The sequence below is a fragment of the Actinocorallia sp. B10E7 genome, from assembly GCF_039871655.1.
Classification (GTDB): Bacteria; Actinomycetota; Actinomycetes; order Streptosporangiales; family Streptosporangiaceae; genus Actinocorallia.
The window spans coordinates 839,957-896,077 of record NZ_JBDPLZ010000002.1; the positions used below are offsets into that span (position 1 = coordinate 839,957).

Consider the following 56,121-nt stretch of genomic DNA (forward strand, 5'->3'; position numbering starts at 1 on the left):
ACACCGGTCCCGAGGCGGTCGAGGCGGGGATCGTGCGGCGGACGGCGTCCGAGGGCGAGGTGGTGGGGGCGGCGATCGAACTGGCCGCGGCCCTGGCAGGCAAGGACGGCAGGACGTTCGGCGCGATCCGCCGCACCATGTACCGGCCCGCCATCCAGGCGCTCTCCGCCGAGCCGACCCTCCGACTGCCCTAGAAAATCTGACGATTGGCATACTGAACCGAATTCGGTATGCCTGAACCCTACTGTCGACCCACTGACGAGGAGCGGAACACATGCGGATCGGAATGCCCCTGGGCTACGCCGGCGGCTTCAAGGAGAGCGTCGCCGAGCTGGTCGAGTACGAGAAGGCCGGACTGGACATCGTCTACGTCGCCGAGGCCTACAGCTTCGACGGCGTGAGCCAGCTGGGCTACATCGCCGCCAAGACCGAGCGGCTGGAGATCGCCTCGGGCATTCTCAACATCTACTCCCGCACGCCGACCCTGATGGCGATGACCGCCGCGGGCGTGGACTACGTCTCCGACGGCCGCTTCACCCTGGGCATCGGCGCGTCGGGCCCGCAGGTGATCGAGGGCTTCCACGGCGTGCCCTACCACGCGCCGCTGGGCCGCACCCGCGAGGTCATCGAGATCTGCCGCAAGGTCTGGAAGCGCGAGGCCCCGCTGGAGCACCACGGCAAGTACTACGAGCTGCCGCTCGACCCCGCCAAGGGCACCGGCCTCGGCAAGGCCCTGAAGATCATCAACCACCCGGTGCGCCCCGACATCCCGATCCAGGTCGCCGCGATCGGCGAGAAGAACGTCGAACTGACCGCCGAGCTCGCCAACGGCTGGCAGCCGATCTTCTTCCTGCCGGAGAAGGCCAAGGACGTGTGGGGCGAGGCGCTGAGCAAGGGCGAGGCCAAGCGCGACCCGGCCCTGGGCACGCTCGACATCGTCGCCCAGGCCCCGCTGGCCATCGGCGAGGACGTCGATGGCTACCTGGACTTCGGCCGCCCCATGGCCGCCCTCTACATCGGCGGCATGGGCGCCAAGGGCAAGAACTTCTACAACTCCCTCTGCCGCCGCTACGGCTGGGAGAAGGAGGCCGAGGAGATCCAGGACCTCTACCTGTCCGGCAAGAAGAACGAGGCCGCCGAGAAGGTCCCCGCCGAACTCGTGCGCAACATGTCCCTCATCGGCCCCGAGTCCTGGGTCAAGGAGCGTCTGGCCGCCTTCAAGGAGGTCGGCGTCACCACCCTGAACATCACCCCGATCGCCGCCGACCACAAGTCCAAGATCAAGCTGGTCGAGCGCATCAAGGAACTCGCCGCCGACATCTGAGCCGCGGCCGGAACCCCGCGGGCGCCAGGGCGTCCGCGGGGTTCTCGCTCTTCGCGGAACCCGTGGCGGCGTCTTCCGCCGCCCTCCCTGGAGCGGGCGGCCGTCGCGAGGGCCGAATCGCCGCCGCGACGGGCCGCGGCCGCCGAACGCAGTAAACTGACGGATCGAGTTCCCCTCGAGCGCGGGGTCAGGGCGGACGGCCCGGAGCTCCTCATCAGACCATCAAGCCAGGGACCGCCCGTCCACGGGCGGGCTCCGCAACGGAAAGACGATTCGAGTGGCGACGACGAACGACCTGAAGAACGGCATGGTACTCAAGCTCGACGGCGGCGAGCTGTGGTCGGTCGTGGAGTTCCAGCACGTCAAGCCGGGCAAGGGCCCCGCCTTCGTCCGCACCAAGATCAAGCACGTCAAGTCCGGCAAGATCGTCGACAAGACCTTCAACGCCGGGATGAAGGTGGAGACCGCGACCGTCGACAAGCGCGACATGCAGTTCTCCTACAAGGACGGCGAAGACTACGTCTTCATGGACACCGAGTCCTACGAGATGCTGCACGTCTCGCCGGCGGTCCTCGGCGACGCGGCCAAGTTCCTGCTGGACAACGGCCAGGCGATGCTGGCGATGCACGAGAGCGAGGTGCTCTACGTCGAGCTCCCCGTGACCGTCGAGATCGTCGTCGCGCACACCGACCCCGGCCTGCAGGGCGACCGCTCCACCGGCGGCAACAAGCCCGCGACCCTGGAGACCGGCGCGGAGATCAAGGTCCCGCTGTTCATCACCACCGGTGAGAAGATCAAGGTCGACACCCGGACCGGCGACTACCTCGGCCGCGCCTGATGGCCGCTCGCACCAAGGCCCGCCGCTACGCCTTCGAGATCCTCTTCGAGGCGCAGCAGCGGGACATCTCCCCGGGCGAGGTGCTGCAGCGCCGCGGCAAGCCCAAGGGCGAGGAGCTGGCCGAGCACGGCCACGCCGTCCGCCTGATCGAGGGGGTCACCAGGCACCGCGAGCGCATCGACGAGCTGCTGGCCACCTACGCGGTGGGCTGGACGCTGGACCGCATGCCCGCGGTGGACCTGACCGTGCTGCGCATCGGCGCCTTCGAGCTGCTGTGGGCCGACGACGTCCCCGACGGGGTGGCCCTCAGCGAGGCGGTGGCGCTGGCCACCGAGTTCTCCACCGAGGAGTCGCCGAAGTTCGTCAACGGCCTGCTCTCGCGGCTGCAGGACCTCAAGCCGAGCCTGGCCCTGTGATCCCAGGCGGGCCCGTCCGGCACGGGCCCGTCCCGGGCCGGGGCCTCCCCGTTCCTCCCATGCCGTCGCGCGCATGGGCCGGTGCGTCGTCGGCCCGCGCGGCTAGGCTGGGGGCATGACCGTGGACGAAGGAGTGCGCAGTCCCGGCGGCGGGCCGGGCAGGCCGGGGGCCCGCGCCGCGGTGCGGGACGTGCTGGCCCCGCTGCTGGAGAACGGCCCGCTGGACGTGGTCGACGTCGGAGGCGGCACCGGGCACACCGCGGTCCCGCTGGCGGCTCTGGGCCACAGGGTGACGGTCGTCGACCCCAACCCCGACGCGCTGGCGGCCCTGGAGCGCCGTGCCGCCGAGGCCGGGGTCGGGGTGCGCGCCGTGCAGGGCGAGGCCGCAGGGCTGGAGGGCGCCGTCGGAGCCGCGGCGGCCGACCTCGTCCTGTGCCACAGCGTGCTGCAGTACGTCGACGACCTCGACGCAGCCGTGGGCTCGCTCGTCGCCGCGCTGCGTCCCGGGGGAGGGCTGAGCCTGCTGGTGCCCGGGGCCCTGGCCGCGGTGGTCCACCGGGCCGCGACCGGTCGCTTCGAGGAGGCCCGCCGGCTGCTGGAGGACCCCGGGGAGGAGGGCCGCCTTCCGCGCCGTTTCACCCCCGAATCCCTGCTGGAGCTGGCCGCGTCGGCCGGGCTGACGGAGCCCGAGGTCCACGGGGTGCAGATCTTCTCCGATCTCGTGCCCGGGAGCCCCGCCGAGCCCGACCCGCACACCGCCGAGTCCCTGCGCGCCCTGGAGGCGGCGGCCGCCACCCATCCGGTGCTGCGCTCGCTGGCCGCCAGGCTGCACCTGTTCGCCAGACGCCCGGCCTGATGTCCCGCAAACAGCAGCTGGACCGCCCGGGGACGCCTCCCGGCCCGCCCGCCGACGACACCGGCTGCCCGATCCTGCACGTGGACATGGACGCGTTCTTCGTGTCCGTGGAACTGCTGGAACGCCCCGAGCTGAGGGGGAAGCCGGTCCTGGTCGGCGGCCTGGGCAACCGCGGGGTGGTGGCCGCGGCCTCCTATGAGGCCCGGCGGTTCGGGGTGCACTCGGCCATGCCGATGAGCAGGGCGTTGCGGCTGTGCCCCCGGGCGGTGGTCCTGGCGCCGCGGCACGGCGAGTACTCGGCGGTCTCCCGCCGGGTCAGGGAGATCTTCCTGTCGTTCACCCCGGAGGTGGAGCCGCTCTCGCTGGACGAGGCCTTCCTGGACGTGGCGGGGGCGCGCAAGCTGTTCGGCCGCCCGGTGGAGATCGCCACCGCCATCCGGGAGCGGGTGGCGGGCGAGCTGGGCGTGACCTGCTCGGTGGGGGTGGCGCCCACGAAGTTCCTGGCCAAGCTGGCCTCCACCCGCTGCAAGCCCGACGGGCTGCTGGTGGTGCCGGCGGACGGCGTCCTGGAGTTCCTGCACCCCCTGCCCGTGGCGGCCCTGTGGGGCGTGGGCGAACGGACGGAGGAGCATCTGTGCAGGATGGGGCTGCGTACCGTGGGGGAGTTGGCCCGGATCCCGCTGGAGACGCTCAGGCGCGAGCTGGGGGCCGCCCAGGGCGCGCATCTGCACGAGCTGGCCTGGGGCCGGGATCCGCGCCCCGTCCGCCCGCACGTCCCCGACAAGAGCGTCGGCGCAGAGGAGACGTTCGAGATCGACATCGCGGAGCCGGAGGAGGTGCGCCGGGAGCTGCTGCGGCTGGCGGAGAAGGTCGGCGCCCGGCTGCGGGCGTCGGGAAACCGCGGGCGCACCGTGAGCGTCAAACTCAGAGAGCCGGACTTCTCGACGATCACCAGGTCCCGTACCCTTCCCGAGCCGACGGATCTCTCACGTGTGATCTACATCACAGCGTGCGAGCTCTATGAGGCCTCGGGACTGGAGCGGGTACCACTCCGGTTGCTGGGTGTCCGGGTCGAGAACCTGGCCGGTGCCGGCCCGGAGGTCCGCCAGCTCGCCCTGGACGAACCAGAGCACGGCTGGCGGGAGGCCGAGCAGGCGATGGACGAGGCCGCACGCAGGTTCGGCCGGGGGGCGATCCGCCCCGCGGCCCTGATCCGTCCGTCCCGCGGCCCGCGCGGGAACGGACGGGACGACGGTGGCGAAGGGGACGGTGGGGCACTATGAGAAGGACCACAGATGAATAGCTTGTGGGCTCACCACGACGGTTTCCTTCACTCCGGTCGCCCGGACTCGTATTCTGGGCATATCACCGTTAGCCAGGTCCCCGTCCGGCTAAGGAGCACCAGGCACCTGATCCACGGGGCAGTCGTTGGGAGGCACCGTGCCGCTCTCTGAGCACGAGCAACGTCTGCTCGAGCAGATCGAGCGCGAACTGTATGCGGAAGACCCGAAGTTCGCGCATGCCGTCCGCACCACCAATCCACAGAGCCACTACAAGCGTCAGATCATCAAGGCCGCCCTCGGCCTGGTGGTCGGCATCTCGGTGCTGATGGCCGGTCTGGTGGTGAGCAAGGGCACCCTCAGCGTCGCGATCAGCGTGACGGGTTTCCTGGTCATGCTCGCCAGCGGCGTGTGGGCCCTGTCCAGCTGGAAGCGCATGACCGGTATCGGCGGAGACTACGACTCCGGCAGGTCCGGCGGCGGCCGGGCACCTCGCCGGCAGCAGCAGTCCGGGTTCATGAACCGGCTCGAAGAGCGGTGGCGCCGCAGGACCGAAGAGGGTTCCTGACGCTCCTCCGCTCCCACGGCAGATGAAGGAGGCCGCACCCCGACGGGGTGCGGCCTCCTTCACGTCGTGGGCCTCAGCTTTTGCGCCGCCGCTCCACCAGCCCCCTCAGCCGGTCGGCGGCCCGGCGCAGGACGTCCAGGGACGAGGCCGGGAACAGCCGGGCCTGCCACCGGTCGGCGCTGGAGGAGGAGGAGGCCAGGGCGGCGCGGACGGCCTTGGTGTCGGCGCGCAGCCCCTGCGGGGTGACCCGCTGGAGGCGGCCGGGCGGGGCATAGCGGGACAGCTCCTGGGCGAGGGCGATGCGGGCGAGCGGTTCGGCGATCTCCGGGCCGAGGGCGGGCCCGAGCCGGCGCAGGACGCCGCGGGGCGACTCCGAGGCGTTCCAGCCCAGCCTGTGGTCGATCGTGTCGGCCCGCAGTTGAGCCCAGGCCGCCGTGGCGGCCGCGGCGGGATCGTCCGCCCCGGCCCAGCGCCGCCATCCGGCCGCCTCCCTGACCAGGCGCAGTGCCGCGGACAGGAGCACCATGGCCAGGACGCCCAGGATCCAGCCCACCGGGACGGAGGAGCCCCGCGACGCCATCGCCTCGGGGGCCTGCGTCTTCGGTGCCTCGGGCAGGGGGGCGGCTCCGGGCGTCTCGCCCGCGGCCGCCGTGGGGGCGGGGGCGGGGCCGGCGGGCTCGGGAGTCGGCTTCGCCTCGGTCTGGCGGGAGGGCTGCCGGGTGTAGTCGGGGATCCCCACCGAGTCCGGAGCACCCGGCCCGGACGGCGTCGGCTCGAACCGCACCCACCCGGAGCCCTCGAAGTACAGCTCGGGCCAGGCGTGGGCGTCCTTCTGCCGGACGACGTAGCGGCCGTCCTCCCCCTGGGAGCCGGGCGCGTACCCGACGACGACGCGCGAGGGGATGTCCAGCAGCCGGGTCATCAGCGCCATCGTCGCGGCGAACTGCTCGCAGTATCCCCGGCGGTCGCGCAGGAAGGCCACCAGGTCCGACATCCGGCTCGGTGGCGCCGGGTCCAGCGAGTAGGTGAACTCCTTGTGGAACCAGCGCTGCAGCAGCACCGCCTTGTCGAACGGCGTGGCGCCCTTGGCGGTGATCTTCCGGGTCAGCCGGGTCAGCTCCGCGGGGAGCCTGTCCGGCAGCCGGGTGTACTCGGCCGGCATCACGTGGAGGCCGGCCCGGCGCAGCTGCTCGGTGGTGGGCGTGGCCCGGCGGCTGTCCACCGAGTACGCCATGCCGTCGGCGTCCCCGGTGGTGGAGAAGACCATCAGCGACTGCCGGTCGGCCCGCCAGCCGTCCCCGTCGATCCGCACCTCCCGCGGCGCGTACGGAAGCGGCAGGAACTGCATGTCCCTGATCTTCTCGCCGACCGCGATCTCGGTGGTGGCGTCCTCGGCGGACGCCACCGACAGGCCGGGAACGACGGGCAGGGGCTGCCCCTTCTCGATCGGCGGCGCCGCCCCGGCGGACAGGGGGGAGTAGGTCCAGCGGTTGCCGTCGAACCGGTCGAGCGCGTAGATCCGCAGGTAGTCGGGGTTTCGCGCGGTGGTGCTGTAGCTCAGGACCTCCTCGTCGCCCAGCCGGGTGATCTTGCGTTTGAGGTCGACGAGCGGATCGGCCGTGGTGATCGTGGTGGAGCCGCCCGTGCCGCGGTCGCCCAGGTCGAACATCCCGGCGGAGGTGACGCCGGGCAGCAGGACGGACAGCAGGACGGGCACCGCCACGGCGACCGCTATCGAGGCGGCGCCGACCCGCAGCCCCGCCGAGCCCGTGGGCCGCGGCGCCGGTTCCTCCCGGTCGGGGCGCGGGGTGAAGACCGGCCGCCCCCAGCCCGTCACCCGGGTCCGGGCGTCGGCGACCAGCATGGCCAGGTATCCGGCGGAGCCCGCGGCGAACGCCGCCCAGTGCACGCTCTCGGCGGGCACCGCGACGGGGACGCTGTACATGGCCAGCAGCGGCAGCCCGGCGGGAGCGGCCCGGCGCAGCCGGACGGCCAGCAGGTCCACGACCACCGCGACCAGTCCGACTCCCAGGACGGTCAGCAGCCGCACCCCGTCGTTGACCGGGAGCGGCGCGGCGTAGGTCTCGGCGGTGTCGCCGCCCTCCCGCAGCACGTCGGCGAGCGCGCCCAGCGAACCGGGGGTGGGGATCGCCCACAGGATCGCCGACGCGCCCGAGTACAGCGCCGTCACGTACAGCAGCAGCACGGCGGGTCCGGCCAGCAGGTCGAACACCGGGGGCAGCCGGAGCCGCCGGACGATCATCGCGGCCGCCGTCACCACCGCGACGGCGCCGGCCGCGGGGACGACCCAGCTGCGGTCCTGGAACAGCGGGTAGAGGCTGCCGGCGCTCAGCAGCGTCGCCAGCGCCGCGATCACGCTCATCCCGGGCCTGGCGCCCATGACGTTCATACGGACCGTCCCTCCCTACTGCGCACCGGGCACCCCCTGCACGCCCGCCCAGGCGGCGGGCAGTTCGGCGACCGAGGAGAGGGCCAGCACCCGCCAGCCCGCGCCGCGCAGGAACCCGGCCGCGTCGCCGTCGGTCCGCTGGTCCCGGCCCAGGAGGACGGCGACCCCGATCGCGGTGCCGCGCCGGGCGGCGGCGACGGACCTGGCCTCCTCCGCGGTGAGCCGGCCGAAGATCCCGACGATCAGCGCCTCGCCGTCGCGTCCCGATCCGCGCACGGCGGCGAGCCCCGGCAGGAGCGCGGTGTCGTCGCTCTGACCGATGACGGCCAGCACGTCCAGCAGTTCGTCGCCGGAGGCGGAGCCCGACCCGGCGGAAAGGTCGGCGCTGCGGCCCGCGTCGGTGACGAAGCGCAGCGGCAGCCCCTCGCGCGCCAGGTGGATCCCCACCGACGCGGCGACCGACACGGCCTGCTCGAAGGAGGAGCCGGGCCCCTCCCCGGTGTGCGCGGCGCGGCGGGTGTCCAGCAGCAGGATGGCGCGGCTCTGCCACTCCTGCTCCTCGCGCCGGACCATCAGCTCGCCGTACCGGGCGGTGGAGCGCCAGTGCACCCGGCGCAGGTCGTCGCCGCGCCGGTACTCCCGCGGCGTCACGTCGTCCTCGCCCGCGGTGGACAGCGTCCTGGCCAGGCTCTGGCCCTCCCCGTGCCATGCGCCGGGGATGCTCCCGGGCGGCAGCTCGACGGTCAGCGGGGTGACGGTCAGGGTGTCGGTGAGGCTGAAGGCGCGGGCCAGTTCCACCAGCCCGAACGGGTCGGCCAGCCGGACGGTCAGCGGCCCGACCTTGAACCGGCCCCGGACGTCCGAGCGCAGCCGGTAGCTCAGCTCCCGCGAGCCCAGCGGCTCGATCCGGTCGAGCACGAACCTGGCCCGTCCGCCCAGCGTGTAGGGCACCCGGTCCTCGACCAGCAGCAGTCCCGACGGCAGCCGCGACACGTTCTCCAGCCGCACGTCGGCCCGCGCCTCGTGGCCGACGGGCAGCCGTGAGGGGCCGAGCCTGCGCGCGCAGGCCAGCCGGTAGCGGGTGCGGGAGACGGCGAACACCGAGAACAGCGGCAGCACCAGCACCAGCAGCCCGGCCCGCAGCAGTTCCTGCTCGCCGAGCAGGAACGCGCACGCCACCGCGGTGAAGCCGGCCGCGATGAACGACCGTCCCCGGGTGGTGAGCGCGTCCAGCACCACCTTCGCCAGCCTCACGGTCAGCCCCGCACGGGCAGCCGCGCCACCAGCTCGCTCACGATCTGCTCCGGGCGGCGCCGTTCGACCTGGGCCTCGGCCGTGGTCAGCAGCCGGTGCGCCAGCACCGGGACGGCCAGCGCCTGCAGGTCGTCGGGCAGCACGTACTCGCGCTCCTCCAGAGCGGCGCGGGCCCGCGCCGCGCGGACCAGTTGCAGGGTGGCCCGGGGGGAGGCGCCGAGGCGCAACTCCGGGTGGTTGCGGGTGGCGTTGACCATGTCGACGGCGTACTGCTTGACCGCGGGGGAGGTGTGCACGGTGCGGACCGCCTCGATCAGCCTGCGCACGTCCGCGACGGTCGCGGCGGGCGAGAGCGAGTCCAGCGGCGAGCTGCGGCCGTGGCTGTCCAGCATGTCGAGTTCGGCGACCGGGCTGGGGTAGCCCATGGAGATGCGGGCGGTGAACCGGTCGCGCTGCGCCTCGGGCAGCGGATAGGTTCCCTCCATCTCGACCGGGTTCTGGGTGGCGATCACCATGAAGGGGCGTTCCAGCGGGTAGGTGGTGCCGTCCACCGTCACCTGGCGCTCCTCCATGCACTCCAGCAGCGCCGCCTGGGTCTTGGGCGAGGCGCGGTTGATCTCGTCGCCGATCAGGAGGTTGGCGAAGACCGGTCCGGGCACGAACTCGAACTCGCGCCGCTCCTGCTGGTAGATGCTGACCCCGGTGATGTCGCTGGGCAGGAGGTCGGGGGTGAACTGCACCCGGCGGACCGTGCCGTCGATGGCGCGGGCGAGGGTCTTGGCGAGCATGGTCTTGCCGACGCCGGGGACGTCCTCGATGAGAAGGTGGCCCTCCGCGAGCATCACGATCAGCGCGAGCCGCACCGCCTCGGACTTGCCCTCGATGACGGATTCGACGGTCGCCCGGATCTTCCCGGTCCGGCCGGCGACCTCGCCGAAGCCCTGTCCGACGCCGGCCTCGCCCTGCACACCCACTGCCACGAAGTCTCCGCCCTGAGTCCGCCCTTGTTCCAGGGCCAAATGTATTGCTCTCCACATGCTGATGTGGCTTGGAGCATTATCCGGGGTTCGTCGGCGTTGCCGACAATATGGGGCTCTATAAGCCTGCCACTGTTACCGACAGTACGCCGCTAAGTGCTTCATCGGCCATGTTTCGGACATCTCGCGGACGCACCGCCACCCGGGGCCTCGGCCCCCCACGGTCCCCCCACTCCGCCCCACCCTTGCTGAGCAGGCAATTTCACATCCCCAGGTCCCGAGAAACACAGGTTTTCACAGTTGACGGTGGGGAAGAGTGGAGTACAGTGGGGCGCTGTGGGGGAAGGGTCTCCACACGCATTCTCGAGCTGTTGACGGGCGTCCAATGGCGCGAGGGGGTGGCTTCGTGTTCCTCGGAACACATCCACTCCGCCTCGACGACAAAGGACGACTGTTCCTGCCGGCCAAGTACCGCGAGGAGCTGTCTGGGGGACTGGTGATCACGAAGGGCCAGGAACGCTGCCTGTACGTCTTCCCCATGGCAGAGTTCGAGCGCATCACCGAGGCGCTCGCCACGGCTCCGGTCACCGCCAGGTCCGTCCGCGCCTACAGCCGGGTCTTCTTCGCCAGCGCCTCCGACGAGATCCCCGACAAGAGCGGCCGCATCACGATCCCCGCGGCGCTGCGCTCCTACGCCGGGCTGACGCGCGACTGCGCGGTCATCGGGGCGAACTCCCGCCTTGAGATCTGGGACGCACCCTCCTGGGAGGCCTATCTGGCCCAGGAGGAGGAGTCCTTCTCCGACCTGTCGGAGGAGGTGCTACCCGGAATCCTTTAGCAAGATCCCGACGGGCCGACGTCCGGCCAGGTCTCCACCCGCTCTCCCCGCCGGCTGGCACAGCTTCCCCGGTGCCAGGTGGCCCTTCCTCAGGGCAGCGGTTGGGGACCTGACCGGACGAGCCCCAAGGGCCGCATGTCCGATCGACCGCGAGCGGTCGGCTGCAGTGGGGGTAGACAAGACCATGAATGAGTCCGGACACGTTCCGGTCCTGCTCGACCGCGTTCTGTCGACGCTGGGTCCCGCCGTGGGCGAACCGGGGGCCCTGTACGTCGACGGAACCCTCGGCATGGGCGGCCACGCCGAGGCCATGCTCAAGGCCTACCCCGAGGTCAGGCTGCTCGGCCTCGACCGCGATCCCATGGCCCTGGAACGCGCGGGCGCGCGCCTGGAACCCTTCGGGGACAGGGTGATGCTCGTCCACGCGGTCTACGACGAGCTTCCCGAGGTGCTGGCGAAGCTGGGCCTGGACCGGATCGACGCGATCCTCTTCGACCTGGGCGTCTCCTCGCCCCAGCTGGACGAGCCCGAACGCGGGTTCGCCTATTCCTATGACGCCCCGCTGGACATGCGCATGGACCAGACCCGGGGCATGACCGCCGCGGACGTGGTGAACACCTACGCCCCGGCGGACCTGGCGCGGATCCTGCGCGAGTACGGGGAGGAGCGCTTCGCCCAGCGCGTCGCCTCGGCGATCGTGCGGGAGCGGGCCAAGGAGCCGTTCACCGGCACCCTCCGGCTGGCCGAGCTGGTCCGCACGGCGATCCCTGCGGCGACCCGCCGGAGCGGCGGCAACCCTGCCAAACGCACCTTCCAGGCGTTGCGCATCGAGGTGAACAGCGAGCTGAAGGTCTGGGAGCGGGCGCTGCCCGCGGCCATGGACGCGCTCGCGGTGGGCGGCCGCGTGGCGGTGCTGTCCTACCACTCCCTGGAGGACAGGATCACCAAACGGGTCCTGGCCGAGCGCACCACCGATCACACCCCGGCGGGGCTCCCGGTGTCACTGCCGGAGTTCGAGCCGAGGTTCCGCCTGCTCACCCGGGGGAGCGAGCAGGCCTCCGAAGAGGAGATCAGCAGCAATCCGCGGGCGGCATCAGTGCGTTTCCGGGCCGCGGAGCGGGTTCGGGAGGACGCATGACGACGATCGAGCGCAAGACCGTCGCACCAACCCGGCGGCGATCCGCCGGGCCCGGGCCCCAGAGCGATACCCGGCCGGATCGCAGGACCGGGAGCAGGAAGGGCCGGAAGGAGCCGGAGGATCCGCCGGCGAAGGCCGACGGGACCGGCACCGGGGAGAAGAAACCGGGGCGCACACGGCGTAAGGCGGATCCGGCCGAATCGGGCGCGCGCAAGGCGAAAGAGCGCACGCCGAAGCCGCGTACGCCTGAAAGACGCACGCTGAAGCCCACCAAGGTGCGGCCGGAAGCCGAACCGTCCAAGGCGAGGCAGCCTCAGACCCGGTCTCGGCCCAGGCCGCGACCGTCGTCGGGACGTCCTCGTGCTCCGTTCGTGTTGCTCATCCTTTGTCTGCTGGGCGGAGCGTTGGTCAGCCTTCTGGTGCTGAACACCGTGCTGGCACGTGACGCCTACACCCTGAGCGCGCTGGAAGGCAGTGAACGGCAGCTCACTCAGCAGAAGCAGGCTCTCATCGAGGAGATCGCACGGGAGGAGTCACCGGGCCGACTGGCGCTCAAGGCTCGTAATCAGGGGATGGTACAGCCCAGCGAGCTCGCTTTCGTCGATCCGGGTAACGGTCGAGTAACTGGTGGGAAGAAGCGTCCGGTCCCGTCCGCCGCGGCGGCCGCCGCTGCCGCCGCCGGAGTCATCGGGGTGCCGGGCGCGATCGTCCCCGGCGACGGCATCCCCGGCTGGACCGGACTCACCGAGAACGAGCCGGCCGAGCCGGCCGGGCGGCCCCAGCAGAACGGCCGGAACACCCCCGACGGACAGAACGAGCCCGAGAGGACCCCGTGACCGAACGCCCGCGTACCCCCGGCGGAGCGGTACCTCCGGGCCGACGCGGCCCGCGCGGCCCGGTGCCGCCGGCGCGCGGGCCCCAGCCGGGCCGCCGGTCCGGCTCGGGGACCCTGCCTCCCAGGCCCGCGGCCCGGCGCGCCCCCGCCAAGCGCGACGACCGGACCGGCGGGGAGCGGACCACCCGTCCCTCCCCGCCGCGCCGTCCTCCCCGCCGTCCCGCGTCGCGCACCTCGATGCGGCTGAAGGACCCGATGCGGCGGCTCAACGCCGCGCTGCTGATGATCGCCTTCGTGCTGTCGCTGTTCGCGGGGCGGCTGGTGCAGCTGCAGGGCATCAACTCCGACACCTACGAGCAGGCCGCCATCGAGCAGCGGCTGCGGAAGATCGACCTGCCCGCGACCCGGGGCGGCATCACCGACGCCGACGGCAACCCGCTGGCGCTCACCCAGGAGGCGCGCGGCGTCTTCGTCGACCCCACCCGGATCGACCCGGCGAAGAAGACGGAGATCGCCGCCCGGCTCTCGTCCATGCTCGGCCTGGACATCGGCTTCGTGCTCAAGAGCCTGGAGAAGAAGAACACCCAGTACGTGCCGCTCGCCCACCAGGTGCCGCCCGAGCGGGGCAAGCTGGTGCTGTCGCTGGGCTACAAGGGCATCGGCAACGTGCCGGAGTCGCGCCGCTCCTACCCGGCCGACGCGGTCGCCGCGAACGTGATCGGGTTCGTCAACCGGGACGGCGACGGCGGTGAGGGCCTGGAGTACGCCTACAACAAGCTGCTCAAAGGCGAGGCCGGCTGGCAGCGGGTGGAGATCAGCCCCGACGGGCAGCACATCCCGATGGGCGAGGGCCAGACCAAGGAACCCGTGCCCGGCAGGGGACTGCGGCTGACGCTGAGCCAGGACATCCAGTGGAAGGCCGAGGAGGCGATCTCGGCCGCGGTGAAGAAGTACAAGGCCGAGTCCGGCACCGTCGTGGTGATGACCCCCGACGCCAAGATCCTGGCGATGGCCTCCTACCCGACCTTCGACCCCAACGAGTACTCCAAGGCGAGCCCCGCCCAGCGCAGCAACCGCGTGGTGGGGGAGGCGTTCGAGCCGGGCAGCACGGGCAAGGTCATCACCGCCGCCGCGCTGCTGGAGGAGGGCCTGGTCACTCCGGAGACGCCCTTCACCGTCCCGGACCACATCTGGAAGCTCGGCACCGAATTCGAGGACTCGCACTCCCACAAGACCTGGAAGAACATCACCTTCGGCGGGATCCTCGCCAAGTCGAGCAACGTGGGCACCATCCTGGCCTCGGAGAACCTCAGCAACGACAAGCTGCACTCCTATCTGACGTCGTTCGGCTTCGGCTCGCCCACGGGAGTGGGGCTGCCGGGGGAGACGCCCGGCCTGTTCAACCCGACGAGCAAGTGGAGCGGCACCGACCGGTATCCCATCTCCTACGGGCAGACGATCTCGGTGAACGCCCTGCAGATGGCCAGCGTTTACGCGACCATCGCCAACGGCGGCGTCCGGGTCACCCCGATGCTGGTCGCCGGAACCCTGGACGGAGAGGGGCATTTCGTCCCCGCCCCGGCGCCGCAGAGCCGCCGGGTCATCAGCCAGGACACCGCCCGCCAGCTGATCCGCATGCTGGAGGGCGCGACGACCAACGAGGGCACCGCCCCGGCGGCGCGCATCTCCGGGTTCCGGGTGGCGGGCAAGACCGGCACCGCCGATCGCTACGTGGAGTCCAGCAGCGGCTACGACGGGTACACCGCCTCCTTCGTGGGCATGGCTCCGGCGGATGATCCCCAGCTCATCGTCCAGGTCGTGCTGCAAGATCCCAAGAAGAAGTACTACGGTGGCGAGGTGGCCGCGCCGGTCTTCAGGGACGTGATGGAGTTCGCCCTGAAGACCCGCAAGGTGGCCCCCACAGGGACGGCGGTGCCGACCCTGAAGATGTTCGCCGACTGAGGGAGACCCCAACCAGGGCTCCCGTGTCGGCGTCAGACAGAGCGATGTCCGTACGAGAGAGCCATGAGATGCGTCCTTCGAGCAATCCCGCTCGGCCGCTGTCGGGTCTCGCAGAGCGGCTCGGTGTGCCCGGGCCGCTCGAAGGCGAGATCTCCGGGGTCACCCATGACTCCCGGCAGATCCGGCCGGGCGACCTGTACGCCGCGCTCCCCGGAGCGCGGTTCCACGGGGCGCAGTTCGCCGCGCAGGCCGCCGAGGCCGGCGCGGCCGCCATCCTGACCGACCCCGAGGGCCGCGAGGCCGCGGAGGAGACGGGCCTGCCCGTCCTGGTCGTCGAGGCGGTCCGCCCGGTGCTGGGCGACGCCGCGGCCTACGTGTACGGGGACCCGGCGAGGCAGCTTCTGCTGCTGGGCGTCACCGGCACCAGCGGCAAGACGACCACCGCCTACATCCTGGAGGCGGGCCTGACCGGGGCGGGACTTCCCGCCGGGGTGATCGGGACGGTGGAGACCCGCCTGGCGGGCGAGCGGCTGCCGTCCGCGCTGACCACCCCCGAGTCCACCGACCTGCACGCCACCTTCGCCACCGCCCTCGAGCGCGGGGTCGAGGCGATCGCCATGGAGGTCTCCAGCCACGCGCTGGAGCAGGCCAGGGTCGGCGGCGTGGTCTTCGACGTGGCACTGTTCACCAACCTGTCGCAGGACCACCTCGACTACCACCCGACCATGGACGACTACTTCGCCGCCAAAGCGAAGCTGTTCACCCGTGCGCACAGCCTCGTGGGCGTCGTCAACACCGACGACCCCTACGGGCGCAGGCTCGCCGGGATCGCCGAGGTGCCCGTCACCACGTTCTCGCCCGGCGGCGACAGAGGCGCCGACTGGCGGGCCGAGGAGGTCAGGCTGGGCCCGGAGGGCAGTTCGTTCCGGATCGTGGGCCCCGGCGGCATCGAGGCGGTCGCGCAGGTGCGGCTGGCCGGCCCGTTCAACGTCGCCAACGCGCTCGGCGCGATCGTCGCCCTGGTCGAGGCGGGCATCCCGCTGCAGCGCGCGGTCGACGGGGTGGCCCGGATGCCGGGCGTCCCCGGCCGGATGGAGCGCGTGGACGAGGGCCAGGAGTTCGCCGCGCTCGTCGACTACGCGCACAAGCCGGGCGCGGTCGAGGCGGTGCTGACCACCCTGCGCCCGGTCACCGAGGGCAGGCTGATCATCGTGCTGGGCTGCGGCGGCGACCGGGACAAGGGCAAACGCCCGCTCATGGGCGCGGCCGCGGCCCGGCTGGCGGACCTGGCGATCTTCACCGACGACAACCCGAGGTCCGAGGACCCCCTGGCCATCCTGACGGCGATGCTGGAGGGCGTGCTGGAGGTGCCCCGGGCCGAGCGCGCCCAGGTGGTCGTGGAGCCCGACAGGGCGGCGGCTATCGCGCTGGCCGTCGCCAGGGCGGGCCGGGGCGACGTGCTGGTGGTGGCGGGCAAGGGCCACGAGCGCGGACAGTACACAGCGGGGCAGGTGACCCCGTTCGACGACCGCGAGGTCCTCGCCAAGGCCATCCGGGAGTGCCGGTGATAGAGCTTTCCCTGTCCGAGATCGCGACGCTGACCGGCGGCACGCTGCACGGTCCCGACGCCCTGGTGACCGGCCCGGTCGTCATCGACTCCCGTCAGGCCGGGCCCGGCGCGCTGTTCGTCGCGCTGCCCGGCGAGCGGGTGGACGGCCACGACTTCGCCGCCGCCGCGATGGCGGGCGGCGCGGCCGGCGTCCTGGGCGGACGGCCGCTTCCGGGCATCCCCACCGTCGTGGCCGGCCCCTGCGACGACGTCCACGAGGTGGACGACGTCGTGGGCGCGCTGGGCCGACTGGCCAAGGGCGTGCTGGGCCGGCTGCCGCGGGCCACCGTGATCGGGATCACCGGATCCTCCGGCAAGACCTCCACCAAGGACCTCATCGCCCAGGTGCTGGCCGAGGCCGGCCCCACGATCGCCCCCGAGGGGTCGCTCAACAACGAGATCGGCCACCCTCTGACCGTGCTGCGGGCCGACGAGTCCACCCGCTTCCTGGTGCTGGAGAAGAGCGCGCGTGGAGTCGGTCACATCTCCTACCTGACGCGGATCGCCCCGCCGCACATCGGTGTGGTGCTCAACGTCGGCACCGCGCACCTCGGCGAGTTCGGCAGCCGCGAGGCCGTCGCCCGGGCCAAGGGCGAACTGGTCGAGGCGCTGGAGCACACCGGGGCGGCGGTGCTGAACGCCGACGACCCGCTGGTGCGGGCCATGGCCGCGCGCACCGACGGCCGCGCGGTGCTGTTCGGGCGTTCCCCCGAGGCCGAGGTCAGGGCCGTCGAGGAGACCTGTGACGAGGAGGGCCGCGCCAGGTTCACCCTGGTCACCCCCGAGGGCTCCGTCCGGGTGGAGTTGCGGCTGCACGGCGCGCACGCCGTCGCCAACGCGCTGGCCGCGGCCGCGACGGCCCGGCAGGCGGGGATGCCGCTGGAGGACGTCGCCGCGGCGCTGTCGCGCGCCGTGCCGGTCAGCCGCTGGCGCATGGAGGTCGACCGCAGGGCGGACGGCCTGACGGTCGTCAACGACGCCTACAACGCCAATCCGGAGTCGATGCGCGCCGCGCTCGACGCGTTGTCCATGATGTCCGGAGGGCGCCGGACCTATGCGGTGCTCGGCCACATGGCCGAGTTGGGGCCCGCCTCCGTTGCGGAACACGAGAAGATCGGACAACATGCCGCGCGGACCGGTGTCACCGGTCTGGTCGCGGTCGGTCCGGCTGCGGCGCCCTTGCTGGAGGGCGCCAAGCGGGTGGCGTCATGGAACGGAGAGTGCGTACAGGTGGATGACGTCGGTACGGCGGTGGCCGTGCTGGGCGAACGGCTCAGGCCGGGGGACGTGGTGCTCGTCAAGGGCTCGCGCGTCGCCGGACTGGAGCGGGTGGCCCGGGCACTGCTCACGGACGCCCCCCCGGAGGATGAGGCGTGAACAACGTAATCCTGGCGAGCGGGATCTCTCTGATCATCGGCCTGCTCGGCACCCCCCTGTGGATTCGGCTGGTGGTACGCCTCGGCTACGGGCAGATGATCCGTGAGGACGGCGTCAGCACCCACCAGAGCAAGCGCGGCACCCCCACCATGGGCGGCACCGTCATCGTGGTCGGCTCGCTGACCGGGTACGCCGCGGCCCACCTGATCACCTGGACGGTCCCGACGATCTCCGGCGGGCTCGTGCTGTTCCTCATGGCGGGCCTGGGCGTCGTCGGCTTCGTCGACGACTACATCAAGGTCTTCAAGCAGCGCAGCCTCGGCCTGCGCAGCCGCGCCAAGGCCACCGGCATCGTCATCGTCGGCGTGGTCTTCGCGGTGGGCTGCCTGCAGTTCCCCAACCCGATGCAGCTCACCCCGGCGGCGCCCTCGCTGTCGTTCCTGCGGGACTTCGGGCCGAGCATCGGCCCCTACCTGTTCGTGCTCTGGGCGCTGATCCTCATCCAGGGCGTGTCCAACGGCGTGAACCTCACCGACGGACTGGACGGCCTGGCGTCGGGCACCGTCGGCCTGATCCTCGCCGCCTACGTGATCATCGGCAACTGGCAGTTCCGGCAGAGCTGCGCCCAGGCCCTGGTGCCCAACTGCTACGAGGTGCGCGACCCCCTCGACCTCGCGGTGGTCGCCGCGGCCGTGCTCGGCGCGTGCTTCGGCTTCCTGTGGTGGAACGCCCCGCCCGCCAAGATCTTCATGGGCGACACCGGCTCGCTGGCCCTGGGCGGCGTGCTGGTGGGGCTGGCCATCACCACCCGCACCCAGTTCCTGCTGGCCATCCTGGGCGGCATGATCGTGCTGATCACCATGTCGGTGATCCTGCAGGTGGGCTGGTTCAAGATCAGCGGTAAACTGTTCGACCAGCCCAGACGTCTGTTCAAGATGGCCCCGCTGCAGCACCACTTCGAGCTGTCGGGTTGGGCGGAGACCACGATCGTGGTGCGGTTCTGGCTGATCTGCGGCCTGTGCGTCGCCGCCGGCGTCGGCCTGTTCTATCTGGAGTGGGTGCCCAAGTAATGCGGTTCAAGGACGTTCACATCACGGTGGCCGGGCTGGGCGTGTCCGGCCGGGCCGCCGCGCGGGTGCTGGCCGAACGCGGCGCGGTCGTCACCGCGGTGGACGCCCGGACCGAGGGCATCGAGGGCCTGGCCGAGCTGCGGGCCGCGGGCGTCACGGTCCGCCTCGGCGACGGCGAGACCCTGCCGGAGGGCACCGAGCTGGTCGTCACCTCCCCCGGCTGGAAGCCGTCCACGCCGCTGCTGGCCGCCGCCGCGGCCCGGGGCGTGGAGATCATCGGCGAGGTGGAGCTGGCCTGGCGGCTGCGTCCGGCCGAGGGCGCCGCGCCCTGGCTGGCGCTGACCGGGACCAACGGCAAGACCACCGCGGTGAGGATGCTCACCAGCATCCTCACCGCCGCGGGGCACGACGCGGTGGCCGTCGGGAACGTCGGCGAGCCCATCGTCGAGGCGGTGCTCGCCGACCACGACGTGCTGGCCGTCGAACTGTCCAGCTACCAGCTGCACTGGTCCTCCAGCCTGGCGCCGCACGCGGCGGCCGTCCTCAACGTCGCGCCCGACCACCTGGACTGGCACGGCTCGCTGGAGTCCTACGCCGGGGCCAAGGCCAAGATCTACGGGCCCGGGACGATCCGGGTCTGCAACGCCGACGACGAGACGACGGTCGCGCTCGCCGGCCCGGACGCCTACGGGTTCACCCTGCGGATGCCGGCTCCCGGCCAGTTCGGCGTGGTCGAGGACCTCCTGGTCGACCGCGCCACCGTCGCCGACCCGGCACGTTCGGCCGACGAGCTGGCCGAGTTGCGGGACGTCGTCCCGTTCGCCCCGCACAACGTGGCCAACGCGCTGGCCGCCGCCGCGCTGGCCCGTGCCTTCGGGGTGCCGGCCGAGGCGGTCCGGGAGGGGCTGCGGGCCTTCCGCCCCGACCCGCACAGGATCGCCTTCGTCGCGGACGTGGGCGGGGTCGCCTACGTGGACGACTCCAAGGCCACCAACCCGCACGCCGCCGCCGCGTCCCTGGCCGCCTACGAGCACATCGTGTGGATCGCGGGCGGGCTGCTCAAGGGCGCCGACGTCGACGACCTCGTCGCCACGGCCGCCCCGAGGCTGCGCGGCGTCGTCCTGCTCGGCGCCGACCGGGCCCGGATCGCCGAGGCTCTCGCGCGACACGCCCCCGGGGTTCCGGTCGCCGAGGTCGCCGCGACGGACACTGATGCGATGGACCTCGTGGTGAACCAGGCGGCCCGGCTCGCACAGCCGGGCGACACCGTACTGCTGGCCCCCGCGGCCGCCTCCATGGACATGTTCGCCGACTACAAGGCACGCGGGAACGCGTTCGCCGCCGCGGTGGAACGGCTGGGAAGCGCCGGCGCCGATCCCGCCGATCCCCCGGCGAGAGGGGAGAAGCCGGGCTCGTGACGGCCGCCTCCACCGGCGGAGCCGAGCCGGAACGCGCCAGGACGGGCCTGAGGGTCCAGGTGGCCAACGTGCTCAGCCTGCTGGACCGCCCGCTCACCTCCTACTACCTCGTCATCGGCTGCTCGCTGCTGCTGCTCACCCTCGGCCTGACCATGGTGCTGTCGGCCTCCTCGGTGATCTCGCTCAAGAACACCGGCTCGGCGTTCACGCTGCTGCAGAAGCAGGCCACCTGGGTGGCGCTGGGCCTGCCGCTGATGGTGCTGACCGCGATGCTGCCGGTGCGCACCTTCCGGGTCCTGGCCTATCCGATCATGCTGCTGGCCATCCTCGGCCTCGCCCTGGTGCTGGTGCCCGGCCTCGGCCAGAGCGCGGGCGGGGCGACCCGCTGGCTGAGCTTCGGCGGCGGGTTCCAGCTCCAGCCGTCCGAGCCGGCCAAGCTCGGGCTGGTGCTGTGGGGCGCGGACCTGCTGGCCCGCAAGGAGAAGCTGCGGATGCTGACGGACTGGAAGCAGCTGCTCATCCCGCTGCTGCCGGGCACCGGCCTCATCGTCATCCTGGTCATGCTCGGCGACGACCTGGGCACCACCCTGGTGCTCTTCGTGATCTTCCTGGCCCTGCTGTGGGTGATCGGCGCCCCGATGCGGCTGTTCGTCGGCGTCTCGGCGCTGGTCCTGCTGCTGACCTCCATCCTCATCGTGGTCGAGCCCTACCGGATGCAGCGGCTCACCGGCTTCCTCGACCCCTCGGGCGACCCGCTGGGCGCCGGCTACCAGAGCAACCAGGGCCTGTTCATGCTGGGCTCGGGCGGCTGGTTCGGCACCGGCGTGGGCGAGGGCCGGGCCAAGTGGGAGTACCTTCCGCACGGCGACACCGACTTCATCTTCGCCGTCCTGGGCGAGGAGTTCGGGCTGGTCGGCACCCTCATCGTGCTGAGCCTGTTCGGGCTGCTGGCCTACGCCGGGCTGCGGATCGCCAGGCGGGTGCGCGACCCGTTCATGCGGCTGGCCGCCACCGGCATCACCGCCTGGATCGTGGTCCAGGCGATCGTGAACATCGGCGCGGTCATCAACGTCCTACCGATCACCGGCATCCCGCTGCCGCTGGTGTCCTACGGAGGCTCGGCGCTGATCCCCACGCTCATCGCGCTGGGCATCCTGCTGGCGTTCGCCAAGCGGGAGCCGGGCGCCCGCCAGGCGCTGGCCGCGCGTGGTCCCGGACCGGGCGCGCGCGTCCTAAGCTGGCTGGGTCTGGGACCCAGATAGAACCCCCCGTACCGAGATTCGAGGATCTCTGCAGAAAGGTTGTCGTGTCATGAGGGTTGTCCTCGCCGGCGGTGGCACAGCCGGGCACATCGAGCCGGCGCTCGCCCTCGCCGACGCGTTGCGACGCATGGACCCGTCCGTGCAGATCACCTGCCTGGGCACCGAGCGCGGCCTGGAGACCACCCTGGTCCCGCAGCGCGGTTACGAGCTCGCGCTCATCCCTCCGGTCCCGCTGCCCCGCACGCTCACCCCCCGGCTGCTCGCGGTGCCCGGCCGGCTGAACGGCGCGATCAACTCCGCCGCCGCGGTGCTGGACCGGGTCGGCGCCGACGTCCTCGTGGGCTTCGGCGGGTACGTGGCGACCCCGGGCTATCTGGCCGCCCGCCGCAGGCACATCCCGATCATCGTGCACGAGGCCAACCCCAAGCCGGGCCTGGCCAACAAGCTCGGCGCGCGCTTCACCGAGCACGTCGCGGTCTCCCACCAGGACTCACCGCTGCCGCACGCCAGGTTCGTCGGCATCCCGATCCGCCGGCAGATCGCCGAGCTCGACCGGCTGGCCATCGGCGACAAGGCCCGCAGCTACTTCGGGCTCGACGCCGACCTGCCGACCCTGCTGGTCTTCGGCGGGTCCCAGGGCGCCCGCTCCCTCAACCGGGCGGCGGTGGCGGCGGCTCCGGCCTTCCGCGCCGCCGGGGTGCAGGTGCTGCACATCGTCGGCAAGAAGAACACCGAGGAGGCCCCGCCCGGACGCCCGGGCGAGCCGCAGTACGTCACGATCCCCTACTGCGACCGGATGGACCTCGCCTACGCCGCCGCGGACCTGGCCATGTGCCGGGCGGGCGCGATGACCTGCGCCGAGCTGTCGGCGGTCGGCCTGCCGGCGGCGTACGTGCCGCTGCCGATCGGCAACGGGGAGCAGGCGCTGAACGCCCAGCCGATCGTGGACGGAGGCGGGGGCCTCATGGTCGAGGACGGCGCGCTGACCCCCGAGTGGATCGTCCACAACATGCTGCCGATCCTGAAGGACGCCGAAACCGTCGTGCGCATGTCGGAGGCCGCCGCCCGGATGGGCCACCGAGACGCCGACGTCAAGCTCGCGCAGATGGTCTTCGAGGTCGTCCGCGCCAGAAGAGGGGGCAACTCGTGAGCCTCGTCAGTCCCGTCGACGTCGTGCCCGCCGACCAGTTGGGGAAGGTGCACTTCATCGCGATCGGCGGCGCCGGCATGTCCGGCATCGCGCGGATCATGCTGGGCCGCGGCATGACGGTCTCCGGCAGCGACGCCAAGGACTCCGAGCTGCTGGAGCAGCTCGCCGGGATGGGCGCGAAGGTCTTCGTCGGGCACGACGCCGCCCACCTGGGCGACGCCGACACCGTCGTGGTCTCCACCGCGATCCGCCAGGACAACCCCGAACTGGCCGCCGCGCGGGAGCGGGGGCTGCGGATCCTGCACCGGGCCGCGGCGCTGGCCTCGCTCATGGCGGGGCGGCGGGCGGTCGCGGTGGCCGGTACGCACGGCAAGACCACGACCACCTCGATGCTCACGGTCGCCCTGCAGCACGCGGGCCTCGACCCGTCCTACTGCATCGGCGGCCAGCTGGTCACCACCGGCCTGGGCGCGGCCGAGGGCACCGGCGACGTGTTCGCGGCCGAGGCGGACGAGAGCGACGGCTCATTCCTCATGTACTCCCCGCGGGTGGCGGTCATCACCAACGTCGAGGCCGACCACCTGGACAACTACGGGGGGTTCGAGGAGGTCAAGGCGAACTTCGCGCGCTTCGTCGAGCGCATCGAGCCCGGCGGGATCCTGGTCGCCGGGGTCGACGACCCGGTGGTGCGGGAACTGGCGGCCAAGGCGCCCCGGGTGCTGGGCTACGGCGAGGCCGAGGACGCCGACGTCAGGGTCACCGGATTCACGCCGCGCGGGCTCGGCTCCACGTTCGAGCTCTCAGGTGTCGGCCCGGTCGAGCTCTCGGTCCCCGGACGGCACAACGCGCTCAACGCCGCGGCCGTCGTCGCGGTCGCCAAGGCGCTCGGCGCCGACCTGGCCAAGGTGGTGGAGGGCCTGGCCGCCTTCGGCGGGGCCCGCCGGAGGCTCGAGCTGAAGGGCGAGGCCGGAGGCGTCCAGGTCTTCGACAGCTACGCGCACCACCCGACCGAGCTGACCGCGGACCTGTCGGCGACCCGCGACTACGTCGGGGAGAGCGGCCGGTCCCGGATCGTCGTGGTCTTCCAGCCCCACCTGTACAGCCGCACCCGGTTCTTCGCCGCGGAGTTCGGCGCGGCCCTGGGCGCAGCCGACGTCGCGGTCGTCCTGGACGTCTACGGCGCCCGCGAGGATCCCGAGCCGGGGGTGAGCGGCCGGCTGATCGTCGACGCGGTGCCCGAGGGGCCGCAGGTGCACTACCTGCCCGACTTCGCCACCGCCGCCGAGCGGGTCGCCGCGCTCGCCGCGCCCGGCGACGTCGTGATCACCGCGGGTGCGGGCGACGTCACCACGCTCGGCCCGCGGATCCTGTCCCTGCTCTCCTGACGCCGGGCCGGGCCGGGTCCGGCGGCCTGGCGTGTCGGAGGTTCCAGCGGGCGCGGGGAGAGGACATCATCGGCACATGGCCACCACGCAGCCGCCCTCTTCGAGGGACGATCCGGCGCGGGACGCCGGGGAGCCCGGGGAGGATCCGGAGCTCCCGGAGCGCAAGCGCCCCGTCCGGCGCGCCCGCTGGAAGGTGCTGTTCGTCGTCCTGCTCATCGCGGCGCTGCTCGGCGCCGCGGTCTGGGTGGTGCTCGGCTCCAAGCTGCTGGTGGTGCGCGAGGTGTCGGTGCGCGGAATCTCGCTGCTGGACCGCGAGCGGGTGCTGCAGGCGGCCAGGGTCCCGGTCGGGACGCCGCTGGCGCGGCTGGACGCGGGGGCGGTGAAGCGCCGGGTGGCCGGAGTCCGGGAAGTGGAGTCGGTCTCGGTGTCGCGGAGCTGGCCCACGACCCTGGTCATCACCGTGCGGGAGCGGTCCCCGATCGCCACGGTCGAGCAGAACGGTCTGTTCCAGCACGTGGACCGCTTCGGTGTGACAGTTCTCACGTCTCCTCGCAGGCCCGCTCACCTGCCGCTTTTCGTGGTGGCGGCCCCGGGCGCGGGAGATCCGGCGACCCGGGAGGGACTGAAGGTGCTGCGGGAACTGCCGCCGCGGTGGAAAACGAAATTGGTGACAATTGAAGCGTTGAGTGCTGAATCAGTGGTTCTGCGGCTGGAAGGCGGTCTCACCGTGGTGTGGGGCGCGGCCGAGCGCACCGACGAGAAGCACCGCCTGTTGAAGGCGCTGCTGTCGACCAAGGCGGGCCGGGCCGCGCGCACCATAGACGTCAGCGCGCCGGAAGTGGTCACTACCAGATGATCGGCAATTCCCGCGAATCAGGGTGAGTCGGCGTCACTGCGACACGCCGATCTCCTTGTGCCCCTGTTAGTTGACCCTGATGGGGGGCAGCCCTACTGTCCCTAGCAGTCCTCAGGTTGACATAACTGTAAGCCTCAACTTGAGGGTCAAGGTTTATCTGGAACAGCAAGCTAGCGGAAAGGCCCCTCCTCGTGGCAGCACCGCAGAACTACCTAGCGGTCATCAAAGTCGTCGGTATCGGCGGCGGCGGTGTCAATGCCGTCAACCGGATGATCGAAGAGGGGCTCAAGGGCGTCGAGTTCATCGCGATCAACACTGACGCCCAGGCGCTTCTGATGAGCGACGCCGACGTCAAGCTCGACGTCGGCCGCGAACTCACCAGGGGACTGGGCGCCGGCGCCAACCCCGAGGTCGGCCGCAAGGCCGCCGAGGACCACCGCGAGGAGATCGAGGAGGTCCTCAAGGGGGCCGACATGGTCTTCGTGACCGCGGGCGAGGGCGGCGGCACCGGCACCGGCGGCGCCCCTGTCGTGGCGAACATCGCCCGTACCCTCGGCGCCCTGACCATCGGCGTGGTCACCCGTCCGTTCAGCTTCGAGGGCAAGCGCCGGGCCGCCCAGGCCGAGGCGGGCATCGAGACGCTGCGCGACGAGGTCGACACCCTCATCGTCATCCCCAACGACCGGCTGCTGTCGATCTCCGACCGGCAGGTCAGCGTGCTGGACGCCTTCAAGGCCGCCGACCAGGTCCTGCTCTCCGGTGTCCAGGGCATCACCGACCTCATCACCACCCCGGGTCTGATCAACCTGGACTTCGCCGACGTGAAGTCGGTGATGTCGGGAGCCGGCTCGGCGCTCATGGGCATCGGCTCGGCGCGCGGCGACGACCGGTCCGTGGCCGCGGCCGAGATGGCGATCTCCAGCCCGCTGCTGGAGGCCAGCATCGACGGCGCCCACGGGGTGCTGCTGTCCATCTCCGGCGGCTCCGATCTCGGCCTGTTCGAGATCAACGAGGCGGCGCAGCTGGTGTCCAACGCCGCGGCGCAGGACGCCAACATCATCTTCGGCGCGGTCATCGACGACGCGCTCGGCGACGAGGTGCGGGTGACCGTCATCGCGGCGGGCTTCGACGAGATCCAGCCGGTGGCGCCCGAACCGGACGTCAAACGGCTGCCGCCGCCACCGATCCGGCCCACCGTCACCGAGGCGGCCGCCAAGCCGGTGACTCCGGCGGCCCCGCCGGAGCCGGGGCCGAAGGTCCCCGAGCCCGCGCCGGAGCCCGAGCCCGCGTCGCTCGAGGAGTCGGCCGGGTCGCAGGAGGACGCCTCGGAGGAACAGCCGGAGCAGGCGCACCCTAAGGTGCCGCGGCCGGTGCAGGATCCGCCCGCGGTGACCCGTTTCGACCGGTTCACCGGAGGGGAGCCCACCCGGCGCCGTCCCGTCGTGTTCGACGACGACGACCCCCTCGACGTCCCCGACTTCCTGAAGTAGCAGTGACACGCGAAGAAGAGCTCGCAGCCAATCTGCGGGACGTTGGGGAACGGATCGCTCTCGCCTGCCGGGAGGCGGGGCGGGACCCGGGCGAGGTCACCCTGATCGCGGTCACCAAGACGTTCCCTGCGTCCGATGTCCGGCTGCTGGCCGGTCTGGGCATCACCGACGTGGGGGAGAACCGCGACCAGGAGGCCGCCCCCAAGGCGGCCGCCTGCGGCGACCTCCCTCTCGTCTGGCACTTCATCGGAGCGCTGCAGACCAACAAGGTCAAGTCGGTCGTGCGATACGCGCGGGTCGTACAGTCCGTCGACCGGCCGCGTCTGGTCACCGCCCTCTCGGAGGAGGCGGTGAAACAGGGGAAAAAAGTGACTTGTTTGGCGCAGGTTTCGCTGGATCCTCCTGATTCGTCCGGGCGGAGCGGGGTAAAACCTGATCACCTCTTGGCACTGGCCGACCGGATAAGCACTGCCCCCGGACTGGAACTCGGTGGCATCATGGCGGTCGCGCCGCTGGGCGCCGATCCGGCTCCGGCGTTCGAACGGCTGGCCGGATACGCCGAGAAGCTGAGATCCGTCCATCCGGACGCCGGGATCGTCTCGGCCGGTATGAGCGGTGACCTGAAGGAGGCGATCGCCTGTGGTGCGACACACGTGCGCATCGGTACGGCGTTGCTCGGAGGTAGGCGGACAATCGTCGGGTAATGTCCGCGAGTAAGTAGCGGGCGACGTCCGCGACTCGGGTTGAACAGGACATCCTGGACGGAATATCGGATCGGAGGGGCCCAGTGGCCAGCGCGATGCGCAAGATGGCGGTCTATCTCGGCCTCGTCGAGGACGACCGATATGACGACTATGACGTCTACGACGAAGAATACGATGAGCCGGAGGCGGAGCACACGGCGCACCCGCCCCGCCGTCGTCCGGTCGAGGACGACCACCAGCCCACGCAGATCGCGACGGGTCCGCCGGTGCCGGCGCAGGAGAGGCGAGAGCCCGCTGTATCGGATTTGGCGCGTATCACTACGCTTCACCCTAGGACGTACAACGAGGCTCGGACCATCGGGGAGCATTTCCGTGAGGGCACCCCGGTGATCATGAATCTGACGGAGATGGTCGACAGCGACGCCAAACGGCTGGTCGATTTCGCGGCAGGTCTCGTGTTCGGGCTCCACGGGAGCATCGAACGTGTTACGAACAGAGTGTTCTTGCTCTCTCCGGCCAATGTCGAGGTGACCGCCGAAGACAAGGCCAGGATGGCAGAACGCGGATTCTTCAACCAAAGCTGACAGCCACATGCGAGAGTGTCCGTGACAGTCGTTGGAGCCATCCTGACGGTGGTGCTGTATCTGTTCCTGCTGATCCTGATCGGCAGGCTGATCCTGGACTACCTCAAGATGTATGCGGAGAGCACGTCGAGGCAGCCTTGGCGGCCCAAGGGGATCGTTCTGGTGTTCGCAGAACCCATCTGGACGGTCACAGAACCCATCCTCATTCGTCTGAGACGTATCTTCAAACCGTTGCGATTGGGTAACGTGAGTCTCGATCTGAGCTTCATGGTGCTCTTTCTGATCGTCCTGATCCTGATTCGGGTGGTCGGAGGGCTGACGCCATGATCGTCTTCGCCCGGGAGCTTTGATCGGATACCGTCCTCTGGGACAGACTCCAAGCGCGCCAAGGAGACCACCATGCCGCTGACACCCGCGGATGTGCGGAACAAGCAGTTCAGCACGACCCGGCTTCGACCGGGATACGACGAGGAAGAGGTCGACGCCTTTCTCGACGAGGTCGAGGCCGAACTCGACCGCCTGATCCAGGAGAACGAGGAACTGCGGGCCAAGCTGGCCGAGTGCCTGCGCGGCAAGGTCCCCGCCATGGCGGCCCCGATCGTGGAGCCCAAGCAGGATCTCGCCCCCCCGATGCCGGAGCCGATCCGGCAGCCCGAGCCCATGCAGCAGCCGGAGCCGGTCGGCATGGGCCTGGCGCACGAGCCGCGCATCGAGCCCCGGCCCAGCACCGAGGACAACATGGACACCGCGGCGCGGGTGCTCGCCCTGGCGCAGCAGACCGCGGACCAGGCGATCGCGGACGCCCGCCGGGAGGCCGACGAGACCCTCGGCCGAGCCCGCCGCGAGGCGGAGGACATCCTGGGCAAGGCGCGCCGCCAGGCCGACCAGATCGTCTCCGAGGCCCGCTCCCGGGCCGAGCAGCTCGACCGGGACGCCCAGGAGCGGCACCGCCAGGTCATGGGCTCCCTGGTGCAGCAGCGCGAGGAGCTGGAGCGCAAGGTCGACGACCTGCGCGCCTTCGAACGCGAGTACCGCAGCCGGCTGAAGGCCTACCTGGAAGGCCAGCTGCGCGAGCTCGAGGTCGGCGCCAACGAGGGCGGTTTCCCCGGAGCGACGATCACAGGCCCCCAGCCGGTCCCCGTGGCGGCCCACGCAGGCCAGCCCGCCCCCGTCTCCACCGGCCCCACCCCGTTCCCGCCCCCGGCCGAGCCCGCGCAGCACAGCGGTACCGGCGCCTTCCACGCCGCGGTGGAAGCCCCGCCGCACGACCGCCGCTGACCCGTCGGTACACCGGACGAGCGTGTACGCGGAAGATGTCGATCTTTCGTTGACACGGCCTCTTCGCCTGACGTGCTGATGCTCCGACAGGCGATAGGGTGCTGACTCTGCCGACACCTCGCCCAGTCGCGAGGACCGGTCGAAGCGCTGGGTACCGGGAGAGGGAGTCCTTGTGATCATCCTGAGTGGCCTGCTGGTCATCGTGGCGATCGCCCTGCTGGTGGCGGGGATCGTGACGGAAGAGCAGGGAGTGCTGGGCCTGACGGGGCTGCAGCTGATCTATGTCTCGATCGCTGTCAGCGTCGTGTCGGCCCTGTGCCTGGCCATCGGAGTGCTCATCCGGCGCAGGGAGCTGTTCGGGTCCGCCCCGGCCCGCCCCGCGGCCCCCAAGTCCCGGCCCACCGGCAGGGCGGCACGGCGGGCGGCGGCCAAGGCGACCGAGGAGCCCGCCCCCCTCCCCGAGCCGGAGGAGGACACTCCGTACGCCTTCCCGATGCCGACCGCGCAGGTGCCGGACGACGCGCTCGTGTACGTCATCCCCGGCCGCAAGCGCTACCACCTCGACACCTGCCGGCAGCTCGCCGGACGGCAGACCGAGGAGCTCACCTACATAGAGGCCCAGGAAGAGGGGTTCAGCCCCTGCACCGCCTGCCTGCCCGACACCGCTCTGGCGGCGCGCGCCACCGCGGCCGCGGCGGGCGGCGGTGCGCCGGACGGCGAGCCGGACCCCGGCCTCGCCACCGAGCCCGGCCCGGGCCTCGAACCCACCCTGAACTTCGAGGCGGCCCCGGCCTCCGAGCCGGACCCGGCGCCCTCGCTCCCGCAGGAGCGGTCCGGCTCCTTCTCCGCCGTCGGCGGCATGGACTGGACGTCCGGGCCCGTGTCCTCGGAGCCCCCCGCCGCCGACACCATCACCGACTGGGACCCCAAGGCGCTGACCGCCGACCCGCTCGACCCCTCCTACCCGTTGCCGGAGGAGTCCTACAGCGGCCCGAACCCCTTGGAGCCCCGCCGGAGCGGCGACTCCTGGTCCTCTCCGGCGCCCGCGGAGCCCTTCTGGTCCAAGTCCGCCGAAGCCGAGCCCGCCCTCGACCGGCCCACCCCCGAGCAGGGAACCCCCCTGCCCGAGCCGCCGCTGGAGGAGTCCCCGCTGAGCGGGTCTCCGCTGGAGGACCCGGTCCTGCCGGAACCGGTCGGCTCCGCGTCCGACCCCGAGCCCGAGGGCGACTCCTCCGAGGACCCGGCCTCCCGGCCCGAGCACGCCGCCGAGGAGGAGGCGCTCGCAGAGCCCGCCGCCGACACCCACCCCGTGGTCCCCGGCTCCCGTGAGCCCGAGGAGGCCCCCGGCGGCCCCATCGTCCGCATCCTCAGCGGCACCAAGCGCTACCACCGCCCGGACTGCGCCCTCATCGAGGACATCGGCGAGGAGGACGAGGACCTGGAGAGCATCAGCCGCGACACCGCCAAGGAGCGCGGTTGCACTCCCTGCCTGGTCTGCCAGCCCGACAAGGAGCACGCGGTCTGAGCACTCTCCTCCGCTCTTCACCACAGAAGCCCGTGCCGTCAGGCACGGGCTTCTCGCGTGTGTGCGGACTCCCGGTGTGCTTGCGCGCCGAGGGGCGGCCGGGCGTCAGAGGTGGTGGCGGGAGCGGCGGGCGGCGCGCTGGGCGCGGCGCTGCTCGCGGGTGAGCTTGCGCTTGACGGTGAGGGCGCCGAAGAGGATGAAGCCGGTGAAGCGGATGACGGGGGCGTGGGGGTCGACGGTGTCGTTGCCGGGGTCGTCGACGGCGCCGAAGATCGCGGAGGCGTTGCTCTCGACGCGGACGCCCGGGGGGACGACGACGTCGACGGCGCCGAAGATGCAGCTGACGTTGACGACGACCTCGCGCTGGGTGAGGACCGCGGTGCGGTAGTCGAGGTCGACGCCGCCGAAGACGCAGTTGACGGTGGTGACGGGCTCGACGAGCCAGCGGCCCTTGCGTTCGGCCGCGCCGAAGAAGCACTGGATGTCGCTGGAGCCGCGGACCGGCGGGGGAAGGGAGGGCTCCTCCTTGGACAGGGAGACCTTCGGGCGGGGCAGGTCGCCGGTGAGCGGCTCCAGTTCGGCGTAGGTCTTGGCGGCGTAGAGGCGGTCCAGGCGCTCGGAGTGCTCCTCCGGGGTCAGCCTGCCCTCGGAGAGCGCGTCTCCGAGGATCTCCGCCACCCGGTCCCGGTCCGCGTCCGACGCCCTCAACTGGGGGGTGTTCTCTAGCTCCACCTCTTCACTATGACAAAGGGGGCCGCCCCCCTCTACCGGGGGCGACCCCGAGAAGACCCTGAGAACACCCTGAGCCGCGGACCGCCGCGAGGGCCGCGCGGGACGCGGCCCTCGCGGGAGGTCAGGCCTTCTTCAGGACGAAGGACAGGCCGAGGTCCGCCTCGTGGTGGGTGGGTTCGGCGCCGGGCTCCAGTTCGGTGAAGGAGGTGGCGAGGACCTCGCCGCCGATGTCCGCGCCGTGCTCGCGCAGCGCCTCGCCCATCTCCGGGTCGGAGGCGGACCAGGCCAGGGTGATGCGGTCGGTGACCTCCAGGCCGGACTGCTTGCGGGCGTCCTGGATCATCCGGACGGCCTCGCGGGCCAGGCCCGCCCGGCGCAGCTCCGCGGTGATCTCCAGGTCGAGCGCGAGGGTCTCGCCCGCCGCCGACTCCACGGCCCAGCCGGAACGGGGGCGCTCGGTGACGATCACGTCGTCGGGGCCGAGCTCGACCGTGCCGACCTCGGGCACCTCGGCGGTGAAGGAGCCCGCCCGGCGCAGGGCGGTGACGAGCCCCGCCGGCTCGGAGGCGGTGACCGCCTTGGCGACCAGCGGCGTCTGCTTGCCGAAGCGCTTGCCCAGCTCGCGGAAATTGGGCTTGACCTCGTATTCGACCAGGTCGCCGCCGATGGAGGACAGGTCCTCGAAGGAGCCGACGTTCAGCTCCTCGGCGATCTGGGCGCGCAGCTCGCCGGGCAGGGAGGCCCAGCCGGGCGCGCCGACCAGGGCCCGGCCGAGCGGCTGGCGGATGCGCACCGACGAGGACGTCCGGGCGGCGCGGCCCAGGTCGACCAGCCGCCGGACCAGCGCCATCTGCGCGGTCAGGTCGGCGTCCAGCAGCGCGGCGTCGACCTTCGGCCAGGACGCCAGGTGCACCGACTCGGGGGAGCCCTCGGGCCGGATCACGTCCCAGACGTGGTCGGTGACGAACGGCACCAGCGGGGCCATGAGCCGGGTCAGCGTCTCCAGGCACTCGTACAGGGTCGCGAACGCCGAGCTGTTCTCCGGGGTGGTCGGGCCCTCCCAGAACCGGCGGCGGGACCGGCGGACGTACCAGTTGGACAGGTCGTCGACGAACTCGCCGAGCCGGCGTCCCGCGGCCTGGGTGTCGAAGACCTCCAGCGCCTCGGTGACCTCGGAGACCGTGCGGTTCAGTTCGGCCAGCGCCCACCGGTCCAGCAGCGGCCGGTCGGCGGGGGCGGGGGCCTCGCCGAGCCGGTCGGGCGTCCAGGCGTTGCCCTGCGAGGCGGCCGCGTTGGAGTACAGGACGAAGAAGGAGGCGGTGTTCCAGTAGGTCAGCAGGACCTTGCGGACGATCTCCTCCAGCACGTTGTGGCCGACCCGGCGGGCCGCCCACGGCGAGCCGGAGCAGGCCATGAACCAGCGCAGGGCGTCGGCGCCGTGCTGGTCCATCAGCGGCAGCGGCTGCAGCACGTTGCCCAGGTGCTTGGACATCTTGCGCCCGTCCTCGGCGAGGATCAGCCCGAGGCACAGCACGTTCTCATAGGAGGACCTGTCGAACACCAGGGTGCCGACGGCCATGAGGGAGTAGAACCAGCCGCGGGTCTGGTCGGTGGCCTCGCAGATGAACTGCGCGGGGTAGGCCTGCTCGAACTCCTCCTGGCCCCGGTAGGGCGCGCCGTGCTGGGCGAACGGCATGGAGCCCGAGTCGTACCAGGCGTCGATGACGTCGGGGACGCGGGTCGCCGTCTGGGCGCAGACCGGGCAGGGGAAGGTCACGTCGTCGACGAACGGGCGGTGCGGGTCGAGTTCGGAGTGGTCCTCGCCGGCCAGTTCCGACAGCTCCTTGAGGGAGCCGACGCAGGTGACGTGCTCGTCGGGGCACAGCCACAGCGGCAGCGGGGTGCCCCAGTAGCGGGAGCGCGACAGCGACCAGTCGACGTTGTTGCGCAGCCACTCGCCGTACCGGCCCTCCTTGATGGTCTCGGGGAACCAGTTGGTGCCGGCGTTCTCGCGCAGCAGCTCGTCCTTGACGGCGGTGGTACGGATGTACCAGGCGGGCAGCGCGTAGTACAGCAGCGCCGAGTGGCAGCGCCAGCAGTGCGGGTAGCTGTGCTCGAAGTGCGAGCCGCGGAAGAGCAGGCCGCGTTCCCGCAGGTCGGCGGTCAGCGCCTCGTCGGCCTCCTTGAACAAGACGCCGCCGACCGTCGGGACGTCCTCCAGGAAGCGGCCGTCGGGGCCGATGGGGTTGACGACGGGCAGCCCGTAGCGCTTGCACGTCTGGAGGTCGTCGGCGCCGAAGGCCGGCGCCTGGTGGACCAGGCCGGTGCCGTCCTCGACGGTGACGTACTCGGCGAGCAGCACGAAGTGCGCGCCGGGGATCTCGACCAGTTCGAACGGGCGGCTGTAGGGGGTGCGCTCCAGCTCGGAGCCGGAGAAGGACTCCCGGACGGTCCAGCCCTCGCCCAGCGCGCTCTCCAGCAGAGGCTCGGCGACGATGACGGGCTTCTCGCCGTCCTTCTCCGCCACCACGTAGGTGACGCCGGGGTGGACGGCGACGGCGGTGTTGGAGACCAGCGTCCACGGGGTGGTGGTCCAGATGAGCAGGTCGGCGCCCTCGAAGCGGCCGGAGGTGACGGGCATCCGCACGTAGACCGAGGGGCTGCTGACCGTCTCGTAGCCGCCGGGCTGGCCGAGCTCGTGGTCGGACAGGCCGGTGCCGCAGCGGGGGCAGTAGGGGGTGATCCGGTGGTCGCGGAAGAGGAGGTCCTTCTCCCAGATGACCTTCAGGGACCACCAGACCGACTCGATGTAGGAGGGGTCCATGGTGCGGTAGGCCTGGTGGAGGTCCACCCAGTAGCCCATCCGCTCGGTGAGCTCCTCGAAGGCGTCGGTGTGGCGCATGACCGAGGCGCGGCAGCGCTCGTTGAACTCGGCGATGCCGTAGGCCTCGATCTGCGGCTTGCCCGACAGGCCGAGCTCCTTCTCCACCGCGACCTCGACGGGCAGGCCGTGGCAGTCCCAGCCGGCCTTGCGGGGCACGTGGTAGCCCTGCATGGTCTTGAACCGGGGGAAGACGTCCTTGAAGACGCGGGCCTCGACGTGGTGCACGCCGGGCATGCCGTTGGCGGTGGGCGGACCTTCGTAGAAGACCCAGCGGGGGCCGTCCGCGTTGCGTTCGAGCGACCGCTGGAAGATCTTCTCGTCCTGCCAGCGGCGCAGCAGGTCGCGTTCGAGGGCCGGCAGATCGACCTGCGCGGGAAGAGGACGGAAGGACACGGTGGTACGACCTCCAAGACGGTAAGGACTGTCCTTGAAGGGACGACCCGAACGGGCCGCGGTACCACCCTCCTTGACCACGCGGCGACGATCGCGCGTGATCCGCTTCGTTGGCGTCCGGCTGCCGGTTCTACTGGGCTCCGGGCTCTCCCGGGCTCGGGGCTGTTCTTCCGGCGGCTCCGAGGTGATGGCCTCATCACTGCCTTGCCATGGACTGACACGATTGTACGGGGCGCGCGGGCCCGTGTTCGACTCGAATTACGGTCAGGAATATCCCATAGAAGGGTGAAATATGACGATCAAAGTAGCGATCAGGGTGGGGCCCGGGGCGTCGCGCACGAAGGTCGGCGGCACCCACGGCGACGCGCTGGTCGTCAAGGTCACCGCCCGCGCGGTGGAGGGTCAGGCGACCGAGGCGGCGCTGGAGGCCGTCGCGAAAGCCCTGGGGATAAGGCGCAGAGACGTCCGGCTGCTCTCCGGCGCCACAAGCCGCGAGAAGGTCATCGAGGTTGACGGAGATGTGACCCTGCTCACACAGAAGCTCGGTCAACTGCGCGGTTCGTGACGGCTTGTCGTGGGGCATATGCGGGTGGTGACCAAACGGTGTTGTTTGCCGCACCCCGGAGGGAGACCTATGCTGCCCGCACTGCCAGTCGATAACAAGATCAACGCTAGGGGGACCGACATGGCCGGCACCGCAAGCGTGGCCCAGGAGGCCAAGAAGGCAGAGAAGCTCCCGGTCCGAGAAGGGGAGGAACGCTGGACCGCGGAGGAGCTGGAGGCGGTGCGGACCAGGCTGACCGCCGAGGCGCGGGAGCTCTCCGCGGAGATCGCCGCCGCCCTGTCCCAGGCGGCCGAGGGCACGGATCTGGGCGAGGGGGCCGGGGACGACCAGGCGGACGCGGGCGCCAAGACCTATGAACGCGAACACGAGTTGGCGCTCACCAACAACTCGCGTGACCTCCTGCAGCAGAACGAGCGCGCGATCGCGCGAATAGAGGCGGGCACCTATGGTGTCTGTGAGGAATGCGGCAAGGCCATAGGCAAGGCACGCCTTCAGGCCTTCCCGCGTGCGACGCTATGTGTGAAATGCAAACAACGCGAGGAACGACGCTGAGCGAGATCCAGAACGAGGGAGACGGAGCCGGGACCGCCTCCGGGACGGAGACGGGGTCCCGGCCCCGTCGTATCGCCGTCCTGACGGCGGTGGCCCTCACGGCGCTGCTGGCCGACCAGATCACCAAGATCCTGGTGGTGGCCGGGCTGGAGGGCGAGCGGCCGATCGAGCTGCTGGGCGGGCTGACCACGCTGCGGGTCACCCGCAACAGCGGGGCCGCCTTCTCCATCGGCACGGGCATGACCTGGGTGTTCACCATCATCGCCATCGGCGTGGTGATCGCCATCGTGCGCACCGCGCGGGACCTGCGCAGCCTGCCCTGGGCGCTGAGCCTGGGCCTGCTGCTCGGGGGCGCGCTGGGCAACCTGATCGACCGTGTCCTCCGGGCGCCGGGCGCCTTCCAGGGCCATGTGGTCGACTGGATCGAGTGGCCCAACTGGCCGGTGTTCAACCTGGCCGACTCCGCCATCGTCTGCGGCGGCGTGCTCGCCGTCGTCCTGGCCGCCCGCGGCTACCAGCTCGACGGCACCCGCGACACCGGCGAGAAGGCCGGGCCCGTCGGGTCCGCCGGGCGGAAGGACGCGGAGACCAGCGGGGAGGACGCCGTATGAGCGACCACCGCTCCCTCTACGTTCCCGAGGGCCTGGAGGGCGAGAGGGTGGACGCCGCCCTGGCGCGGCTGTTCGGCCTCTCCCGCTCCCGCGCCGCCGAGGTGATCGCCGCCGGCGACGTCCAGCTGGACGGCCGGGACGTCGCCAAGTCCGACCGGGTCACGGCGGGCTCCTGGCTGGAGGTCGTCCTTCCGCCGCCGCCGGCCGCGCCCGTCGCGGTGCCCGAGCCGGTGCCGGGCATGACGATCCTCTACGAGGACGAGCACATCATCGTGGTGAACAAGCCCATCGGGGTCGCGGCCCACCCCACCACGGGCTGGACCGGGCCCACGGTCATCGGCGGCCTGCTGGGCACCGGGCACACCGTGGCGACCAGCGGCGCGGCCGAGAGGCAGGGCATCGTCCACCGGCTGGACGCCAACACCACCGGCTGCATGGTCGTGGCCAAGAGCGAACTGGCCTACTCCAGGCTGAAGAGCGCCTTCCGGGAGCGGGAGGTCGACAAGCGCTACCACGCGCTGGTCCAGGGCCACCCCGACCCGTTCCGCGGCACGGTCGACGCCCCGATCGACCGGCACCCCTCGGGCAGCGGCAGGTTCGCGGTGGTCGCGGGCGGCCGCCCGTCGGTCACCCACTACGACACGATCGAGGCGTTCCGGGCCGCGTCCCTGCTGGACATCACCCTGGAGACCGGCCGCACCCACCAGATCCGGGTGCACATGTCGGCGCTGCGCCACCCCTGCGTGGGGGACATGCTCTACGGGGCCGACCCGACCCTGGCGGCCCGGCTGGGCGTCACCCGGCAGTGGCTGCACGCCGTCCGCCTGGGTTTCATGCACCCGGCCACGGACGAGTACGTCGAGTTCACCAGCCCCTACCCCGAGGACCTGCAGAAGGCCCTGGACATCGTCGCCGCCGAGTCCTGAACCGGGGAGCCCGGCCCGGCTACCGGGCCCGGTCACTCCCGGATCTCGCCCAGGCTCACCCGGACGGCGTGGATCGCGGCGTCGTACAGGTCCGACTCCACGAACCGCGCCCCGGGGAACCGGGCGAGCTCGTTCTGCAGGTCGGCCAGCGACAGGTGGCTGAGCAGCAGGGCCAGCGCGGTACTTCCCGGAGGGACGGCCTCGCGCAGTTCGGTGATCTTCTCGTCCTTGATCCCGGTGTCGATGAGCCTGCCCAGCAGCGCCCCGCCGCCGGCGCCGGCCGCGCCGCCGATGAGGCCTCCGAGCGGCCCGCCGAACAGGGTGCCCAGCAGCAGCCCCCACATCCCCGCGCCCAGCGCCCCCTTGCCGGGGGTGAAGTCCTGGGTCTCCCGGACGGTGGACCCGCCGTCCTCCGCGCGTTCGATGAACACCGCGTCGTGCAGGCGCACCTGCCCGTTCTTCTGCATCCGCAGCGCGGTGAGCATGAACTCGCCCGCCTTCAGCGGATCGTCGAACCCGATCACCAGGAGTTTCTGCGGCGCTTCCGTCATGCCACCACCCTTCCCGCCCGTCTCTCCCGTGGAACATCGGCGCCGTGTGATCTCCCCGGCCGCCTAGGATGACCGCCATGGCGAGAGTGTCGAAGGGGGCGAAGGCGGCGTCCGGGGGGACCCCGGCCACCGTCGCCGCGTCCAGGGCCGGGATCGTGTTCACGCTGCACCCGTACGAGGTCGACGCCTCCGCCGAGTCCTACGGCGAGGCGGCGGCCGCGGCGCTGGGAGTCCCCCCGGAGCGGCTGTTCAAGACCCTGCTGGCCGAGGTGGACGGGAGCCTGACGGTGGGGGTGGTCCCGGTGTCGGGCCGGCTGGACCTCAAGGCGCTGGCCGCCGCCGTCGGCGGCAAGCGCGCCCAGATGGCGGCTCCGGCCGACGCGGAACGGGCCACCGGGTACGTGGTGGGCGGGATCAGCCCGCTGGGACAGCGCAAGCGGCTGCCCGTGGTGGTCGACGAGAGCGCCTCAGACTTCCCGACGGTCTACGTCTCGGCCGGGCGGCGCGGCCTGCAGATCGAACTCGCCCCGGCGGACCTGCTGCGGCTCACCGAAGCCAGGACCGCCGTGATAGGCGGGGCGTAGCCGGCCGGCGGCGTCCAGCGCCTCCAGCATCCCGAAGACGATCACCGAGACCAGCGGCTGCAGCGTCACCACGGCGGTCGCGCCGAGGTCCAGCGGCCCGGTGACCCGGGTGCCGTTCGCGGCGGTCGCCACGGTGTGCTCGAAGCCGTCCAGGCCGAACCGGTGGCCCAGCCACCAGGCGAGGAGGGAGCCGAGCAGCCCGCCGGCGAACAGGCCGAGCACCAGCGGCACCTCGTTGGAGCGACCGGCCCGCCAGTAGGCGACGGCGCCCGCCAGCAGCCCCACGGCCACGCAGATCGCGGCCAGCGTGCCGTCCGCGCCGATGAGCACCTCCGACTCCGAGTCGGCCGGGTAGGCGCGTCCGTTGACGACCACGTACTCGGGCCGCTCGGCCAGCCGGGACCACAGTAGTCCGGCGACCAGGCCCAGCAGCGCGAGCACCCCGGTGGTGATCCCCCAGATCCTCACTAGCCGCCCCAAAACCCACGCTCCTGACGTCCCGGAAAGCTGATCTCTCGCAGCGTAACGCGGGGGAAAGGGTGCCTTGGTGAAGGGAGCGCAAAGTCGGCACCCCCAGGTAGTGTTCCGGTCATGTCAGGATTCAGCTCGGCGTTCGAACGCCTGGGTGCCGCGCTGTCCGCCATCGCCCTGCAGCAGCAGGAGACCCTGGCGGGATATCTGCCCCGCGCCGACTGGAGCGCGGACCTCGGGGCGCGGACCTACACCAGCGGCGGCGTCACCGTCCGGGTGGGGCTGCTGGGCAGCTACGCGGCCGGTGAGCGCACCTGGCTGTGGGGCTGGGCCAACCGGCAGTTCGGGCCCGAGCATCCCGCGGTCGCGCCCACCCTGGCCGTCCGGGAGCTGGGCGAGCGGCTGGCCATCCCCGAGTTCACCACCCCCGAGCTCGACCTGTCCTGGTACCGGGGGCCCGCCGCGCACGGCGGCGAGCTGGTCGCGCTGGCCGCGTCCGGGGCGCTGGCCGGCTCGGGCTACATCGGCGCCGGCTACGACGGGGGCTCGGCCTACCTTCAGGTGGACGACCCGCAGGTGCCCACGGCCGCCTTCGACCCGATCCCGGTGCCCTCACTGATCACGAACGCGGTGGCGCTCTTCCCGGCGGACCCCCGGCTGACCCTGACCCGCTTCCTGTCCCATCACCGGGTCCCCTTCCGCCAGTCGGGGGCGGTGACCGAGGCGAGGCTGCCCGGCGGGGGCACCGCCAGGGCGATCTTCGACGAGTACGGCAGGTTCAAGAACTGGGAGACGACCCTGCACGTGTAGATATTCCCGGGCGAAAGGCAGGGGAGTGTCGCGAATGTCATCTCGCCTCCTGAAACTCGATTGCGGGTCAGGGCCCGGCCTTCCGTAGACTGAGCTGCGTGATTTCCCGAATCGACCTGCGCGGCGCCCTGCCGGACGACCTGCGCTCCGTGATGCCCCGAGCCGACTTCGACGTCGAGGCCGCCCTGGAGAAGGTGCGGCCGATCTGTGAGGACGTCCGGCATCACGGCGTCGAGGCGGTGCTGCGTTACACCAGGGATTTCGACGGTGTCGAGCTGACCACCACGCGGGTGCCCGCCCAGGCGATCACCGACGCGCTGGAGGGGCTCGACCCCGCGGTGCGCGACGCCCTGGAGGAGGCGATCCGGCGCACCCGGATCGTGCACCGCGCCCAGCGCCGCACCGACGTCACCACCCAGGTGGTGCCCGGCGGCACCGTCACCGAGCGGTGGGTGCCGGTCGACCGGGTCGGCCTGTACGTGCCGGGCGGCAAGGCCGTCTACCCCTCCAGCGTGGTCATGAACGTGGTCCCCGCCCAGGAGGCCGGGGTGCGCTCGCTGGCCGTCACCTCGCCCGCCCAGAAGGAGTTCGGCGGGCTGCCGCACCCGGCCATCCTGGCGGCCTGCGCGCTGCTGGGCGTGGACGAGGTCTACGCCGCGGGCGGGGCGCAGAGCCTGGCGATGTTCGCCTACGGCACCGAGGAGTGCCCGCGGGTTGACCTGATCACCGGACCCGGCTCGATCTGGGTGGCCGCCGCCAAGCGGCACCTGCGCGGAGTCGTCGGCATCGACGCCGAGGCCGGCCCCACCGAGATCGCGATCCTGGCGGACGCCACCGCCAACCCCGCCTATGTCGCGGCCGACCTGATCAGCCAGGCCGAGCACGACACCATCGCCGCGTCCGTGCTGGTCACCGACTCCGAGGACCTGGCCGAGGCCGTCGTCGCCGAGCTGGCCGAGCAGGTGGCGCGCACCAAGCACCGCGAGCGGGTCGCCGAGGCGCTGTCGGGCAGGCAGTCGGCGATCATCCTGGTCTCCTCGACGGACGACGGACTGGCCGTGGTCGACGCCTACGCCGCCGAGCACCTGGAGATCCACACCGCGGACGCCGCGGCGGTCGCGGCCCGGGTGCGCAACGCCGGCGCGATCTTCGTCGGCGACCACTCCCCGGTCTCCCTGGGCGACTACCTGGCCGGCTCCAACCACGTGCTGCCGACCGGCGGCTGCGCCTGCCACTCCTCCGGTCTGTCGGTGCAGTCCTTCCTGCGCGGCATCCACGTGGTCGACTACGACCGCGCCGCGCTGGCCGAGGCCACGGCCATGGTCGTCGCGCTCGCCGAATCCGAGGACCTGCCCGCGCACGGCTCCGCGCTCAAGGCCCGCTTCGACTGGGAGATCCCGTCTTGAGCTCGCTGGAGGACCTGCCGCTGCGGGACGACCTGCGCGGGGAGAAGCCCTACGGGGCTCCGCAGCTGGACGTCCCGGTCCAGCTGAACACCAACGAGAACCCTTACGGCCCGTCGCCGGAGCTGGTGCGGGCCCTGGGGGAGGCGGTGGCCGAGGCCGCCGCCTCGCTCAACCGCTACCCCGACCGCGACGCCACGGCGCTGCGCGCGGACCTGGCGGCGTACCTGAACGCCGAGGCCGGGGTGCACCTGGACGCCTCTCAGGTGTGGGCCGCCAACGGCTCCAACGAGATCATCCTGCAGATCCTGCAGGCCTTCGGCGGCCCGGGGCGCACCGCGCTGGGCTTCGAGCCGTCGTACTCGATGCACCCGACGATCACCAAGGTCGCCAACACCCGCTGGATCAACGCCTTCCGCGCCGAGGACTTCGGCCTGGAGGCCGAGCGGGCCGTCGCCGCCATCGTCGAGCACCGGCCCGACGTGGTGTTCCTCACCTCGCCGAACAACCCGACCGGCACCGCGCTGGACCACGGGGCGATCAAGGCGGTGCTGGACGTCGCGCCCGGCATGGTGGTGGTCGACGAGGCCTACGGCGAGTTCCGGCGGGAGGACACGCCCTCGGCGCTGGAACTGCTGCCCGGCAACCCGCGGCTGATCGTCACCCGTACGATGTCCAAGGCGTTCGCCCTCGCGGGCGCGCGCGTGGGCTACCTGGCGGCCGATCCCGCGGTGCTGGACGCCCTGCTGCTGGTCCGCATGCCCTACCACCTGTCCACGGTCACCCAGACGGTCGCCCGTACCGCGCTGTCGTTCCGGGAGGAGCTGCTCGGCTACGTCGGCGAGCTCCGCCGGGAGCGCGACGCCACCGTCGAGTGGCTGCGCGGCGAGGGGTTCGAGGTGGCCGACTCCGACGCCAACTTCGTCCTGTTCGGGGAGTTCTCCGACCGGGACGCCGTGTGGCGGCGGATGCTCGACCACGGCGTGCTCATCCGCGTGGTCGGCCCCCCGGCCTGGTTGCGGGTGACGGTGGGGACGCCCGAGGAGATGGCAGCTTTCCGCAGAGCTTTGAAGGAGTCAGTGTGAGCCGTGTCGGCCGCGTGGAGCGGGGCACCAAGGAGACCAAGGTCCTGGTCGAGATCGACCTGGACGGCACCGGCGAGGTCGACGTGGCGACCGGGGTCGGGTTCTTCGACCACATGCTGGCCCAGCTGGGCAAACACGGCTCGTTCGACCTCACCGTCAAGACCGACGGGGACCTGCACATCGACAGCCACCACACGATCGAGGACACCTCGATCGCGCTGGGCCGGGCGTTCAAGCAGGCGCTGGGCGACAAGCGCGGCATCCGCCGGTTCGCCGACGCCTCGATCCCGCTGGACGAGTCCCTCGCCCAGGTGACGGTGGACCTGTCGGGCCGCCCCTACCTGGTGCACTCCGAGCCCGAGGGCATGGCCCCGATGATCGGCCCGGACTACGACACCACGATGACCCGGCACATCTTCGAGTCGTTCGTGGCGAGCGCCGAGATCGCCCTGCACGTCCACGTCCCCTACGGGCGCAACGCGCACCACATCGTCGAGGCGCAGTTCAAGGCGCTGGCGCGGGCACTGAGGTACGCCTCCGAGCTCGATCCGCGGGTGCACGGGATCCCCTCCACCAAGGGCGCTCTGTGACGGCCTCAGGCGGTGTCACGGCGTCGGCGGTGCTGGCGGAAGGGGGGATCAACCTCTTCGGGACCACCTTCCCGACGTTCGCGCTGTTCCTGTTCGCGTTGTCCCTGTTCTTCCTGACCGGGGTCTACAGCTTCTTCAAGCAGGGGTTGAAGGGCGCGGCCATCATCGTGCTGATGCTGGCCGTCCTGTCGTTCGTCGCGGGTCTGGGGAGGATGTAGTGAAGAAGGTCGTCGTTCTGGACTACGGCTCGGGCAACCTCAGGTCGGCCGAGCGCGCCGTCGCCCGCGTCGGCGCGGACGTCACGGTCACCTCCGACTTCGAGGAGGCGCTGGAGGCCGACGGGCTGGTCGTGCCCGGCGTGGGCGCCTTCGCCGCCTGCATGGAGGGCCTGAAGGCGGTCAAGGGCGAGCGGATCATCGGCCGCCGCCTGGCCGGGAGCCGTCCGGTCCTGGGCATCTGCGTCGGCATGCAGATCCTCTTCGGCAAGGGCGTCGAGCACGGCATCACCACCGAGGGCTGCGGCGAGTGGCCCGGCACCGTCGAGCGGCTGGAGGCCCCCGTGCTGCCGCACATGGGCTGGAACACCGTCGAGGCCCCGCCGGAGTCGGTGCTCTTCGCCGGCCTCGACCCCGACACCCGCTTCTACTTCGTGCACTCCTACGGCGTGCGCACCTGGGAACTGCAGGACAGCACCCTCCAGCCCCCGCTGGTCACCTGGGCCGAGCACGGCGAACGCTTCGTGGCCGCGGTCGAGAACGGTCCCCTCAGCGCGGCCCAGTTCCACCCGGAGAAGTCCGGTGACGCCGGCGCCCAGCTGCTGAAGAACTGGCTCGGCACCCTCTGAACGCGAACGTGGACGACGCCCCGGCCTGGAAGGCCGGGGCGTCGTCGTTTCCGGCCCGTCGAGGCGGCGTTCTCCGGGGTCGCGGGTGGCCGCGGTCCTCGCGGCACCCGATACTCGGACGGTGAGCAGAGAGCGGGCGCGGCGCAGGGCCGAGCGGGAGGCCGCGGCGGCGCGGCTGGCCGAGAAGCGGCGGGCCGGGGCGGAGCGTGAGGCGCGCCGCCGGGAGCGGTGGCGGCGGATGCGGGGACGGCTGCCGAGGACGGCGCCGGGCGCGGCAGCGCGCGGGAGGCGCAGGCGGGCGCTGGGCGTCGCGGCCGTGTTCCTCGCGCTCCAGGGGGCGGCCTGGCTGCTCGGCCTCCCGTCGATGGCCAGGTTCGGGGTACTGGTCGTCTCGCTGCTGGTCTTTCCGATCGGTGCCTTCCTCGTGTTCGACCGACGCTGAGACAGTCTTTTATTTTTGTCTCACCTCCGCTACTTTGTAAGCAGACGCTTGCTTGGTGGAGGTGCCATGATCGCGCCAGGTTCACTGCTGTGGAAGTACGCCGGAGACTTCAGATCCCTGATCCCCGGTGCCAGCGCGGGGCTGATGCAGCTCCTGTACCCGCCGTTGGGGGCGGGGGTCGCCGAGCACTCGGAGTTCTTCTCCGATCCGTTCGGACGCATCTACCGGTCGGTGCCGCAGATCTGGGCGAGCATCTTCGAACCGGACGCCGCGGAGCGGGCCCTGCGGATCCGGGACCTGCACACCGGGATCAAGGGCGTGGAGCAGGGGCGGCGCTACCACGCACTGGATCCCGAGACGTTCTGGTGGGCGCACGCCACCTTCACCTGGGAGATCTTCCGGTCGGTGGAGCTGTTCCACCCCGAGACCCTCACCGCCGACCAGGAGGAGGAGCTCTACGCCGAGACGGTCGAGTGGTACGAGCGGTACGGGATGAGCATGAAGCCCGTCCCCGGCGACTACGCCGCCTTCCGCGCGAAGTTCCACCGCATCTGCGCGGAGGAACTGGCCCCCAACCCCGCCGCGGACCGGGCACTGGACATCGCCCTGCACGGACGGGGCATCTCGGTGCTGCCGAACGCGCCCGCGCTGATCGGCCGGGCCGCCTCCCTGGTGGCCGAGCCGGGCGCCCGCTCGTCCGCCTTCGGCTGCATGCCGGAGATCGTCCGGGAGCGCTTCGGCATCCCGTGGAGCGCCATGGACAGGCTCGTCTTCGCGGCGAGGTGCCAGGCGATCAGCCGGGGATGGGAGGCGGTGCCCGACGGGATCAACCGGATGGCGCTGCGGACCATGCTGCGCTACGTCGGCAGCGCCACCCGGGAGCAGCGCTACCGGCCCGCCGCCTGAAGCGGGAAAGGGGCACCGCGGACGGACGGAGGCGGCACGCGCCTCCGCCTCCGGCCGTCCGCGGCGGGTTCAGGAGCGGTCCAGCGCGCGGTCCAGGTTGACCGCCGAGCTGATCAGCGCCAGGTGGGTGAAGGCCTGCGGGAAGTTGCCGAGGGCCTCGCCGGACGGGCCGATCTCCTCGGCGTACAGGCCGACGTGGTTGGCGTAGGTCAACATCTTCTCGAAGATCATGCGTGACTCCTTCACCCGTCCCGCCTGGGTGAGGGCGTCCACGTACCAGAAGCTGCAGAGGTTGAACGTGCCCTCCTCCCCGTCCAGCCCGTCGTGGCCGGTGTGGGCGTACCGGTGGACCAGGCTGTCGGAGACAAGCTCGGTGCCGATCCGGTCGAGCGTCATGAGGAAGCGCGGGTCGGTCGGGCCGCTGAACTTGACCATCGGCATGCACAGCACCGAGGCGTCCAGCAGCTTGCTGCCCGGATGCATGACGTAGGCGCCCAGCTCCGGGTCCCAGCACTCCTGCTGGACGAACCGGTAGGCGCGGGCGGCCAGGCGCTGCCACTTGTTGATCCGCGCGGGCAGGCCCCGGTCGCGGGCCAGGCGTCCGGCGCGCTCGAAGGCCGTCCAGGTCATCAGGGCCGAGTAGGTGAAGCGCCGGCGGCCGCCGCGCACCTCCCAGATGCCCTCGTCGGGCTCCTCCCAGTGGTCGGCCAGCCAGTCCAGCCGCTGGGACAGGCCCTGCCACAGATCGTAGGAGATCGGCACCTCGCGGTTGTAGAGGTAGACCGCGTCCATGAGCTCGCCGTACACGTCCAGCTGGCGCTGCCCGGCGGCGCCGTTGCCGATGCGGACCGGCCGCGAGCCCCGGTAGCCCTCCAGGTGGTCCAGGGTGTGCTCGGGCAGCTTGTCGCTGCCGTCCACCGAGTACATGATCATGATGTCACGTTCCAGCGTCGCCTCCTCGCAGCGGTGCTGGAGCCACTCCATGAACGCCGAGGCCTCCTCCAGGAAGCCCAGCGTCATCAGGGAGTAGATGGTGAACGCCGAGTCGCGCAGCCAGGTGTAGCGGTAGTCCCAGTTGCGGACCCCTCCGATGCCCTCGGGCAGGGAGGTGGTCGGCGCGGCCACCAGCGCGCCGGTGGGGTGGTAGACGAGCAGCTTGAGCGCCAGCGCCGAGCGGTGCACCATCTCCCGCCACCGGCCCCGGTAGCGGGACTGGCCGATCCAGTTCTGCCAGTACTCCTGGGTGCGCAGGAACAACTGGTCGGCCTCGCCCGCGACCAGCGGGTGGACCTGGCCGCCCCACTCCAGCACGACGTCCACCGTCTCGCCCTCGTCCAGGGTGAACACGGCGTACACGCCGTCCTCGTCCCGGCGGAGCGGGACGCTGGAGCGCAGCACGAACCGTCCGGCCTGGGAGGTGAAGACCGCGCCGACCCCCTCGACGACCTCGACCTCGTGCGGGACCCGCCCGTAGTCGAACGCCGGATAGCACGCCAGCTCGAAGGTGGCCCGGCCGCGCACGGCCCGCGCCTGGCGGACCAGCAGGTCGCGGGGGAGGGCCGAGGCGCTGGTCTCCGGCACCATGAAGTCGATGACCTCGCCGACCGCCTCGGCGGTCAGGAACCGGGTCATCAGGATGTTGGTGTCTGGCAGGTAGAGCTGCTTGGGGCGGCTGCCCGTCCGGCAGGACAGCGAGAAGAAGCCGCCCTTCTTGGCGTCCAGCAGCGAGGCGAACAACGACGGGGAGTCGAACCGGCCGGGGCAGAACCAGTCGATGGTCCCGTCGGTGCCGACGAGTGCGACGGTGCGCAGGTCGCCGACGATCGCGTGTTCTTCGATGGGGAGGTAACGGCCGTACTGGACCGATCCATGTCGAGGCACACCTCTGATGGTCCGCGCCGATGTGTCCGCCGGATTTCGTGAATGTTAACAACGTGATCCGGATCACGACCGGAGAGTAATCGCAGGTGCAAGGATAATGCGTTTCGGCCGGTCAGGGCCCGGCCGGTAGGGTGGTGGGTCATGACCCTGACGCTGCTTCCCGCCGTTGACGTCGCCGATGGCCAGGCCGTACGCCTGGTGCAGGGCGAGGCCGGCACCGAGACCTCCTACGGCAACCCCCTCGACGCCGCGCTGGCCTGGCAGAGCGCCGGCGCCGAGTGGATCCACCTCGTCGACCTGGACGCCGCCTTCGGCCGCGGCTCCAACCGTGAACTGCTGCGCGAGGTGACCGGCCGGCTGGACGTCAAGGTCGAACTGTCCGGCGGCATCCGCGACGACGCCTCCCTGCGCGCGGCCCTGGACACCGGCTGCGCCCGGGTGAACATCGGCACCGCCGCGCTGGAGAACCCCGAGTGGTGCCGCAAGATCATCTCCGAGTTCGGCGACCGCATCGCCGTCGGCCTGGACGTCCGGGGCACCACCCTGGCCGCCCGCGGCTGGACCCAGGAGGGCGGCGACCTCTGGGAGGTCCTGGAGCGCCTGGAGAAGGACGGCTGCCCGCGCTACGTCGTCACCGACGTCACCAAGGACGGCACCCTGCGCGGCCCGAACGTCGAGCTGCTGCGCGAGGTGTGCCGCCGCACCGACAAGCCGGTCGTCGCCTCCGGCGGCGTCTCCTCCCTGGACGACCTGCGGGCGCTGGCGACCCTGGTCCCCGAGGGCGTCGAGGGCGCGATCGTCGGCAAGGCCCTGTACGCGCAGGCCTTCACCCTCCAAGAGGCGCTGGAGGCCGTTCGATGATCGAACGGATCTCGTCGGGCGGCCCGTGGGAGGAGGCCTTCGGCTACTCCCGCGCCGTGCTGGCCGGGGACATGGCCTTCGTGTCCGGCTGCACCTCCGTGGTCGACGGCGAGGTCGTCCACGTCGGCGACGCCTACGAACAGGCCCGCACCGCCTTCCAGGTGGCGCTGTGGTCGCTGGAGCGCCTGGGCCTGTCGCCCAAGGACGTGGTGCGCACGCGCATGTACGTGACGGGCGCCGAGCACGTCGAGGCCGTGGGACGCGCCCACGGCTCGTTGTTCGGCGACGTCAGGCCCGCCTCCAGCCTGCTGCTGGTGGCCGGGCTGATCGACCCGCGCATGCTGGTCGAGGTCGAGGTCGACGCCTACGCGGGAGATGTGATCACATGACCGTCGCCATCCGAGTGATCCCCTGTCTGGACGTCGACGCGGGCCGTGTCGTCAAGGGGGTCAACTTCCAGAACCTGCGTGACGCGGGCGACCCGGTGGAGCTGGCCCGCCGCTACGACGCCGAGGGCGCGGACGAGCTGACGTTCCTGGACATCACCGCCTCGTCCGGGGACAGGTCCACCACCTACGACGTGGTCCGGCGGACCGCCGAGCAGGTGTTCATCCCGCTGACCGTGGGCGGCGGCGTCCGGACGGTCGAGGACGTGGACAAACTGCTGCGGGCGGGGGCCGACAAGGTGTCGATCAACACCGCGGCGATCGCCCGGCCGGAGTTCCTGCGCGAGGCGGCGCACCGGTTCGGCTCGCAGTGCATCGTGCTGTCGGTGGACGCCCGGCGCTGCGCGGACACACCGTCCGGCTTCGAGGTGACCACCCACGGCGGGCGCAAGGGCACCGGCATCGACGCGATCGAGTGGTCGCGCAGGGCCGAGGAGCTCGGGGTGGGGGAGATCCTGCTCAACTCCATGGACGCCGACGGCACCAAGAGCGGGTTCGACCTGGAGATGCTGGCGCGGGTCCGCGGGGTGGTCACCGTTCCGGTGATCGCCAGCGGCGGCGCGGGCGCGCTGGAGCACTTCGCCCCGGCCGTCGCCGCAGGGGCCGACGCGGTGCTGGCCGCCTCGGTCTTCCACTTCGGCGAGCTGAAGATCTCCGAGGTGAAGGACGCGATCAGGAGCGCCGGGCACCCGGTGCGCTGAGGACCATCCCCGGGCGGCGGTCCCGTCCGGGGACAGTCCGGTTCGTTATACGAAAAACCGGGCTTTACCCTGGTTCTTCGTGAGAATCGCGATTGCTACTTTCGCCGGCCTGCCGGACGGGGACGAGGACCTCCCCGCGCTGCGTGAGGCGCTGGCGGGCCACGGGCACACCGCCGAGCCCGTGGTCTGGGACTCCGGCGCGGACTGGGCGGCGTTCGACCTCGTGGTCGTCCGCAACACCTGGGACTACATCGTCCGCCTGGAGGAGTTCCTGGCCTGGGCCGACGGGATCGGCAACCTGGCCAACCGGGCCGACGTCCTGCGCTGGAACACCGACAAGAGGTACCTGCGGGACCTGGCCGCGGCCGGCGTCCCGGTCGTCCCCACCCTGTGGGACCCCGAGGACCTGCCCGAATGGCCGGAGTACGTGATCAAGCCCGCGGTGTCGGCCGGCTCGCGGGACACCGCCCGCTGGTCGGCCGTCGAGGCGGCCTCGGCCCGCGCCCATCTGGACCGGCTGCGCGCCGAGGGCCGCACCGTCATGGTCCAGCCCTACCTCGACGCCGTGGACAGCGCGGGCGAGACCGCCCTGATCTTCTTCGACGGAGAGTTCAGCCACGCCGTGCGCAAGGCGCCGATCCTCACCCCCGGCAGCGGGGTCCAGGAGATCATCACCGACGAGAAGGACGAACGGGAGCAGATCACTCCAAGAGAGCCCTCTCCCGCCGAGCTGGCACTGGCCCGCGACGTCCTGGCCGCGGCCCCGCCGGACCTGCTGTACGCCAGGGTCGACCTGCTCCCCGGCCCCGACGGCTCGCCCGTCCTGCTGGAACTGGAGCTGAGCGAGCCGTCCCTCTTCCTGGGTCACGCGCCCGGCGCCGCCGGACGGCTGGCCGCCGCGATCACGCGGCGGCTCTGCTGACGCCCGGGCTCACCCGCCGGCGTTCGCCGCGATCTCGATGACGACCTGCTCCTGGGTGATGGACTGCACCCGGACGTCGAAGTCCCCGGAGGACTGCTCGCCGTCCAGGGGGACGGTGATCTGCTGTCCGCCGATCTTCAGGGTGACGGAGGTGTCGGTGGCGGAGACGAACTCGGCGTTCACGCCCAGGACCTCGGCCTTGGCGTTGACGCCGCGGTCGAAGGTCACGGTGCACTTGCCCTCGACCACGTTGCAGTCGGTGTTCTCGCTGCTGCACGCGGAGGTCGTGGCCAGGGCCAGCGCCAGCAGGGGGGTGGCGAGGAGAAGACGGGTCTTCGAGGAGATCATGCGAGCAGTGTAGGGGCGGGACGTGAACCCGGGCATCGCCCTGCGGGACCACTTGGAGCCTCCCCCGGGGAGGAGGGACCGCCTTCCGGATGACACCTGGCGACGATTTCCGGGGTCCGCGGCGGACGGGTCAGGTCTCCGTCCGATCCACCGCCACCGAGACCACACCGGGCTCCTCCGCCGCGCAGACGGCCAGCCGGCGCAGCCGCAGCCGGTTGTCCTCGGTGAGCGGCGCGGTGGCGGCGCCGATCCGGCGGGCGTCGTCCTCGCAGTCCCACAGCGCCTCGGTGGCGTAGGCCTCGGCGGTGTGCGGGGCGGTGCGCAGCAGCGCGGTGAGCAGCCTCGGCCGCAGGTAGGCGTACTCGGTGGCCGACCAGGCCTCCTTCAGCAGCGGGACCGCGGCGCCCGCGCGCAGCCGTCCCAGGCCCTCCACCGGGCTGGCCGCGGCGCCCCAGCCCTTGGCGGACAGCGCCTCCTCCAGGTCGCCCAGCAGGATCGGCACGTCACGGGCGGTGCCGTGCCTGGCCAGGATGTCGATGCCGATCTCGGCGCAACCCGGCACGCCCCCAGCCCAGGCCCTGGCCCTGGGAAGGGCCTCGGCGCCGTACTCGCGCAGGGCCCGGCAGATGACGCCGCGCCAGCGGCTGGGGCGCTCGGGCAGGAACTCCTCGGCCAGGTCCAGCAGGGCGGGGCTGCGGCGGCGGCCCAGTTCCAGGATGGCCTCGACGGAGGCCTCGGAACGCTGGTGGACCAGCGCGGCCAGTTCGCCGTCCGAGCCGGTGGGGCGCTGCTGCTCCCGGGGATGCGGGGGCGGACTGGAGCGGCGCGTCCGCACCGCCTCGGCGATCACGGAGTGCTCGGAGGCCCACTGCTGGATGACGGGATTGCCGGGGTCGTCGACGAGCCAGTGCAGGTCGTCCTCGTCGCAGCGAGCGGCGGCGACCGGGCCCAGGCCGTGGACGAGCGCCGGGTCGCCCAGGGAGACCAGGGCGTCCAGCGCCTCGAACCAGTTCGCGCCCTCCTCGGCGTAGTGGCGCAGGGGGGTGGCGGCCTCGCGCCTGCTCAACCGGACGAGATCGGTCAGGGTGTCGATCGCCAGGGAGACGCGCCAGTCGTCCGAGGCCGTCTCGTCCTCCGGATCGAAGAGGTGCTCCGCGATCGGATGGACCGGCAGTTCCAGATCGACGACCAAGCGGGCGTAGTAGAGGCTGCGCGACTCTATCTGGCGGTCCCAGCGTGGATCCCTGCGTATGCAGTCATAGACGAACTCGCCTGAGCCCGGGATCTCGGCGGCCCTGCGCGCGGCCCGGCCGAGGCCTCGCTGAAGCTGTCCATGCAGCGTGGTGACGGGGTGAATCACGTTGGCATCCACCCAGCCAGCATGCGCAGGCGAGCACCGCGGGGGCAAGTGCCTTTTGGGACGGGAATAACTGTCGGACGTCGGTGGTAGGGATGGTGGCCGAACATTGTTAACAGTGGGAGATTTTTCGTGCCGGAACGGGTCGACCCTCAGATCCTGCGTGCGGGGCTGCGCGTCCTAGGCGTGGCCATCCGCGCCGAGCCCTTCGTGTTCACCCTCTCGGTGCTCGCCAGCGCCCTGTACGGGGGCACGACGGTGGCCAGCGCATGGGTGCTGGGGCGGGTGACCCAGAAGGTGATCATCCCGGCGTTCGAAGCGGGCAGGACCACCTCGGGCGCGCTCGCCGCGGCGGCCGCCGCGATCGTCGGGGTGGCGGTCCTCAAGGCGCTGGGCGTGGCGGGAAGACGGTTCTGGGCCGGTCTCATGCAGTACCGGATGCAGGCCGCCTACCGGCGCGAGGTGACCCGCAGGTACCTGCGGCTGCCGCTGGCCTGGCACCAGCGCCACCCCACCGGCCAGCTGCTGTCCAACGCCAGCTCCGACGTCGAGGCGGCGTGGGCGCCGCTCGCGCCGCTGCCGATGGCGGTGGGGGTGGTCTTCATGCTGGTGATGGCGGCGGGGGCGATCCTGGTGATCGACCTGCCGCTGGCGCTGATCGGCTTCCTGATCTTCCCGACGATCGCCCTGCTCAACCTGGTCTACCAGCGGAAGCTGGGGCCCAAGGCGGCCCTGGCCCAGCAGCTGCGGGCACGGGTCAGCGAGGTGGCGCACGAGAGCTTCGAGGGCGGCCTGGTGGTCAAGACCCTCGGCCGGGAGGACGCCGAGACCACCAGGTTCCAGACCGAGGCCGACCTGCTGCGCGACACCAACATCCAGGTCGGGCGCATCCGCGGGCTGTTCGACCCGGTGATGGAGACGCTGCCCCGGCTGGGCGTCCTGGCGGTGCTGCTGGTCGGCGCGATCCGGTTGGACGCCGGGGCCGTCGACTCCGGCGAGCTGGTCCAGGTCTGCTACCTGTTCACCCTGCTGTCCTGGCCGATCAGGGCGCTGGGCTGGGTGCTGGCCGAGCTGCCGCGCAGCGTCGTCGGCTGGGAGCGGGTCCGCGAGGTCCTGGACGCCGAGGGCTCACTGCCCTACGGCACCGCGGAGCTCGTCTCCACCGAGGCGGCCGAGCTCCAGGTCAAGGACGTGCGGTACGGCTACGGCGGGAACGGCGGGAGCACCGTGCTGGACGGGGTGGACTTCTCCGTCGCGCCCGCCCGGACCATCGCGGTCGTCGGGTCCACCGGCTCCGGCAAGTCGACCCTGGCCTCGCTCCTCGTCCGGCTGGTCGACCCCGACGAGGGCGCCGTCCTGCTCGACGGGGTCGACGCCCGGGACCTCGCGCCCGGCGAGGTGGCCGACACGGTCGCCCTCGTCCCGCAGGAGACGTTCCTGTTCGACGACACGGTCCGCGGCAACCTGCGGCTGGGCCGGGACCTCCCCGACGAGGAGCTCTGGCGGGCGCTGCGCCTGGCCCAGGCGGACGGGTTCGTCTCCGAGCTCTCCGACGGCCTCGACACCATGATCGGCGAGCGAGGGACCACCCTCTCGGGCGGACAGCGCCAGCGCCTGGCCCTGGCCCGCGCCCTGGTCCGCCGCCCTCGCCTCCTCGTCCTGGACGACGCCACCTCCAGCGTCGACCCCCGCGTGGAGGCCCGCATCCTCCACGGTCTGCGCGACACCCGCGCCAGCGTCGTGGTGATCGCCTACCGCAAGGCCACCATCGCCCTCGCCGACGAGGTCGTCCACCTCGAGCACGGCCGCGTCGCCGACCGGGGCGCCCACGCCGCGCTCCTGGAGCGCTCGGCCGGCTACCGCGACCTCGTCAACGCCTACGAGCAGGCCGAGCAGGCGGCCCTCGCCGAGCAGGCGGGGGAGGAGGGGCCCGCGCTCGCGGGGCCGGCGGAGGGCCTCCAGGAGAAGGCGGAAGGCCTTCCGGAGGAACTGACGGAACCGGAGAAACGGGCGGAGCGCGCGGATCTGCTGGAGGCGGGGTGGGCGGATCCCCCCGGGCCGAAGAGGCGGACGGAGCATGTGGAGACCCCGGCCGGAGACCGCGAGGAGGACGTGACCGCATGACGATGTTGAACGAGGCGGCGCTGCACGAGGGGGCGCTGGCCACCGCGCGGCGCGGGCTGCGGATGACGCCGGAGTTCCGGCGGGGGCTGGTCCTCACGCTGGTGCTGGCGGTGGTGGCCACGGCGGGACGGGTGGTCATCCCGATCGCGGTGCAGCAGACGATCGACCACGGGCTGCCCTCGGGAGGCGCGGGCGGGCCCGACATGGACTACATCCGCAAGGCGGTCGGGGCGTGCGCGGTGGCCGTCCTGCTCACCGGTGTGGCCGCCTACCTGATGAACGTGCGGCTGTACCGCAGCACGGAGACGGGTCTGGCGTCGCTGAGGGTGAGGGCGTTCCGGCACGTGCACGACCTGTCGATGCTCACCCAGAGCGGGGAGCGGCGCGGGGCGCTGGTCTCCCGGGTGACCGGCGACGTCGACCAGATCAGCCAGTTCATGCAGTGGGGCGGGCTGATGCTGCTGGTCTCCGCCGCCGAGGTGCTGGTGGTGACCGGGCTGATGGCCGTCTACTCCTGGCAGCTGACCCTGCTGGTGTGGGCGTCGTTCATCCCGCTGGTGCTGGGGCTGCGCCACTTCCAGAAGAAGATCTCCCAGGCCTATCTGGTGGTCCGCGAGCGGATGGGCGACCTGCTGGCGGTGGTCGGCGAGGCGGTGGTCGGCGCCTCGGTGATCAAGGCGTACGCGGCCGAGGCCAGGACCGCCGAACGGGTGGACCAGGCGGTCGAGCGGGGCAAGCGGGCGCAGACCAGGGCCCAGGCGCTGGTCGCGATGACGTTCCCGCTGAGCGAGGTCGTCGCGGCTCTGGCCACCGCGGCCGTGGTCGTCTGCGGGGTGCTGCTGGGCGTGGGCGGCGCGATCAGCGCCGGCGAGCTGGTGGCGTTCATGTTCCTGGTCACCCTGTTCGTGAGCCCGATGCAGACCGCCACCGAGATCCTCAACGAGGCGCAGAACGCGATCGCGGGCTGGCGGCGGGTGCTCGGAGTGCTGGACACCGAGCCGGACGTCGCCGACCCCGGCGAGGCCGGCCGGACGCTGGAGCGCGGCCCGGTCGCCGTCGCCTTCGAGGACGTCACCTTCGCCTACCCGTCGGGGCCGACGGTGCTGCACGGGGTCGACGTGGACATCGCGCCCCGCAGCCGCGTGGCCGTGGTGGGGGAGACGGGGTCGGGCAAGACGACCTTCGCCAAGCTGCTCACCCGGCTGATGGACCCGGCCTCGGGCACCGTCCGGATCAACGGGGTGCCGCTGCGCGAGATCAGGTTCTCCTCGCTGCGCGAGCGCATCGTCATCGTCCCGCAGGACGGCTTCCTCTTCGACGCCACCCTGGCGGAGAACATCCGCTACGGGCGTCCGGAGTCCACCGACGAGGAGCTGGCGGCGGCGCTCGGCGAGCTCGGCCTGGGCGACTGGCTGGAGGGCCTGCCGCTGGGCCTGGACACCCCGGTGGGCCAGCGCGGCGAGTCCCTGTCGGCGGGGGAGCGCCAGCTGGTCGCGCTGGCCCGCGCCTACCTGGCCGACCCGGATCTGCTGGTGCTGGACGAGGCGACGTCCGCGGTCGACCCGGCCACCGAGGTCCGGCTGCAGCGCGCGCTCGACGGCGTGACCCGGGGCCGGACCGCCGTTTCGATCGCGCACCGGCTGTCCACGGCGCAGGCGGCGGACGAGGTCCTGGTGTTCGACCGGGGCCGGATCGTGCAGCGCGGCCCGCACGCGGAGCTCGTCGCGGTGCCGGGCGTGTACGCCGATCTGCACGCCTCCTGGGTGGCGCAACGAGGGATGTGAAGGCAGGTCGCGGACCGCGCCGGATCACGGTCGGCGGGAGGGGCGTCGGGTTTGCGATGCCGTCCCGTGAGCATCCTGATGCCGACCTGAGGCCGTGCCGTGAGCACCACGTGATCAGGCCTGTGTCGTGCGAGGGGGCAGACCGTTGATTCGCTCGTATTCGTGTGAATACGGTGCGGATTCATGGTCTTGTCCCCCGTACCGGTGATCAGCGCGAAATCCCTTACCAAGCAGGGGTTTTCCTTCTCGCGGATCTTGGTCAGGCGATGCTATTCTCGCCCCAGCGGTTGCAGTCGTGGTTCGTTCAAGTGTTTACCGGTGGTAAAGCGCCCGCGCGGACGATGACAGCGGGCGTTTTGGCTTTCCCGGGGACGGTACCCGGGGGCGAGGGCTCCCCGCGCAGACCGCGATGGGGCCACGAGGTGTGGCGCCGTGTTTTGCCGCAAGGAGAAAGACCATGCCCCAGCAGGGCACCGTGAAGTGGTTCAACGCCGAGAAGGGCTACGGCTTCATCGCCGTGGACGGCGGAGGACCCGACGTCTTCGTCCACTACTCGGCGATCCAGTCCTCCGGCTACCGCAGCCTGGACGAGGCCCAGCGCGTCGAGTTCGAGGTGACCCAGGGCACCCGGGGTCCGCAGGCCGACCAGGTCCGCCCCCTGTAGTCCCACCCTCAGCCGGTACTTCCGGGGAGCCCGTCCCGCCACCGCGGGGCGGGCTCCCCGCGTTCCGGCGCCGCCGCGCGGTCCGCCGCCGCGTCCCGTTGGCGGCCACCGCGGGGGAGGCGGCACAATGGAGGCATGTCAGCGCAAGGGCCCGCGGCCCCGAACTCCACAGCACTCGACCCCAAGATCGCAGCCCGGCTGAAGCGGACCGAGGACGGCCTCGTCCCCGCGATCGTCCAGCAGTACGACACCCGTGAGGTGCTCATGATGGGCTGGATGG

General features: G+C 71.7%; 56 protein-coding genes (2 of these 56 only partly in view). 46 read left to right on the forward strand and 10 right to left on the reverse strand.

Translation table 11 applies throughout. The features are described from left to right. The 7 genes from ABGB12_RS09095 to ABGB12_RS09125 all read left to right on the forward strand — a co-directional run. Nucleotides 1-194 carry the 3' end of an enoyl-CoA hydratase/isomerase family protein gene (locus ABGB12_RS09095; RefSeq protein WP_347675830.1) on the forward strand. Its footprint begins 478 nt before the window's first position, so only the last 194 of its 672 coding nucleotides appear in the window; its start codon lies beyond the left edge, outside the window; its stop codon occupies nt 192-194. A gap of 80 nt (nt 195-274) precedes the next feature. After that, nucleotides 275-1,324 (forward strand): LLM class F420-dependent oxidoreductase, encoded by a 1,050-nt coding sequence (locus tag ABGB12_RS09100; RefSeq protein WP_347675831.1) that lies wholly within the window; start codon nt 275-277, stop codon nt 1,322-1,324. Nucleotides 1,325-1,601: 277 nt separating this feature from the next. Beyond that, on the forward strand, nt 1,602-2,162 hold the full coding sequence (gene efp / locus ABGB12_RS09105) for an elongation factor P (protein WP_347675832.1): 561 nt from the start codon (nt 1,602-1,604) through the stop codon (nt 2,160-2,162). After that, a complete protein-coding gene (gene nusB / locus ABGB12_RS09110; protein ID WP_347675833.1) occupies nt 2,162-2,578 on the forward strand; it encodes a transcription antitermination factor NusB in 417 nt (138 codons plus the stop codon). The genes efp and nusB overlap by 1 nt, the downstream gene beginning before the upstream one ends. A gap of 115 nt (nt 2,579-2,693) precedes the next feature. Continuing rightward, a complete protein-coding gene (locus ABGB12_RS09115) occupies nt 2,694-3,434 on the forward strand; it encodes a methyltransferase (RefSeq protein ID WP_347675834.1) in 741 nt (246 codons plus the stop codon). Next, the gene (locus ABGB12_RS09120; protein WP_347675835.1) at nt 3,434-4,717 is read left to right on the forward strand and encodes a DNA polymerase IV; all 1,284 of its coding nucleotides are present in this window, start codon (nt 3,434-3,436) and stop codon (nt 4,715-4,717) included. The genes ABGB12_RS09115 and ABGB12_RS09120 overlap by 1 nt, the downstream gene beginning before the upstream one ends. 157 nt (nt 4,718-4,874) lie before the next feature. After that, nucleotides 4,875-5,282, forward strand: coding sequence for a DUF3040 domain-containing protein (locus ABGB12_RS09125; protein ID WP_347675836.1), 408 nt, complete (start codon nt 4,875-4,877; stop codon nt 5,280-5,282). A 73-nt stretch (nt 5,283-5,355) separates the two neighbouring features. Here the strand turns inward: ABGB12_RS09125 and ABGB12_RS09130 are convergent, their stop codons facing one another. Genes ABGB12_RS09130 through ABGB12_RS09140 form a run of 3 tightly spaced genes read right to left on the reverse strand, consistent with a single transcriptional unit; the run spans nt 5,356 to nt 9,914 of the window. After that, nucleotides 5,356-7,692 carry a DUF3488 and transglutaminase-like domain-containing protein gene (locus ABGB12_RS09130; RefSeq protein ID WP_347675837.1) on the reverse strand — a complete coding sequence of 779 codons (2,337 nt, stop codon included), beginning with the start codon at nt 7,690-7,692 and terminating at the stop codon, nt 5,356-5,358. A 15-nt stretch (nt 7,693-7,707) separates the two neighbouring features. Beyond that, nucleotides 7,708-8,946: a DUF58 domain-containing protein gene (locus ABGB12_RS09135; protein ID WP_347675838.1), complete on the reverse strand. Its 1,239-nt coding sequence runs from the start codon at nt 8,944-8,946 to the stop codon at nt 7,708-7,710. 2 nt (nt 8,947-8,948) lie between these two features. After that, nucleotides 8,949-9,914 (reverse strand): MoxR family ATPase, encoded by a 966-nt coding sequence (locus ABGB12_RS09140; RefSeq protein ID WP_347676130.1) that lies wholly within the window; start codon nt 9,912-9,914, stop codon nt 8,949-8,951. 415 nt (nt 9,915-10,329) lie between these two features. Here ABGB12_RS09140 and mraZ point away from each other — a divergent pair, with 415 nt between their 5' ends. The 18 genes from mraZ to ABGB12_RS09230 all read left to right on the forward strand — a co-directional run bounded on the left by mraZ (nt 10,330) and on the right by ABGB12_RS09230 (nt 30,404). After that, nucleotides 10,330-10,761: a division/cell wall cluster transcriptional repressor MraZ gene (gene mraZ, locus ABGB12_RS09145; RefSeq protein WP_347675839.1), complete on the forward strand. Its 432-nt coding sequence runs from the start codon at nt 10,330-10,332 to the stop codon at nt 10,759-10,761. Between the two features lie 184 nt (nt 10,762-10,945). Further along, complete coding sequence (gene rsmH, locus ABGB12_RS09150; RefSeq protein ID WP_347675840.1) at nt 10,946-11,899, forward strand: 16S rRNA (cytosine(1402)-N(4))-methyltransferase RsmH; 954 nt, start codon at nt 10,946-10,948, stop codon at nt 11,897-11,899. Next, complete coding sequence (locus tag ABGB12_RS09155; RefSeq protein WP_347675841.1) at nt 11,896-12,735, forward strand: hypothetical protein; 840 nt, start codon at nt 11,896-11,898, stop codon at nt 12,733-12,735. The genes rsmH and ABGB12_RS09155 overlap by 4 nt, the downstream gene beginning before the upstream one ends. Continuing rightward, a complete protein-coding gene (locus ABGB12_RS09160; protein WP_347675842.1) occupies nt 12,732-14,696 on the forward strand; it encodes a penicillin-binding protein 2 in 1,965 nt (654 codons plus the stop codon). The genes ABGB12_RS09155 and ABGB12_RS09160 overlap by 4 nt, the downstream gene beginning before the upstream one ends. 68 nt (nt 14,697-14,764) lie before the next feature. Continuing rightward, entirely contained in the window at nt 14,765-16,264 is a 1,500-nt protein-coding gene (locus ABGB12_RS09165; RefSeq protein WP_347675844.1) for a UDP-N-acetylmuramoyl-L-alanyl-D-glutamate--2,6-diaminopimelate ligase, read from the forward strand. Then, on the forward strand, nt 16,261-17,682 hold the full coding sequence (murF, locus tag ABGB12_RS09170; protein WP_347675846.1) for a UDP-N-acetylmuramoyl-tripeptide--D-alanyl-D-alanine ligase: 1,422 nt from the start codon (nt 16,261-16,263) through the stop codon (nt 17,680-17,682). Before ABGB12_RS09165 ends, murF begins: the two co-directional genes overlap by 4 nt. Continuing rightward, nucleotides 17,679-18,752, forward strand: a complete 1,074-nt coding sequence (mraY, locus tag ABGB12_RS09175; RefSeq protein ID WP_347675848.1) for a phospho-N-acetylmuramoyl-pentapeptide-transferase — start codon at nt 17,679-17,681, stop codon at nt 18,750-18,752. The genes murF and mraY overlap by 4 nt, the downstream gene beginning before the upstream one ends. Further along, a complete protein-coding gene (gene murD / locus ABGB12_RS09180; RefSeq protein WP_347675850.1) occupies nt 18,752-20,170 on the forward strand; it encodes a UDP-N-acetylmuramoyl-L-alanine--D-glutamate ligase in 1,419 nt (472 codons plus the stop codon). Before mraY ends, murD begins: the two co-directional genes overlap by 1 nt. Then, nucleotides 20,167-21,432 carry a putative lipid II flippase FtsW gene (gene ftsW, locus ABGB12_RS09185; RefSeq protein ID WP_347675852.1) on the forward strand — a complete coding sequence of 422 codons (1,266 nt, stop codon included), beginning with the start codon at nt 20,167-20,169 and terminating at the stop codon, nt 21,430-21,432. The genes murD and ftsW overlap by 4 nt, the downstream gene beginning before the upstream one ends. A gap of 49 nt (nt 21,433-21,481) precedes the next feature. Beyond that, complete coding sequence (murG, locus tag ABGB12_RS09190; protein ID WP_347675854.1) at nt 21,482-22,582, forward strand: undecaprenyldiphospho-muramoylpentapeptide beta-N-acetylglucosaminyltransferase; 1,101 nt, start codon at nt 21,482-21,484, stop codon at nt 22,580-22,582. After that, the gene (gene murC, locus ABGB12_RS09195) at nt 22,579-23,967 is read left to right on the forward strand and encodes a UDP-N-acetylmuramate--L-alanine ligase (RefSeq protein WP_347675856.1); all 1,389 of its coding nucleotides are present in this window, start codon (nt 22,579-22,581) and stop codon (nt 23,965-23,967) included. The genes murG and murC overlap by 4 nt, the downstream gene beginning before the upstream one ends. 76 nt (nt 23,968-24,043) lie before the next feature. Continuing rightward, on the forward strand, nt 24,044-24,823 hold the full coding sequence (locus ABGB12_RS09200; RefSeq protein ID WP_347675858.1) for an FtsQ-type POTRA domain-containing protein: 780 nt from the start codon (nt 24,044-24,046) through the stop codon (nt 24,821-24,823). A gap of 191 nt (nt 24,824-25,014) precedes the next feature. Beyond that, nucleotides 25,015-26,313: a cell division protein FtsZ gene (ftsZ, locus tag ABGB12_RS09205; protein ID WP_347675860.1), complete on the forward strand. Its 1,299-nt coding sequence runs from the start codon at nt 25,015-25,017 to the stop codon at nt 26,311-26,313. Between the two features lie 2 nt (nt 26,314-26,315). After that, nucleotides 26,316-27,017 (forward strand): YggS family pyridoxal phosphate-dependent enzyme, encoded by a 702-nt coding sequence (locus ABGB12_RS09210; RefSeq protein ID WP_347675862.1) that lies wholly within the window; start codon nt 26,316-26,318, stop codon nt 27,015-27,017. Between the two features lie 83 nt (nt 27,018-27,100). Then, a complete protein-coding gene (gene sepF, locus ABGB12_RS09215) occupies nt 27,101-27,601 on the forward strand; it encodes a cell division protein SepF (protein ID WP_347675864.1) in 501 nt (166 codons plus the stop codon). A gap of 21 nt (nt 27,602-27,622) precedes the next feature. After that, nucleotides 27,623-27,928 (forward strand): YggT family protein, encoded by a 306-nt coding sequence (locus ABGB12_RS09220; protein WP_347675866.1) that lies wholly within the window; start codon nt 27,623-27,625, stop codon nt 27,926-27,928. A gap of 72 nt (nt 27,929-28,000) precedes the next feature. Continuing rightward, nucleotides 28,001-28,879, forward strand: coding sequence for a DivIVA domain-containing protein (locus ABGB12_RS09225; RefSeq protein WP_347675868.1), 879 nt, complete (start codon nt 28,001-28,003; stop codon nt 28,877-28,879). A gap of 172 nt (nt 28,880-29,051) precedes the next feature. After that, entirely contained in the window at nt 29,052-30,404 is a 1,353-nt protein-coding gene (locus ABGB12_RS09230; RefSeq protein ID WP_347675870.1) for a hypothetical protein, read from the forward strand. Between the two features lie 105 nt (nt 30,405-30,509). Here the strand turns inward: ABGB12_RS09230 and ABGB12_RS09235 are convergent, their stop codons facing one another. Together ABGB12_RS09235 and ileS are read right to left on the reverse strand one after the other, a co-directional pair. Beyond that, nucleotides 30,510-31,136 carry a DUF1707 domain-containing protein gene (locus ABGB12_RS09235; protein ID WP_347675872.1) on the reverse strand — a complete coding sequence of 209 codons (627 nt, stop codon included), beginning with the start codon at nt 31,134-31,136 and terminating at the stop codon, nt 30,510-30,512. Between the two features lie 121 nt (nt 31,137-31,257). After that, nucleotides 31,258-34,413: an isoleucine--tRNA ligase gene (gene ileS / locus ABGB12_RS09240; RefSeq protein WP_347675874.1), complete on the reverse strand. Its 3,156-nt coding sequence runs from the start codon at nt 34,411-34,413 to the stop codon at nt 31,258-31,260. 292 nt (nt 34,414-34,705) lie between these two features. Here ileS and ABGB12_RS09245 point away from each other — a divergent pair, with 292 nt between their 5' ends. From ABGB12_RS09245 to ABGB12_RS09260, 4 genes are all read left to right on the forward strand, one after another. Continuing rightward, the gene (locus tag ABGB12_RS09245) at nt 34,706-34,978 is read left to right on the forward strand and encodes a DUF167 domain-containing protein (RefSeq protein ID WP_347675876.1); all 273 of its coding nucleotides are present in this window, start codon (nt 34,706-34,708) and stop codon (nt 34,976-34,978) included. Between the two features lie 120 nt (nt 34,979-35,098). Then, nucleotides 35,099-35,530 (forward strand): TraR/DksA C4-type zinc finger protein, encoded by a 432-nt coding sequence (locus ABGB12_RS09250; RefSeq protein ID WP_347675878.1) that lies wholly within the window; start codon nt 35,099-35,101, stop codon nt 35,528-35,530. Next, nucleotides 35,503-36,141: a signal peptidase II gene (gene lspA, locus ABGB12_RS09255; protein ID WP_347675880.1), complete on the forward strand. Its 639-nt coding sequence runs from the start codon at nt 35,503-35,505 to the stop codon at nt 36,139-36,141. The genes ABGB12_RS09250 and lspA overlap by 28 nt, the downstream gene beginning before the upstream one ends. Further along, a complete protein-coding gene (locus ABGB12_RS09260; RefSeq protein WP_347675882.1) occupies nt 36,138-37,067 on the forward strand; it encodes an RluA family pseudouridine synthase in 930 nt (309 codons plus the stop codon). The genes lspA and ABGB12_RS09260 overlap by 4 nt, the downstream gene beginning before the upstream one ends. Before the next feature lie 32 nt (nt 37,068-37,099). On the opposite strand, the gene ABGB12_RS09265 is transcribed toward ABGB12_RS09260, so the two are convergent. After that, nucleotides 37,100-37,618 (reverse strand): DUF1269 domain-containing protein, encoded by a 519-nt coding sequence (locus tag ABGB12_RS09265; protein WP_347675884.1) that lies wholly within the window; start codon nt 37,616-37,618, stop codon nt 37,100-37,102. 77 nt (nt 37,619-37,695) lie between these two features. On the opposite strand from ABGB12_RS09265, the gene ybaK reads away from it, so the two are divergent. Further along, on the forward strand, nt 37,696-38,202 hold the full coding sequence (gene ybaK, locus ABGB12_RS09270) for a Cys-tRNA(Pro) deacylase (protein WP_347675886.1): 507 nt from the start codon (nt 37,696-37,698) through the stop codon (nt 38,200-38,202). Here ybaK and ABGB12_RS09275 read toward each other — a convergent pair. Then, nucleotides 38,086-38,682: a hypothetical protein gene (locus tag ABGB12_RS09275; RefSeq protein WP_347675888.1), complete on the reverse strand. Its 597-nt coding sequence runs from the start codon at nt 38,680-38,682 to the stop codon at nt 38,086-38,088. The two genes, ybaK and ABGB12_RS09275, sit on opposite strands and share 117 nt — an antisense overlap. A 111-nt stretch (nt 38,683-38,793) precedes the next feature. Here ABGB12_RS09275 and ABGB12_RS09280 point away from each other — a divergent pair, with 111 nt between their 5' ends. The 8 genes from ABGB12_RS09280 (at nt 38,794) to ABGB12_RS09315 (ending at nt 44,753) form a co-directional block, all read left to right on the forward strand. Then, nucleotides 38,794-39,483, forward strand: a complete 690-nt coding sequence (locus ABGB12_RS09280; protein ID WP_347675890.1) for a DUF6882 domain-containing protein — start codon at nt 38,794-38,796, stop codon at nt 39,481-39,483. A 98-nt stretch (nt 39,484-39,581) separates the two neighbouring features. Further along, nucleotides 39,582-40,889, forward strand: a complete 1,308-nt coding sequence (gene hisD, locus ABGB12_RS09285) for a histidinol dehydrogenase (RefSeq protein ID WP_347675892.1) — start codon at nt 39,582-39,584, stop codon at nt 40,887-40,889. Next, complete coding sequence (locus tag ABGB12_RS09290) at nt 40,886-41,971, forward strand: histidinol-phosphate transaminase (protein ID WP_347675894.1); 1,086 nt, start codon at nt 40,886-40,888, stop codon at nt 41,969-41,971. Before hisD ends, ABGB12_RS09290 begins: the two co-directional genes overlap by 4 nt. Further along, entirely contained in the window at nt 41,968-42,561 is a 594-nt protein-coding gene (gene hisB, locus ABGB12_RS09295; RefSeq protein WP_347675896.1) for an imidazoleglycerol-phosphate dehydratase HisB, read from the forward strand. Before ABGB12_RS09290 ends, hisB begins: the two co-directional genes overlap by 4 nt. After that, nucleotides 42,558-42,779 carry a hypothetical protein gene (locus ABGB12_RS09300; protein WP_347675898.1) on the forward strand — a complete coding sequence of 74 codons (222 nt, stop codon included), beginning with the start codon at nt 42,558-42,560 and terminating at the stop codon, nt 42,777-42,779. Before hisB ends, ABGB12_RS09300 begins: the two co-directional genes overlap by 4 nt. Then, nucleotides 42,779-43,405 carry an imidazole glycerol phosphate synthase subunit HisH gene (hisH, locus tag ABGB12_RS09305; protein ID WP_347675900.1) on the forward strand — a complete coding sequence of 209 codons (627 nt, stop codon included), beginning with the start codon at nt 42,779-42,781 and terminating at the stop codon, nt 43,403-43,405. Before ABGB12_RS09300 ends, hisH begins: the two co-directional genes overlap by 1 nt. A gap of 121 nt (nt 43,406-43,526) precedes the next feature. Next, nucleotides 43,527-43,847, forward strand: coding sequence for a hypothetical protein (locus ABGB12_RS09310; protein WP_347675902.1), 321 nt, complete (start codon nt 43,527-43,529; stop codon nt 43,845-43,847). 66 nt (nt 43,848-43,913) lie between these two features. Next, nucleotides 43,914-44,753 carry an oxygenase MpaB family protein gene (locus tag ABGB12_RS09315; RefSeq protein WP_347675904.1) on the forward strand — a complete coding sequence of 280 codons (840 nt, stop codon included), beginning with the start codon at nt 43,914-43,916 and terminating at the stop codon, nt 44,751-44,753. Nucleotides 44,754-44,822: 69 nt separating this feature from the next. Here ABGB12_RS09315 and ABGB12_RS09320 read toward each other — a convergent pair whose 3' ends face one another. After that, entirely contained in the window at nt 44,823-46,634 is a 1,812-nt protein-coding gene (locus ABGB12_RS09320) for a glycoside hydrolase family 15 protein (RefSeq protein WP_347675906.1), read from the reverse strand. A gap of 141 nt (nt 46,635-46,775) precedes the next feature. Between ABGB12_RS09320 and priA the strand changes: the two genes are divergently transcribed. The 4 genes from priA (at nt 46,776) to ABGB12_RS09340 (ending at nt 49,564) form a co-directional block, all read left to right on the forward strand. Beyond that, a complete protein-coding gene (gene priA / locus ABGB12_RS09325; RefSeq protein WP_347675908.1) occupies nt 46,776-47,495 on the forward strand; it encodes a bifunctional 1-(5-phosphoribosyl)-5-((5-phosphoribosylamino)methylideneamino)imidazole-4-carboxamide isomerase/phosphoribosylanthranilate isomerase PriA in 720 nt (239 codons plus the stop codon). Next, nucleotides 47,492-47,884 carry a RidA family protein gene (locus ABGB12_RS09330; RefSeq protein WP_347675910.1) on the forward strand — a complete coding sequence of 131 codons (393 nt, stop codon included), beginning with the start codon at nt 47,492-47,494 and terminating at the stop codon, nt 47,882-47,884. The genes priA and ABGB12_RS09330 overlap by 4 nt, the downstream gene beginning before the upstream one ends. Further along, nucleotides 47,881-48,642 (forward strand): imidazole glycerol phosphate synthase subunit HisF, encoded by a 762-nt coding sequence (gene hisF / locus ABGB12_RS09335; protein ID WP_347675912.1) that lies wholly within the window; start codon nt 47,881-47,883, stop codon nt 48,640-48,642. The genes ABGB12_RS09330 and hisF overlap by 4 nt, the downstream gene beginning before the upstream one ends. 79 nt (nt 48,643-48,721) lie before the next feature. Then, nucleotides 48,722-49,564 (forward strand): hypothetical protein, encoded by an 843-nt coding sequence (locus ABGB12_RS09340; RefSeq protein ID WP_347675914.1) that lies wholly within the window; start codon nt 48,722-48,724, stop codon nt 49,562-49,564. A gap of 9 nt (nt 49,565-49,573) precedes the next feature. Here the strand turns inward: ABGB12_RS09340 and ABGB12_RS09345 are convergent, their stop codons facing one another. Next, complete coding sequence (locus ABGB12_RS09345; protein ID WP_347675916.1) at nt 49,574-49,912, reverse strand: hypothetical protein; 339 nt, start codon at nt 49,910-49,912, stop codon at nt 49,574-49,576. Nucleotides 49,913-50,042: 130 nt separating this feature from the next. Continuing rightward, nucleotides 50,043-51,284, reverse strand: coding sequence for a hypothetical protein (locus ABGB12_RS09350; protein WP_347675918.1), 1,242 nt, complete (start codon nt 51,282-51,284; stop codon nt 50,043-50,045). 117 nt (nt 51,285-51,401) lie between these two features. On the opposite strand from ABGB12_RS09350, the gene ABGB12_RS09355 reads away from it, so the two are divergent. The 4 genes from ABGB12_RS09355 to hisI form a co-directional block, all read left to right on the forward strand. Beyond that, complete coding sequence (locus tag ABGB12_RS09355; RefSeq protein WP_347675920.1) at nt 51,402-53,393, forward strand: ABC transporter ATP-binding protein; 1,992 nt, start codon at nt 51,402-51,404, stop codon at nt 53,391-53,393. Beyond that, nucleotides 53,390-55,177 (forward strand): ABC transporter ATP-binding protein, encoded by a 1,788-nt coding sequence (locus ABGB12_RS09360; protein WP_347675922.1) that lies wholly within the window; start codon nt 53,390-53,392, stop codon nt 55,175-55,177. The genes ABGB12_RS09355 and ABGB12_RS09360 overlap by 4 nt, the downstream gene beginning before the upstream one ends. Before the next feature lie 457 nt (nt 55,178-55,634). Then, the gene (locus ABGB12_RS09365; RefSeq protein WP_106398542.1) at nt 55,635-55,841 is read left to right on the forward strand and encodes a cold-shock protein; all 207 of its coding nucleotides are present in this window, start codon (nt 55,635-55,637) and stop codon (nt 55,839-55,841) included. A gap of 135 nt (nt 55,842-55,976) precedes the next feature. Beyond that, on the forward strand, nt 55,977-56,121 hold the 5' portion of the coding sequence (gene hisI / locus ABGB12_RS09370; RefSeq protein ID WP_347675924.1) for a phosphoribosyl-AMP cyclohydrolase. The gene runs 248 nt beyond the window's last position; only the first 145 of its 393 coding nucleotides appear in the window; the start codon lies at nt 55,977-55,979; its stop codon lies beyond the right edge, outside the window.

Bases quoted from the DNA above. Each gene is read 5' to 3' on its own strand.
- ABGB12_RS09120 (WP_347675835.1), top strand. From the start codon at position 3,434: ATGTCCCGCAAACAGCAGCTGGACCGCCCGGGGACGCCTCCCGGCCCG.
- ABGB12_RS09200 (WP_347675858.1), top strand. From the start codon at position 24,044: ATGGCCACCACGCAGCCGCCCTCTTCGAGGGACGATCCGGCGCGGGAC.
- ABGB12_RS09345 (WP_347675916.1), bottom strand. From the start codon at position 49,912: ATGATCTCCTCGAAGACCCGTCTTCTCCTCGCCACCCCCCTGCTGGCG.
- ABGB12_RS09155 (WP_347675841.1), top strand. From the start codon at position 11,896: ATGACGACGATCGAGCGCAAGACCGTCGCACCAACCCGGCGGCGATCC.
- ABGB12_RS09365 (WP_106398542.1), top strand. From the start codon at position 55,635: ATGCCCCAGCAGGGCACCGTGAAGTGGTTCAACGCCGAGAAGGGCTAC.
- ABGB12_RS09100 (WP_347675831.1), top strand. From the start codon at position 275: ATGCGGATCGGAATGCCCCTGGGCTACGCCGGCGGCTTCAAGGAGAGC.
- ABGB12_RS09360 (WP_347675922.1), top strand. From the start codon at position 53,390: ATGACGATGTTGAACGAGGCGGCGCTGCACGAGGGGGCGCTGGCCACC.
- ABGB12_RS09245 (WP_347675876.1), top strand. From the start codon at position 34,706: ATGACGATCAAAGTAGCGATCAGGGTGGGGCCCGGGGCGTCGCGCACG.
- ABGB12_RS09115 (WP_347675834.1), top strand. From the start codon at position 2,694: ATGACCGTGGACGAAGGAGTGCGCAGTCCCGGCGGCGGGCCGGGCAGG.
- ABGB12_RS09280 (WP_347675890.1), top strand. From the start codon at position 38,794: ATGTCAGGATTCAGCTCGGCGTTCGAACGCCTGGGTGCCGCGCTGTCC.
- murD (WP_347675850.1), top strand. From the start codon at position 18,752: ATGCGGTTCAAGGACGTTCACATCACGGTGGCCGGGCTGGGCGTGTCC.
- priA (WP_347675908.1), top strand. From the start codon at position 46,776: ATGACCCTGACGCTGCTTCCCGCCGTTGACGTCGCCGATGGCCAGGCC.
- rsmH (WP_347675840.1), top strand. From the start codon at position 10,946: ATGAATGAGTCCGGACACGTTCCGGTCCTGCTCGACCGCGTTCTGTCG.
- hisF (WP_347675912.1), top strand. From the start codon at position 47,881: ATGACCGTCGCCATCCGAGTGATCCCCTGTCTGGACGTCGACGCGGGC.
- lspA (WP_347675880.1), top strand. From the start codon at position 35,503: ATGCAAACAACGCGAGGAACGACGCTGAGCGAGATCCAGAACGAGGGA.
- ABGB12_RS09265 (WP_347675884.1), bottom strand. From the start codon at position 37,618: ATGACGGAAGCGCCGCAGAAACTCCTGGTGATCGGGTTCGACGATCCG.
- ABGB12_RS09260 (WP_347675882.1), top strand. From the start codon at position 36,138: ATGAGCGACCACCGCTCCCTCTACGTTCCCGAGGGCCTGGAGGGCGAG.
- nusB (WP_347675833.1), top strand. From the start codon at position 2,162: ATGGCCGCTCGCACCAAGGCCCGCCGCTACGCCTTCGAGATCCTCTTC.
- ABGB12_RS09330 (WP_347675910.1), top strand. From the start codon at position 47,492: ATGATCGAACGGATCTCGTCGGGCGGCCCGTGGGAGGAGGCCTTCGGC.
- ABGB12_RS09225 (WP_347675868.1), top strand. From the start codon at position 28,001: ATGCCGCTGACACCCGCGGATGTGCGGAACAAGCAGTTCAGCACGACC.
- murG (WP_347675854.1), top strand. From the start codon at position 21,482: ATGAGGGTTGTCCTCGCCGGCGGTGGCACAGCCGGGCACATCGAGCCG.
- ABGB12_RS09130 (WP_347675837.1), bottom strand. From the start codon at position 7,692: ATGAACGTCATGGGCGCCAGGCCCGGGATGAGCGTGATCGCGGCGCTG.
- ybaK (WP_347675886.1), top strand. From the start codon at position 37,696: ATGGCGAGAGTGTCGAAGGGGGCGAAGGCGGCGTCCGGGGGGACCCCG.
- ABGB12_RS09315 (WP_347675904.1), top strand. From the start codon at position 43,914: ATGATCGCGCCAGGTTCACTGCTGTGGAAGTACGCCGGAGACTTCAGA.
- ABGB12_RS09165 (WP_347675844.1), top strand. From the start codon at position 14,765: ATGCGTCCTTCGAGCAATCCCGCTCGGCCGCTGTCGGGTCTCGCAGAG.
- ABGB12_RS09250 (WP_347675878.1), top strand. From the start codon at position 35,099: ATGGCCGGCACCGCAAGCGTGGCCCAGGAGGCCAAGAAGGCAGAGAAG.